Raw genomic sequence first — 57,671 nt, forward strand, 5'->3', positions numbered from 1 at the left:
ACAAACAGGAGCCAAATTGGAGTTTGTTGAAGATCCACAGGAAGCGGTAAAAGGAGCAGACTTTATTTATACAGACGTATGGACGAGTATGGGACAGGAAGAAGAAGCAGAAGCGCGTTTGAAAGCATTTGCTCCTTATCAAGTAAATGAACAGCTTCTGTCTTTGGCTAACCCTGATTGCAAATTTATGCATTGTCTGCCAGCGCATCGTGGAGAAGAAGTCTCAGCTGGAGTTATGGACGGAGAAGCATCTGTTGTCTTCCAGCAGGCTGAAAACCGCATGCACGCGCAGAAGGCCGTTCTTTATAGCGCAATGAAAAAATAAAGAAACGATCTTTTATTAGTTCGTTTAAGAGTGCGGTCGAAGTATATTTTAATATCCAGTTTGATTGGAATCGCTTGTCTTTCGAGGCACGAAGCCTGGTAAAGAGCGGAACGATCATAAGGGTCATGAGCACCGCAGCCGGACGCGTAACCAAGAAAGCGCACGTTTGCCAACATCCTGAAACGGACTTTTATTAGTCCGTTTTTTTCTGTTTGTAAAAAGATATCGTGGTAAAATAAGAAGTATACAAAATGGCTGAAAAGGTGGGGACAGAATGGAGCTTCGGCAAATTAAATATTTTATGGAAGTGGCAAAAGAGGAACATGTTACGGAAGCAGCTTATCGTCTGCACGTGGCTCAGTCAGCGGTCAGCCGGCAAATTGCCAAGTTAGAAGACGAGCTCGGCGTTGAATTATTTGTACGCGAAGGCCGGAATGTCAAACTCACTTTTGCTGGGAAAATATTTTTGCAGCATATGGAATCAGCCATGAATGAAATCGATCGGGCTGTTGGAGCAATCAATAGCTATTTGAACCCTGAAACAGGAAAAATCCGACTCGGTTTTCCGACCTCTTTAGCTACGAAAACATTGCCGCGTGTTATTTCCGCTTTTCGCAGTCAATATTCAGATATCGGTTTTGATTTTCATCAAGGATCGAATAAGGAATTGCGCGAACTAGTAGAGAGGGGAGAAATTGATTTTGCTTTTGTTTCCCCTGTACCAGAAAGTACACCGGATATTTCAACTCAAGTCTTTTTCTCGGAAAGCATGAGAGTACTTCTTCCTAGCCATCACAGATTAGCTAAAAAAGAAAGTATTAATTTGCGAGAATTGATGCATGATCAATTTGTTTTATTTCGAACTGGTTACGATATGAGAAAGCTGGTCATCGAAGCGTGCCGTCAGGCGAATTTTGAACCTCAAGTCGGTTTTGAAAGCGAAGATGTCTACACGATTAAGGGACTAATAGAAGCTGGGCTCGGAGTTAGCCTCCTTCCAGAAACGTTGTTAATTGAACAAACACCGCCTGGAACAGTCAGCTTACCCGTTGGTATACCACAAGTAACGAGAACTGTTGGCGTCATCGCAACCAAAGTACGCACTTTACCGCCTTCAGAAAAATTATTTTATGATTTTCTCATTGATTACTATAATCGTTTAAATCAATTTAGCCTTTAAATTTTAGGCGGGTTTCTAGTTTTAGCTTTGAATGCGGCAACGGTGGAGTGTGCACAAAGCCTACGAATTGTCCCCGGGTGACCTAATCGATTGAATAACGTTAAAAGCTGTTTCCGTCCTAACGCGGAAACAGCTTTTTCTATCGTTAAATGCCTTCTGCCCAATTTCCGTTACGGAAAATAGGTTCATTTTCTCCATTTTCTTTAATGCCGTCGATTTCCATTTCTGCAGATCCGATCATGAAGTCAACATGGGTAATGCTCGTGTTCAGCCCGTGCTGTTCAAGCTCTTCCTGAGACATCGACTTACCACCTTCAATACAGAATGCATAAGCGCTGCCGATAGCTAAATGGTTAGAAGCGTTTTCATCGAATAGTGTGTTGTAAAACAAGATGTTTGATTCTGAAATAGGTGAATGGTGAGGCACGAGAGCAATTTCACCGAGGTAATGAGAGCCTTCATCTGTCTCAACCAATTTCTTTAACACATCTTCGCCTTCTTTTGCCTCGACATTTGTAATTCGGCCATTTTCAAAGGTAACTTTGAAATCATTGATAATATTTCCTCCGTAGCTTAATGGCTTTGTACTGGATACATAGCCGTTCACGCCGGTTTTGTGTGGAACGGTGAAGACTTCTTCTGTTGGCATATTGGCCATAAATTCATGACCTTTCTCGTTAATACTGCCTGCCCCGACCCAAAGGTGGCCTTCAGGAAGCTCAATCGTTAAATCTGTTCCTGGAGCTTTGTAGTGTAACTTTTTGTACCGTTTATTGTTTAAGTAATCTACTTTCTTATGCAATTCTGCGTCATGATTTTTCCACTCTTGGACAGGGTTCTCTTTATCGGCCCGTACAGCTTTAAAAATCGCTTCCCATAAGGCAGGGATTTGTTCTTCTGCTGGGAGATCAGAAAACACTTTTGCGGCCCAAGCTTGTGATGGAGCAGCAATGACGGTCCAGCTAACCTTATCTGACTGGATATATTGGCGGTATTTTCTCATTGCTTGACCAGCTGCTTTTTGGAAGTCGGCAATACGTTCAGGATTGACCCCTTTTAGCAAGTCAGGGCTAGAAGAAACGATCGACATAAAAGCGGCACCTTCTTCTGCCAGCTGTTCAAGCATTTGAACACGCCATTTTGGAAACTCCTTGAATGCTTCATCAGGAGCCAAGTCATACTTTAGGCGTGACACCGTATCATCATCCCAATTTACTTGCACATGCTTTGCGCCGGCTTCGTATGCTTTTTTTACAATCAATCGAACAAGCTCAGCAGAGTCAATAGAGGTATTAATGACAAGGGTTTGGCCTTTTTGAATGTTGACACCCACTTTTACTGCTAACTCGGCGTACTTTTCCAATGTTTGCTGAAAGTTTGACATATGTACTCTCCTTTTTTAAACAGATTAGTGAATATATTCTATTGTAACAAGAATAGAGGAAGAGACAAAATTTTATACAGGGAAAAGGGTTGTTTTATGAGAAACTGTACAAATTTTCTGTTAAGAGGCATCCTTTCACATTTGTGCCATGTAAATGCGGGAAAGGTATAAAAAACCCGAAGATTACTATCTATCTTCGGGTTTTTTAAATAACAACTGTCTCATCGCATCAGGGTTTACGGCCAAATCCTTTAACGTGTATTGGTCCAATACAGCAAGATACGCTTGCAAGGCCTGAAAGAGAACGTGTTTTAAACCGCAAATCGATGTAATAGCACAACGGTTGGCGCTTGGATCAAAACATTCAACTAAATGAAAGTCTTCCTCTGTTTGCCGAACGACTTGGCCAATGTTAATATCTTCTGGCGAAAGGGCAAGGCGGATACCGCCGCCCCGTCCGCGAATCGTTTCAATGAGTCCAAATTTGCCGAGCTCATGAATCACTTTCATTAAGTGGTTCTTTGAAATTTGATAAGAATCAGCAATTTCTTTTATATTGGAAAGCTCATCCTGTGGTTTAGAAGCTAAATAGAGCAATACACGCAGCGAATAATCAGTGTAGAGAGTTAATTTCATATTTTTCACCACTATCATTTGATACATCTATTATATAGGTGTCAATTCAAGGAATCAAAGAATGTGAACGTTTTATTACACTCCTTAAAAAGTATTGCTTCGGGAAGAAAAAAGGATTATAAATAAGATGTATTCAAAATACATCTTTAAACAAACCACTAATTGGAGGGCTTATGATGCTATCCCAAAAAACCATTGATATTGTAAAATCAACTGCACCTGTACTTGAACAAAGAGGAAAAGACATTACCACACATTTTTATAAAAGTATGTTTGAAGCTCATCCAGAACTTTTGGATATCTTTAACCATGCTAATCAGGAAAAAGGCCGTCAGCAAACAGCTCTAGCGAACACAGTGTATGCGGCAGCGAAATATATTGATCAGTTAGAAGTATTAATTCCAGCGGTGACACAAATTGCTCATAAACACCGCAGCTTGGCGATTAAGCCGGAACATTATCCAATAGTTGGAGAATATTTATTAAAAGCAATCAAAGAAGTACTAGGTGATGCGGCAACAGATGATATTATTAATGCATGGGCAGAAGCATATGGAGCGATTGCCCAAGTGTTTATTGATACAGAAGCAAACATGTACAAAGAAGCAAGCGAACAGCCAGGTGGATGGCTAGACTTTAAAGAGTTTGAAGTTGCTGATAAAGTAGGAGAAAGTTCACTTATTACTTCCTTCTATTTGAAGCCGAAAGATGGCGTGCAGCTGCCTGATTTTCAACCGGGACAATACATTACTGTGAAATTTGATATTCCTGGTGAAAAAAACATCGTCAACCGCCAATACAGCCTATCTGCTGCTCCTAACAGCGAGTATTATCGTATCTCTGTTAAGCGGGAAGCAGATAACCAGCCGGAAGGGAAAGCCTCCAATTACTTGCATGACCATGTGAACAAAGGTGACGTTATTGAGGTGAGTGCACCTGCTGGAGATTTCTACCTTGATGTGGACAGTGCTGCACCGGTTACTTTGATCAGCGGTGGCGTAGGTATTACACCAACGATGAGCATGCTTGAAACACTTGCAGTCAAAAATAGTAAACGAGAAGTTGTCTTTATCCACGCTGCTCGCAATGAAGAAGCACATGCTTTTAAAGAACACACTAAACAATTAGTAAGCGAATTAGAAAATGCCCGTTCCTTCGTCGCTTACGGCGAGAAAAAGAATCAAGAGACTATTTGTGACGTTGAAGGGCACATCAGTGCAGAGTTTTTAAAAGAAATTGTTCCTGCAAACAGTGTCTGCTATATCTGTGGTCCAATTCCATTCATGGGCGCTGTGATCGGACATTTAAAAGAAAATGGCATTCCAGAAGGGCAAATTAAGTTCGAATTCTTCGGACCAGCTGTTCAACTTTCATAAAAATAAACTAAAAAACCGGACATCGTCCGGGTTTTTAGTTTATTAGCACAAAGCAGCTAAACCTATGATCTAATAGAAAAGACACAGCATCCGGGTTAGGCTCCACGTGCTGTGTCTTTTTTATTTTCCCTGTTTATCTTTATCCAACACGAAATGCTTGAAGAAATTCGCTTAACTCATGAGCTTGCAGCGGCTTGCTAATAAAATAACCCTGAATTTCATCACAATTCAACGAAACGAGAGTATGCAGCTGTTCCTCTGTTTCCACACCCTCTGCTACAATATGCAGTCTAAATAACTTTCCTAAATTTATAATCATCTGAACAAGTGCACGGCCTTCAGGCGACGTATTGATATCGTCAATGAACGATTTATCAATTTTCAGGGCGTGAATCGGCAGCTTTTTCAAATAAGTCAGCGAGGATACGCCCGTTCCGAAATCGTCAAGAGCAATCGAAATACGGTCTTCTTTAAGACGTTCAATGACACTTACGGCAGCATCCAGGTTTTCCATAATAGACGTTTCGGTGATCTCCAATTCCAAGTGCTTGCTGTCTAAATCGTATTTCTTCAGTGTGTCCGTTACAGTCTGATGGAGGACGTTAGATAGAAACATTGGAGCAGAAATATTAACAGCTATCTTTTCAAGTGGATGGTTACAATTTCTCCACTCTTTCATCTGCCGACAGGCCTCATTCAAAATCCATTCCGTTAATTCGGTGATAAAGCCGTTTTTCTCAGCAATTGGAATAAAAACGGCAGGAGACACAAAGCCAAATAATGGACTGTTCCATCGAACAAGTACTTCAGCACTGATGATCCTTTTTTCTTTCACATTGTATTTAGGCTGATAGCACAGGTAAAATTCATTGTTTTGTAGAGCTTCCCTAAAACTCATCGCGATCTGGCGCTCTTTTTCATTATCGTGGATGGCAGGGTTGTATCTAACAATTTGATTTTTACCATTTGATTTTGCAAAATATAAAGCCTTCTCCGCAGCAGCATTTAGTTGTTCAAATGTACCGCCGTGAGCCGGAGCGAAAGAGATGCCAGCGGAAACGGTTACTGTGACGGGATGCTTCTGAATAGTAAATGGATCAGATAGCCTTTTCAGCAAATTCATTGCTTTTTCGATCGCTTCCTGCTCCGTGTATTTTTCAACAAAGAGGATCGTAAATTTATTGCCTTCCACTCGGCTCAGCAGTCCATCTGTAGGAACGAGTAATTCAAGACGATGAGAGAAAGCTTTCATCAATAAATTGCCGTTCATAAACCCAAATGTTTCATTAATCCACATAAAGTTATCAATATCCAGCATGATGAGTACAATTGTTTTTTGTTCCTCAGCTAAATATGAATCAGCCGTCACTTGAAGCTTTCGGCGATTTGGCAAATCTGTCAGGTCATCATAATAAGCAAGCCGCATGGCGGTTTGTTGATCAAAAACAGAAACAGTAAGAAAAAAGATAAATAGCAGACCAACCATAAAGAAAATCAAAAGAATAAGCGATAGCGGCTGATCAAATTGTTCGTTATTAAAAGCAAAGCTGTTCGGAACACAAAAGTTGGCTGCTTTCATACCGGTGTAATGCATGCTGGCGATGCCAAGCCCCATAACGATGCTGGACATCAATTTGTAGGAGAGCTTCTTCTTTTTATTAAACTCATAAAAAATATAAAGAGCTACATATGAAACAACTGCTGCTATCATAATAGATGACAGTACTAGAGAGGGGCTGTAGGAAATGCTCGCTGTCACCTCCATTGCTTTCATCCCTAAATAATGCATGGCTACAATAGCTAGACCGATAAGAATTCCAGAAACACCAATCGTCAAGGGCTTCATTTGTCTTTTATGAAGAGTATAGAAGCCGATAGCTGAAGCTGCTATTGCCGGAATAATCGATAATAGAACGATTCCTACTTTATAATCGACCGCAATTGGCAGAGAAAAAGCAAGCATGCCAATGAAATGAACAGACCAGACCGTCAACCCCATAGAAAAGGAAGCGAGAAGTATCCAGGTTTTTCTTTTTGAGCTTTTTGAGGAGGTGATCCGGTCGTGCAAATTTAACGTAACGAACGATCCGAAAATGCCAATGATGAGAGAGAGAAGAACGATGTCTCCTTGATAAAACTCTGATAAAGTTTTCATTATATAGACCGTCTTTCTTTATTTTTGGCGTGTTATATAAAAAAGTACCTTTCTTGTCGAAAAAATGGGAGAAACCATTTATATATTCGACAAGAAAACACGATATATTTATAGTATCGACTCTCTTTTTCTTTTATGAAGTCTTTTTAACTGCAAAATACTTATAAAAATGAATACAAAAAAATTTTTTTTAACCGATATTAGATATACAAAAATAAAAATATAGGGTGAATGAGAATGGATAAAAGTACAATCATAGGAATTATTCTAGGTATTGTAGCTATTGGGGTAGGGATGGTATTTAAAGGGGTAAGTCCTGCGGTGATAATTAACCCGGCAGCACTTTTAATTATCTTGCTTGGAACTGTGGCTACTATTGTGATCGGCTTTCCATCAAGTGAGCTAAAAAGAATACCTAAGCTTTTCGGCATCATTTTTAAAGAAAAACAAATGATGTCTCCACAAGAGGTGATTGGTCAATTTACAAGCTGGGCTGAGCTTGCTAGAAAAGAAGGATTACTTGCGCTTGAAGCAAAAATAAACGATGTAAATGAGCCTTTCTTAAAAAACGGATTAAGCCTTGCCGTGGACGGACAGAACGCCGATTACATTCGTGATGTAATGAATGAGGAACTTTCGGCTATGGAAGAACGTCATAATGCCGGGGCAAGCATTTTTCTTCAAGCGGGAACCTATGCGCCGACGCTCGGAGTACTTGGAGCGGTTATCGGCTTGATTGCAGCTCTTGGCAACATGAATGACACTGAAACACTTGGCCACGCCATTTCAGCGGCGTTCGTGGCAACATTGTTAGGGATTTTCACTGGTTATGTGCTGTGGCATCCATTTGCAAATAAATTAAAGCGGAAATCCAAACAAGAAATAAAAGTGAAAGAAATGATGATTGAAGGGGTCCTTTCTATTTTAGAGGGGGAAGCTCCACGTGTGCTGGAGCAAAAATTGTCTTCTTATTTACCGGCAGAGGAAAAGAAGAAGTTAATGGAGGAAAGCGGGGAGAAAAATGAGTAAGCGGAAGAAACATGAAGAGCATGAGCACATGGATGAATCATGGCTTCTTCCTTACGCTGACTTGTTGACTCTGCTGCTTGCTTTATTTATTGTACTGTTTGCGATGAGTTCGGTTGATGCGAAGAAATTCCAGCTTGTGTCTCAAGCATTCAATAGCGCTTTTCAAGGCGGGACGGGTGTGATGGATTATCCTGAAATATCCCCGCCTGAAACAACTTCTGAAAATAATGCCCGCAACAAAGCGATATCAGGCTTAAAAGAACAGGACAAAAAAGAATTGTCGCAAATGAAAGTGAAAATTGATCAATATATTTCGCAGAACAATTTGCAGAACAAAGTAGAGACCGTATTAAGCGGAGAGGGATTGCTGCTGCGTATTCGAGACAATGTTTTATTTAATTCGGGAGTGGCTGAAATCCGAGAAGAAGATAAGAAAGCAGCACAAGAGATTTCACGTTTACTAGAAATGGATTTGCCTCGTATGGTCATTATTAGCGGTCATACAGACAACATTCCTATTAAAACGGCGGAATATGAATCAAACTGGGAGCTGAGCGCCATGAGAGCGGTCAACTTCATGAAAGTCATATTAGAAAATAACAAACTCGACCCCCGTCTGTTTAGTGCGAAAGGGTACGGGGAATATCAACCAATTGCTTCGAATGCAACAGAAGCAGGCCGGGCAAAGAATCGCCGGGTAGAAATATTAGTATTACCGCAGGGAGAAAGAGAAAACGGTCAGCAGGCTCCGGCTTCTGCAAACTGAACCAGTATGTATTGGTTCAGTTTTTTTATGTTTACAAAAAAAGGAGAAGGGTATAAGGGAATAACTCGCTTTACATACATAATGATAACGAAATGAAGGAGGAGAATGTTGGAGAATTTTATTTCAGGGGTTGAGAGGTTTTCAGGATGGCTATGGGGAGTGCCTTTAATAACATTGCTAGCCGTTTCAGGCGTGTTTATGACGATAAGGTTAGGTTTCTTCCAATTTAGATATCCGCTTTATATTTTCAAGCAAACGCTGGGCAGCATTTTTAAGAAACCAAAGGGAGAAGGAACGGTTACGCCTTTGCAAGCTTTAACTTCTGCTCTATCGTCCACAATTGGAGCGGCAAATATCGTTGGTGTACCTGCAGCAATTATGTTTGGCGGTCCTGGAGCAGTTTTTTGGATGTGGGTAATTGCAGTCATTGGCATGGCGCTTAAATTCTCGGAAAGCGTGCTGGCGGTTCACTATCGTGAGAAAAACGAAAAGGGTGAATTCGTTGGCGGTCCTATGTATTACATGACAAAAGGTCTCAACATGAAATGGTTGGGTGTCTGGTTTTCCTTTGCTCTAATGATTGAATTAATCCCAAGTATTATGGTGCAAGGAAATTCAGTTGCTGCTACGGTTTCGCAAACATTTAAAATAGATGGTCTTTACACAGGTATTGCCATGGCTGTTGTTACGGGTCTCGTAGTATTTGGCGGCATTAAAAGAATTGGGCGCGTAACGGAAATTCTTGTTCCATTTATGGCACTTATTTACGTAGGCGGGGCGCTTACAATCCTTGTGCTGAACCTTAATCAAGTACCGGATGTTATTTCACTCATTTTTTCTTATGCTTTTCAGCCAATGTCAGCTGTCGGTGGCTTTGCAGGAGCGGCAGTGGCAGAGACGATTCGCTGGGGATTTGCTAGAGGATTGTATTCCAATGAAGCAGGCCTCGGGACAGCGCCCATTGCTCATGCAGCTGCACAAACCGATCATCCTGTCCGCCAAGGATTTTGGGCAATTATTGGTATTGTAATTGATACGCTTATTATATGTTCTGCAACAGCATTTGTTGTTCTATCCACAGGAGTATGGAAACAAGAAGGAGCATTTGATGATCCATCTGCTTTGACAACCATTGCTTTTGAAGAAAGCTTTGGTGCTTTTGGTAGTTTTCTAGTAACCATTTCACTAATTTTCTTCGTTTTATCTACTATTATTGTTGTTGTCTTTTATGGGTCCAAGCAAGCCGAGTTTTTGTTTAATTTGAAAGCAGCCCAAGGAATTAAAGTTGTTTATTTAGCGGCTATTATTTTCGGCTCTGTCGGTGCTGCCAAAACGATCTGGTCATTTCTTGACTTGGCGTTAGCTGCCATTTTACTACCAAACATCGTGGCTGTACTGCTCCTTAGTGGGAAGGTAAAGGCATTAAAGGACGAATTCTTTGAATCCGAAAAGTATTATTTAAAAGATATAAAGAATAAGAAGATTAGTTAAGGGAGGCGGTTGTCCTTGAAACAGCCGCTTTTCTGTGTTTAAGCGATTGTGAAAAGGGAAGTATACAAATGGCGCAAAAAGAAGAAAGGAGAATTCTATAATGAGTAAAAAAATTGCTGTACTCGTAACAGATATGGTAGAGGATTCAGAATACACAGAGCCTGTACATGCTTTTAAAGAAGCGGGGCATGAAGTAGTTAATATTGAAAAAGAAGCTGGAAAAACCGTAAAGGGAAAACAAGGAGAAGCTGCCATTACGATTGATAAAGGAATTGATGGAGTAAGTGCAGATGAATTTGACGCACTGTTAATACCAGGCGGATTTTCTCCGGATCAACTTCGGGCAGATGATCGCTTTGTGAATTTTACTAAAGCATTTATGGATGAAAAGAAACCGGTGTTTGCCATTTGTCATGGACCACAGCTGTTAATCACTGCCAAAACATTAGAAGGAAGACATGCAACAGGATATAAATCTATTAAAGTAGATATGGAATATGCAGGGGCTACTTATAAGGATGAAGAAGTAGTCGTTTGCCAAGACCAGCTTGTAACGAGCCGTACACCTGATGATATTCCAGCCTTCAATCGAGAGTCGTTAAAACTGCTTGCTAAATAATAAAGTAACAGAAAGCCGGTGTTTACCGGCTTTTATTTTTTTAAATTACCGATCTCTTCTACAATAGCTTGCATTTCACTAGGGCTAAAATTGTCCTTGCGATTGACTAGTTCATAAATTTCTTTTAAGTCTTCATAAGAAGAGTCATTGAAATGCTCAGGCTTAATAGCGCCGACATTCACCATGCGTAGTTTTGTGGTGATTTTTTCTAACATATACTCAATATTTTCAGGGGACTTTACAGACAGATCCACACTTTCCACCCTCTCCAGCGATTTTATAACATCATTTCACTTTTTAATATGTTTGTCAATCAGCCTTTTCAATCAAAACAGGCCTTTGAAAAAGGGCCTGTTTTGATACGTATATAAAATGTTAGGCAGCAGTTTTCTTTGCTTTTTCTTCTTTGATTGCTTTCATTACATGTTTCGTTTCATGAATGACAACGCCTGACAATCCGACAATACCAATTAAGTTCGGGAAGGCCATAAGTCCATTCATAATATCGGCAAATGTCCAAACTAACTCTAGGCTTGTTACCGCTCCAATAAAGACAGCAGCTACAAAGACGAGACGATAGTATTTGACAACTTTCTTGCTGAATAAGTAAGAGAAACACTTTTCTCCATAGTAAGACCAGCCGATAATAGTAGAAGAAGCGAAGAATAAGAGGCCAAGAGCTACAATGTAAGAGCCAGCAGGTCCGAGGAACGCTTCAAACGATGCGGTCGTCAATGCACTGCCTTCTAAGCCTTTGTCATATTGGCCAGCCATAACAATTGTTAATCCAGTAATCGAACAAATCATAATAGTATCAATAAATACTTGAGTCATAGATACGAGGGCTTGGCGAGCTGGCATATCTGTTTTTGCTGCCGCTGCCGCAATTGGAGCGGAACCAAGACCTGCTTCGTTAGAGAACACTCCACGGGCTACCCCATAACGGATCACAGCGCCGATTGCTCCGCCTGCTACAGCGTTGCCAGTAAAGGCGTCTGAGAAAATTAAACCGAAAGCAGCAGGAATTCCGCTTAAGTTTGTTAGTAAAATAACAAGGCCGGCAATGAGATAGAATGCAGCCATAATTGGTACGAAAAATGCTGTTACTTTACCAATACTTTTAATACCGCCTAGTAGAACAAGAGCCGTAAAGATTAATAATACGATGCCTGTAACAAATGGTGGAACATTAAAAGTACTTTTCACTACACCGGCTACAGCATTTGCTTGTACTAAGTTTCCAATTCCAAAAGCAGCGATGGCTCCGAATAATGCAAACAGAATACCGAGCCATTTTTGTTTTAACCCTCGCTCAAGATAATACATGGGACCGCCAGACATTTCTCCATCTGGATCCTGTACGCGGTATTTTACAGCAAGTACGGCTTCAGCATATTTTGTCGCCATGCCGAAGAAGGCGCTCATCCACATCCAGAAAATCGCTCCAGGTCCTCCGATTAAAACAGCGGTTGCTACGCCGACAATATTACCGGTTCCTACTGTAGCAGCAAGTGCTGTCATTAACGCCTGAAAGTGAGAAATATCACCCTCGGATTGCTTATCTTGATTTTTACTAAAGGCAAGCTTAAGAGAATAAGGCAATAATCTTAATTGTAAAAACCCGATGCGTATGGTCAAGTAAATTCCTGTTCCTACTAAAAGAATTAGCAAGGGCGGCCCCCAAATAAAACCGCTAATCTGGTTTAGCACGTCGAGTAACTTTTCCTGAGTCATATTATCTCCCTCCTTTCCCACCATTATAAGAGAATATTCAGAAAAGACTAGGCGATATTTGATTAAATTGTCGAAAATAGAGAGTTTTGTGAAAATTAACAAATGCCAATGGTCTAATAGACAGGATATTATCAGTTGATTCTATCTAATGCATGGCTATATATTAAAAAAGAAGGAAAAGATTAATCTATTAAAGAATAAGGTTCATGGTACTTCTTAAGGAGACGAACAATTATTCATCTTGCTTTCAGGTACAGAAGAGGTTCTGCCGCTTTTATTAAACAATGTTTTGTTATTTTACAAAAGGGGAATTGATAAGGCATAAGAATATTGAGGGTTCTACAGCTGAGGATAGAACGGAAAGGACGATTCTTTATTCTTAAAGTGAGCCAGCAAAAATGTACGTTGAATAAGCAGATGACTAGTTCGGAGGATCCATCGGCAGAATTCTGCGGATACAATTAGTCAGAAAAGAAAGGATGATAGAAAATGGGAAAAGGTAAATTTTTCACAAAGGTTGCAATCGGTGCCGCTATTGGAGGAGCGATTGCTTTATTGGATCGACAAACAAGAGCAGAAATGAAGGAATGGGCTGTTTACTTATTTGAAATGGCAAAAGACCCTGAAAACTTATCTGCTTCATCCAGAGAGATCATGAACCGTGCAAAAGAAACCGCTCAACAAATTAGTGAAGATGTAAGCTATATTCGTGGAAAAGTGGATAGTCTAAGAGATTTGACACCTGAGGTAAAAGACCTTGTTGATGAAACAAAGAGTACGTTTCTTCCTGAGGGAGAAAGCACAGCAGGGGGAGCTTCAGTGACGCACTAGGAGGAGATTATTTGTCCGATAACAAGATAGGGATAAAAGTTTTTTCAAAACATCTGTTGAGAAGAATACAAAAATCCGATGTTCCGGACACTTCTGCTCAAATGGCGTATTACTTTTTGCTGTCTCTCTTTCCGTTATTAATTTTTGCTGTAACCCTGCTGGCTTACTTGCCGATCAGCCAGCAGGATATGTTTTCTTTGATCCGTGACTATGCTCCCGGTGATACAGTAGAAACAATTCAAAATACATTAAATGAAGTACTAGAAAACCGCAATGGAGGCTTACTCTCTTTCGGGGTTATCGCCACAATTTGGTCAGCTTCTAACGGCATGAATGCCATCGTTAAAGGATTAAACCATGCCTATAATGTCGATGAAACAAGGCCTTTTTATAAGGCAAGAGGGATGTCTGTGCTATTAACATTCGGTTTAATCTTTATAATGGCAGCTGCTCTTATCCTACAAGTGTTCGGTAAACAAATTGGCTTGTTTGCCTTTAACTATTTAGGGCTGTCTGATCAGTTTTTAACGCTTTGGAATTGGCTGCGCTGGCTTGTTTCCCCTTTGTTAATCTTTGGGGTGTTTGTGGGATTATATTACTTGGCTCCTAATCTTAGCGTAAAATGCGTAACTGTTCTGCCAGGCGCCATCTTTGCTGCGATTGGCTGGATTATTGTTTCTCTAGGTTTTTCTTTTTATGTTAACAATTTTGGGAATTATTCAGCCACATACGGCAGCATCGGAGGAATTATTGTGATGATGGTTTGGTTTTATCTGTCGGCTATGATTATTCTTGTCGGCGGAGAAATCAATGCTTTGAAAAATGACTTAAAAGGCAGCTGCTAAAGAAACCCGCCTGTTTGACAGGCGGGTTTCAGGCTGTTGACAAACGTTCGCTTTCTTCGTTGCTCGCCTGTCTGTGGTGCTCATAACCTTAATGGTCACTCCGCTCCTCACCAGGTTTCGCGCCTCGAAAGGCAAACGCTTGCAATCAGCCTGATCGTATATAAAGTAGAGGTTGTCTCAAAGTTCACACTCGACACACTCTCTCGCATAAACAGAAAAAAGCTATTCAGCAAGGCTGAATAGCTTTACAATCTTAACAGACGCAGTCCGTTCAGGATAACAAGAATCGTACTGCCTTCATGCCCGATTACGCCAAACGGCAGGTCGAGCACTTGGAAGAAGTTAGAGATGATTAATAGCGTAATGACGGCTATGGAAAAGACGACATTTTGCTTAATGATCCGCTTCATCTTCTTTGATAAACGAATCGCTTCTGCAATCTTTGGCAAGTCGTTTTTCATTAAAACGATGTCGGCTGTTTCGAGGGCGACATCTGAGCCTTCTCCCATAGCAATGCCGATATTGGCTGTCGCTAAGGCAGGCGCATCATTAATACCGTCTCCTACCATAGCGACGGTTTGATAGTCATCAATCAGCTTTTTCAGGTGGTCCACTTTATGCTCGGGAAGGCATTCTGCGATAAAAGTGTCTAAATGAGCTTCTTTAGCGATCGCTTGTGCTGTGATAGCATTGTCGCCGGTTAACATAATGGTATGAATCCCTTCTTGGTGAAGCAGTTCTAATGCATGCTTTGTCTCTTCGCGGATTAGATCCTTTAATGCGATAACGGCTGCAATCCCTTGATCATCTGCTGCAAAAACAGTTGTTTTTCCGGAAGCAGCGAGCTCATTAGCGATGCCTTCAGAGAAAGCGAGCGCTGCTTCTTTGCCAACAAAATCAGCTTTGCCCACTTTCCACTGTTTTCCATTCACGATTCCTTTTACTCCCCAACCCGCTGCATCTTCCAATTGGTCAGGTGCGGAATAAGCGATATTTTTCTCCTGAGAAAAACGAACAATGGACTGAGCAAGCGGATGGTTGGATTGACTTTCAATGGATGCAACGACACTTAGTAATTCAGTTTCTGACAATCCTTCGCGAACAATGACATCTGTTACTTCGGGCTTTCCTTTCGTGAGCGTACCCGTTTTATCAAAGGCAATCGCTTTTATGTTACTTAAGTTCTCTAGATGAACGCCGCCTTTAAATAAAATGCCATGACGGGCTCCGTTAGAAATAGCTGAAAGCGTCGCTGGCATGATGGAGGCAACGAGTGCACAAGGAGACGCGACAACGAGCAGCACCATAGCGCGGTAAAAAGTTTCTGTCCAACTCCAGCCAAGGGCGAAGTGAGGGAGGAACATCATGACGGCTACGGCCGCTAATACAACTTTTACATAACGGCCTTCAAACTTTTCAATGAATAATTGAGAAGGAGACTTTTCGCTCTGGGCAGACTGAACGAGCTGAATAATCTTTTGGAAAAGCGTCTCACTCGCTGGTTTCGTCACTTCAACATAAACAGATCCGGTAATGTTCACCGTACCTGCGAACACTTCTCCGTTTTTTTGCTTAGACACAGGGATGGATTCACCTGTTATGGCAGCTTCATCAATCGTTGTCTGTCCTCTTGAGATAACCCCATCAGCCGGGATGCGCTCGCCTGGTTTCACAAGAATTAAATCTCCGACTGCAAGGGAAGAAACGTGAACTTTTTCTTCCTCGCCATTTCGAATCAGCCAAGCTTCTTCAGGCTGAATGTCCATTAATGAAGAAATTTCTTTTTGGCTTTTATTCATCGTATAGGTTTCTAGGGCGCCACTGAGAGCGAAAATGAAAATTAAGATCGCTCCCTCGGTCCAATAACCTATTAAAGCTGATCCAATAGCAGCAAAGATCATCAGCATTTCTACATTTAGTTCCTTATCGGCAATCGTTTCTTCGATTCCTTCTTTCGCTTTGGCAAAGCCGCCGATCATAAAGGCCAACACATAACCTGTAACTGCCGCTGAATGAAGGCCGTTTTTATCTAAAAGCCATCCCGTCAAAATCAATACACCGCTTAAAAGAGCTGCTATGAGCTCTGCATGGGGTTTCAGGGAAGCGATCCAATGAGCTTCTTCTTGTCTAGCCTGTAAAACCTTTGCTTGTGCATTCATTTATCGTTCCTCCTTAAATGATAATTAGTGAAACTTAATTGAGAATGGTAATCATATTCTTTTTCCTTTTGATGAATGAAAACAATTATCATTTGGCTTTAAATCAGCTTTTTGTTGAGAGTGAAGTTCAATTATCAATTTAAAATTATTATAATTAAGGATATATTAACATAGATAGGGAGAAAAATAAAGGATAATCTAGCGGTATGTGCTAAATCAAACATTTGCCTAGATATAGATGTTTCACCCTAAATAATCTAAAATAAAATAGATCATATAGAAGAGGTGAAAGTGCTATGAAATTTAGTATGAAAGAGGGCGGATTTACAGCGCAGCTTCCTTATGGACAGCTTGATGTCTCTGGTGATGAACAGTATGGTTTTCGTCCGTATCAACTTTTAACCGCATCGATCGCTGTGTGCAGCGGCGGGGTGCTTCGGAAGATTCTTGAGAAGAAACGCATGAATGTAGAAGATATCGAAATTAACACAAACGTTTATCGTAACGCGCAAGAGGCTGACCGCATCGAAAAAGTGGAAGTCCACTTTATTATCAAAGGGAAAGAGTTATCTGAAGTACAAATAAAGAAAGCGATGGAATTGACGAGAAAAAACTGTTCAATGGTACAGTCTGTTATTCCTGTGATTGAAGTAGTCGAAACTTTTGAAATTGTCCCAGTTTAATAAGCGCCTCCATCACCGTTAAGAAATAAGAAAAAGGGGTATGTTGATAAAAACACTTATTTATTTCTTAACGGGAAAAGAGGTCAGTTTATGGACAAGATATTTGGGGTTATGGTGCTGATCGGTGTTCCGCTGTCTGTAGCTGGATCACTTATGCACTGGCCGACATTGATGATGTTTGGCATTTATTGCTTAACGATTATTGCCTTATCAAGCTATATGGGCAGAGCCACTGAAAGTCTTGCGGTTATAGCTGGGCCGAGAATTGGCGGTTTGTTAAATGCTACATTTGGAAATGCCGTAGAATTAATCATTTCCATATTTGCTTTGCAGGCGGGCCTCATTGGCGTTGTTCTTGCTTCTCTAACTGGTTCTGTACTAGGAAACTTATTGCTTGTCTCGGGGATTTCGTTCTTTTTAGGCGGTTTGAAGTACAAGCGGCAAAAATTTAATGAGTATGATGCTCGCCATAACTCAGGTCTTTTAATGTTTGCGGTCATTGTGGCTTTCGTTATTCCTGAGATTTTTTCGTGGGGAATGAACAAGTCCGAAACCTTATCTTTAAGCGTTGGGATTTCCATTATTATGATCATTCTTTATTTAGCGGCTCTGTTTTTTAAACTAGTTACGCATCGTGGGGTGTACGCTAACAAGCCTGTAGAAGAAGAACAGCACGAGGAGCCGGAATGGTCAAAGGGAAAAGCTGTTATTGTCTTGCTTTTAGCGACACTCGCTGTTGCATACGTATCGGAAAATTTGGTCCATACGTTTGAAGCAGTAGGAAAAAGCTTTGGCTGGACAGAATTGTTTATCGGGATCATAATCGTGGCGATTGTCGGAAATGCGGCAGAGCATGCTTCTGCTGTATTAATGGCGATGAAAAATAAAATGGATGTAGCGGTAGAAATTGCTGTCGGTTCAACGCTTCAAATTGCTATGTTTGTTGCTCCGGTACTCGTTCTGCTTTCATTAGCGTTTGATCAATCCATGCCGCTCGTTTTTACGATACCAGAGCTTGTAGCTATGGTGACGGCCGTCTTTTTGGCTGTTATTATCTCAAACGATGGTGAAACAAACTGGTTTGAAGGCTTAACGCTTATGGCTGCTTATTTTATTATGGGAATTGGCTTTTATCTATTATAGTTAAAAAAGCTGTGCAAGTGATTCGCTTGCACAGCTTTTTTGCTGTCATGCGGATAAGTTGAAAAGGGGGGAGCAAACTAAGCAAAAGAGATAGGGAGGATAGAACCGAATGAACTGGATCCGTTTATTGTTGTGCATATTTATCGCCTTTATATATACAGGAAGCCCACAGTCTGTTTTTGCTGAAAAGAAAGGAAAAGCGACAGAGGAAAAAATGCCTGCTTCCGTTAAAAATATTGCACGGGAAAACACTTATCTTAATGAAGAAGATGAGCTATCTGAATTGCAGCCGAGTGAGTTAACGAAAGAGCTGTTAAGCACTTCCCAAACGAAAATTACGAACCCTTCATTAGTCCGTATGCTTAATGAATCGGCTATTAAAAAATCGCCATTTGCTTTCGGAACAAGAATGTCCGTGTTTCTTGGTGACTGGCCGCTTGCTTACCACTCCAAAGAAACGAACGCCAACTGGGAATATCAAAAAATCAATACAAATTTTTACGATAATAGAGCAGGAAAGATTAATTACCAAATCCACTATGTTCAAGAAACTCATAAAGTAATAAAGGGCGGTTTATCCGCCAAACTGCCGAAAACTGAAGAAGTCCAGCAAATGATTTTAAAAGAAGCCATCGCCAAGACTGGCTGGCCATTAGCTTATACAACGGCTGTTGGGGCTGGAACAAAGCAGAATGAAGTATACAATGTACCGCCCAAAACAGCTGGTTATTTATATGGCTTTGCGCCGGCAGTACATGAAAGAGGGGTTATTACGTACGGAGAAGTCTACCTCGTCGTGTCCGGATGGAAACGGGCTATTGTTGTTAAAAATGTAAGCTCCAAACCGATCAGCGCTTGGATTCCTGTTAAAAACCATGTTTCATTCAGTTATAAATCCGTTCGGCAGCCGTAAATAAGCCAATTCGTCTTTCGGAGTACACTATCTTTTTTAGCAGAAATCATTGAATTAAGCTGCTAAATCCTTTACGATGAAAGGCAGATGAAAAAGTAAATCATACAGGAGTGCTAAACGGATATGAAGCCCATTACCGATAAAGAATCACAAATTAATTATTTAAAGCAGCGTTTAAATATGTTTATGGAAGTGTTGGATGCCATTGAGCCGGCAGAAACAGAAATTGAGGACATTGACCGCCTTCTGGAAATGATTGATGATATTGAAGAAAAATGCGAACAGTTTAAAGGTCGATAAGGACAAGAGGGAATAGACATTAAGAACCAGCTATGCAGCTGGTTCTTTTTATTGTCATGAAGTTCTCCTTTAAAACAGTAAAGTTCAGCAGTATAATAAGAAGCGTATTGTCATGCCAAGAGATACATAAAGAGTGAGTGGAGAGGGGAAAGATCATGAATTTGGAAAAGTTCCAACAAAGTATGTATGAGTTGATTGTCGAAACATCAACTAATTTACCGAAGGATGTCCGCCGGGCAGTCAAAGCAGCTGCTGTTCGTGAAAATGCAGGAACAAGTGCAGCGATGAGCCTTGCTACTATTACAAATAATATCCAAATGGCGGATGAAAATATTTCTCCTATTTGTCAAGATACAGGAATGCCGACGTTTAAGGTAAAGACACCCGTTGGCGTTAATCAATTGCAGATTAAAGAAGCAATTTATGAAGCAATGATAGAAGCAACCAAAAATGGGAAGCTGCGCCCTAACTCTGTTGATTCATTAACAGGTGAAAATAGCGGCAATAACTTGGGAGCTGGCACACCAGTCATCAAATTTGAGCAATGGGAAAAAGATTATATTGACGCTCGTCTCATTTTAAAAGGCGGCGGCTGTGAGAACAAAAATATCCAATACAGTCTTCCTTGCGAGCTTGAAGGCCTTGGAAAAGCTGGACGTGACCTTGATGGTATCCGTAAATGTATTATGCATTCTGTTTATCAGGCTCAAGGACAAGGATGCAGTGCCGGATTTATCGGCGTCGGCATCGGCGGTGACCGCACAACAGGCTATGAGCTAGCAAAAGAACAGCTTTTCCGCCGCGTTGACGATGTGAATCCTAATGAAAGTCTTCGCCAATTGGAAGAGTATGTAATGAAGCATGCGAATGAGCTTGGAATCGGAACAATGGGATTCGGCGGCGAAACAACTTTGCTAGGCTGTAAAATTGGGGTCATCAATCGTTTGCCAGCAAGCTTTTTCGTATCTGTTGCCTACAACTGTTGGGCTTTCCGCCGCTTAGGTGTCCAAATTGATCCGACCACAGGAGAAATCCAAGAGTGGTTCTATCAAGACGGTGAGGAAATTGTATTTGATGCTCCTCAACAAGAAGAAACAAAATCAGAAAGCCCTACATTTACATTAACAGCGCCAATTACAGAAGAACAAATCCGTGAGCTTAAAGTAGGGGACGTTGTCAAAATCAGCGGCAGAATGTACACAGGCCGTGATGCCATTCATAAATATTTAATGGATCATGACGCACCAGTGGACTTAAATGGCCAAGTTATTTACCACTGTGGACCTGTCATGCTTAAAGATGAGCAGGGTGAATGGCATGTGAAAGCAGCAGGACCAACAACTTCTATCCGTGAGGAGCCTTATCAAGGAGATATCATGAAGAAGTTTGGCATCCGCGCGGTTATCGGAAAGGGCGGCATGGGACCGAAAACTCTTGCTGCATTGAAAGAACACGGCGGCGTTTACTTAAATGCCATCGGTGGAGCCGCTCAATATTATGCAGATTGCATTAAGTCTGTTGATGGTGTGGATTTAATGAATTTTGGTATTCCAGAAGCAATGTGGCACCTGCAAGTAGAAGATTTTACAGCTGTTGTAACAATGGATTCACATGGCAACAGCCTGCATGAGCATGTCGATAAGTCTTCTCTAGAAAAGCTTTCTCAATTTAAGGAACCAGTATTTAGCTAATCATTTAATTAATCAAGCCTCCTTGTTTCTAATAAACAGGGAGGCTTTTTATGCCGGCTCCCTGATTTTGGTCTTAGCAGGATAACTTTCCGGCTGAATCGTGAAAAAGCTCGCCATTTAGCTCGTTTTTTCGGTTATAATGTAAGTTGTTTATTTAATTTATTATCCGAAGTTGAGAGGAAGAGAGGAATGAATCAAGAACATACAACCAAACAACCTAGTGCTTCTGGAAGCCAAAGTACGGGTAAAATATTATGGCAATTAACCCGCCCGCATACGTTAACCGCTTCATTTGTGCCTGTTTTAATCGGAACGGTGTTAGCCATGTTTTATACAAAGGTGGACGTGTGGCTGTTTTTAGCGATGCTCTTTGCCTGTCTCTTTATTCAAATCGCGACGAATTTATTTAATGAGTATTACGATTTTAAGCGCGGTTTAGACACAGAGGAGTCTGTCGGCATCGGCGGAGCTATCGTTCGCCATGGGATGCAGCCGAAAACGGTCCTGCAATTAGCGATTGGATTTTATATATTAGCACTTTTATTAGGCATCTATATATGTGAAAGCAGCAGCTGGTGGCTGGCACTCGTTGGTCTCGGCGGAATGGCAGTTGGCTATTTATATACAGGCGGCCCGCTTCCTATTGCTTATACACCATTTGGAGAGCTTTTCTCAGGCTTATGCATGGGTTCTTTCTTCATATTGATTTCTTTTTTCATCCAGACAGGTGTCGTGAATATGCAAAGTATGATGATTTCGATTCCTATTGCGATTCTCGTAGGAGCCATTAACCTTTCCAATAATATTCGCGACATTGAAGAGGATAAAAAGGGCGGAAGAAAAACATTAGCCATTTTAATGGGGCATGAAAAGGCTGTTTATTTCTTAGGATTCTTGTTTGCTTTTGCTTATGCATGGGTAGTGGGATTAGTAATTCTAGATGACGTTAGCCCTTGGCTGTTCCTTATCTTTTTAAGTGTTCCGAAGCCTATTCAGGCAATTAAGGGATTTATTGGACAAGCCGTTCCTAAGCGAACAGGCTTAGCGATGAAAGCTACTGCCCAAACGAATACATTCTTTGGATTCCTTTTGTCAATCGGGCTATTTATTAGCTATTTTTGGTGAAAATTAAATCGGTAAAAGACGGATATTTTCTTTTTTAAAACTGAAACTAAAGAAAAAGAGCAAAGGAAGATGATGATGAAACGGATCATATACGGCTTGCTTGCCGCTCTATTTTTCTTTAGTTTCACTACTCCAGCTATGTCAGCATCCAATCAGCCGATCCACTGGGGATTTAAAAAAGCGGCGAATGAACAGCCCGCAGAAGCCGGAGCGCAGCTTGATCAGCTGCTGGCTGAAAATGGGGCCTTTTACAAGGACAGCGCCAAAGAAAAAGTATTGTACTTAACGTTTGATAATGGCTATGAAAACGGCTATACGGCAAGTGTTCTCGATACATTAAAGAAGGAAAAAGTGCCGGCAGCCTTTTTTATTACAGGACATTACTTAAAGAGTGCCCCTGATCTTGTCAAGAGAATGAACAAGGAAGGCCATATCATTGGCAACCATTCTTGGCACCATCCTGATCTAACGCAAGTCAGTGATGCAAAACTCAGAGAAGAGCTGGAGCTTGTAAAAAAAGAAACAGCACGAATCACAAAGCAAAAAGACATGAAGTATCTTCGGCCGCCGCGCGGCATTTTCAGTGAACGAACATTGAAGGTGGCCCGGGAAGAAGGATACACACATGTCATGTGGTCGCTTGCTTTTGTTGATTGGCAGACAAACAATCAAAAGGGCTGGCAGTATTCTTACGATAACATTATGAAACAGATCCATCCGGGAGCCGTCCTCTTGCTTCATACTGTCTCAAAGGATAATGCAGAAGCACTGCCAAAGGTGCTTAAAGATTTGAAAAAGAAGGGGTACCGTTTTGCAAGCCTGGATGAGTATCGCAAAAAACAAAAAAGAGTTTCTTTATAGGGCTGCTGCGGCAGTCCTGTTTTTTCGTTATAATGGGGAGATACGAGTGGGCAAAAACAGTGAGGACGTGACAACGTGAAACAAGAAAATAAAGCAAAGATCAAAGTGAAGCAAACGTTTCCGCTGACGATTAAACGAATGGGCATTAATGGTGAAGGTGTCGGCTATTTTAAACGGCAGGTTGTCTTTGTTCCCGGTGCTCTTCCGGGGGAAGAAGTGGTCGTAGAGGCAGTGAAAGTACACCCGAAGTTTACAGAAGGACGAATTAAAAAAATCCGCAAAAAATCTGAGCATCGCATTGCGCCGCCATGCCCGGTATATGATCAATGCGGCGGCTGCCAGCTTCAGCATGTGGCCTACAGCCAGCAATTAGCCGCTAAACGTGACATTTTAGTTCAATCGTTGGAACGGTATACGAAGATTCCCGTGGAGACGCTTGATATCCGAGAGACCATCGGCATGGACGATCCATGGCATTACCGTAATAAAAGTCAGTTTCAGGTCGGGCAGCAAGATGGAATGGTGATCGCTGGGTTGTACAGCTTAAATTCGCACAGGCTAATCGATATTCCGGATTGTATCGTTCAACAGCCGGCATTAAATGAAGTGCTCAATAAAGTAAAGCTAATCTTACAGGACTTTCATATTCCGATCTATGATGAAAAGAAAAAGAAAGGTGTCGTAAAAACGATTGTCACCCGCGTTGGCATTGAAACGGGCGACATTCAAGTTGTGATTGTCACCGCGACGCACGAGCTGCCGAAAAAAGAACTGATCGCAGAAGAAATTCAAAAGCGGCTTCCGAATGTAAAATCGATTATTCACAATATTAATCCGAAAAAGACATCGTTAATTTTCGGTGATAAAAGCTTGCCGCTTGCCGGTTCTGAAACGATCGAGGAGCGGCTTGGCGAGCATAAATATTCTCTTTCTGCGCGAGCATTTTTTCAACTCAACCCCGAGCAGACCGTGAAGCTTTATAATGAAGTGAAAAAAGCGGCTCAGCTGACCGGCAAAGAAAAGGTAGTCGACGCCTATTGCGGTTCCGGTACGATTGGCCTTTGGGTCGGTGAAGGGGCTGCAGAAATCCGGGGAATGGATGTCATTGAAGAGTCGATTAAAGATGCGAGAGAAAATGCTAAAGCGTTAAAAATTAAAGCGGTGTATGAAGTCGGAACGGCAGAGCAGTGGCTTCCCAAATGGTTAAAAGAAGGGTGGAAACCGGACGTCGTTATCGTCGATCCTCCACGGACAGGCTGCGATCAAAAACTGCTCGATACGATCAAAAAGGTGAAGCCTAAACGTTTCGTCTATGTATCCTGTAACCCCTCCACGCTTGCTAAAGATATTAATCAATTGAGCCATTTTTATAATATCGACTATATTCAGCCTGTTGACATGTTCCCGCAAACGGCGCATGTTGAGAGCTGTGCACTCCTTGTAAGGAAAGATCAATAAGAGGTGTCACAATGAGTACAGAGCCTTTCCTTTTGAGAGAGGCTCTTGTTTTTATCTGATCTCAGAAAAGGTTTGTTTTTATTCATTAAGGATTAAAAGGCTTTTGCGATTTCATATTCTTTTTCCTGTTGATCTCTTGTTAATCCGGTGTTCTTCCAATCTTTTTAGTAAAACTTCATTTTAAATCGAACAGTGGAATGGAGGTTGATGGAGTGGGTTTTAGTCGGAAATCATTTTGGTGTATAGAAAGTGCAAAGTTAAAATAAACATTTCTGATCAGTTTGATAAAAAGTACTTAAGCATGGTATAAGTGTAAAAGAAGCAGGGACATGCTGCTTTTGAATTTTGGGATAATGGTTTGGCCTGGTATCCCATCATGAGAGGATTTGAGTTTGAATATGACAGAAAATTTTTGGCGTGATTTACCACGACCTTTTTTTATACTAGCACCAATGGAAGATGTGACAGATGTTGTTTTTCGCCATGTAGTGAGTGAAGCAGCCAGACCTGATGTGTTTTTTACAGAGTTTACAAACAGTGAGAGCTATTGTCACCCAGAGGGAAAACGCAGTGTGCGCGGGCGTTTGACTTTTACAGAGGATGAACAACCAATGGTAGCCCATATATGGGGGGATAAGCCTGAATACTTTCGGCAAATGAGTATTGGTATGGCGGAACTTGGGTTTCGAGGTGTGGATATCAATATGGGCTGTCCTGTGCCTAATGTGGCGCAGCATGGAAAGGGGAGCGGCCTTATCCGTCGTCCAGAAGTTGCAGCAGAGTTAATACAAGCAGCAAAAGCAGGAGGATTGCCCGTAAGTGTGAAGACAAGGCTTGGTTACACGGAGATAGACGAATGGCATGCCTGGTTGACACACATATTGAAACAAGACATTGTCAATCTTTCCATTCATCTGCGTACAAGAAAGGAAATGAGCCAGGTAGATGCTCATTGGGAGCTGATTCCGGAGATCAAGAAACTTCGTGATCGTGTGGCACCAGATACGCTTTTGACGATCAATGGGGATATCCCAGACCGTCAAACGGGCTTAAAGCTTGCTCATCAATACGGTGTTGATGGGGTTATGATTGGGCGTGGTATTTTTAAAAATCCATTTGCCTTTGAAAAGGAGCCGAAAGAGCATAGCAGTCAGGAATTGCTTGATCTCTTAAGGCTGCATCTCGATCTTCATGATAAATATTCAGAGTTAGAGCTGCGTCCGTTCAAAGCCCTTCATCGCTTTTTTAAGATATACGTCAAAGGATTTCGAGGGGCAAGTGAATTAAGAAATCAATTAATGAGCACAGAGTCAACAGATGAAGTACGTGCATTGCTCGATAACTTTGAGTCAAAGAATCTTGATGGAATAGGGGAACGGTAGAAGTGTCCCGATTCAAAGTAAAAGGGAAGCAGGACGTTAAACTGGTGTGAAGGCGGTATCGAATTGTACTCATTCCCGCCAATTTTTACTTTACAGTCCATCCGCGCAGAGCCTATGACTTTGCTGAAGTTGAAAGAGTAACTTTAAAATAAATCGTTGATAGTTAAACTAAAGTTTTACTTATTAGACCTCGATTCGTTTAAAAACTTTTGCGAATTCGGGGTCTTTCTCTTCTCCATGGGCACATTTGGTTTTCTTGATTTTATTTCTATTTGTTTTTTTGGAATAATTTTAAAACGTAATTTTATTTAAAATCTGAAAGTTTAAGTGGATAGTTTGATCTGTTTTATTAGAAACCTCGTCGTTCAACGTATGTTTAAAAAAATTAACATTACAGGTACGGCTAACAGATGTACATTTAATAGGTTCTGATACTAAAGGTATACTCCTTAAGTAATGATTGTTATAATAAAAATGGAATAAATTGTTTCTAGTTTGATTTCTGCGGACTCTACTAATAGTTTACTTGGCTTTGTTCAACCAATAGTAGAGTGCTTCTGTAGAAGAAGTTCTATATAGTAGTGAGTGAAAGGATGGTGCTTACATGAATAGTGAAAGCATGGCTGCTTTTATTCGAGAGCTGAGAAAGTCAAAAAATATGACACAGAAAGAATTAGCAGAAAGATTGAATATTACCGATAAGGCAGTTTCCAAATGGGAACGGGGATTAAGCTATCCTGATATATCTATATTATCTTCACTTGCTGATATTTTAGGAGTTAGTGTATCCGAATTGCTGAATGGCGAAAGAAGTGCTGAGTCATCTCCGGAGCTGGAAATAGTTGAAACGACTTTGCGGTATGCCAATAAAGTAACATCCAATAAAAGAAAATCGGTGGACTTAATCGCCAAAATGACCATTACGGTAATTTGTTTACTAAGTATATTGGTTTGCATGATTTGTGATGTTGCCGTTTCCGGTCATCTTACGTGGTCTCGATACCCTGTTGCAAGTATGATCTTTGTATGGCTTATTATTGTCCCGTTGTTTCACTTTAAGAGAAATAAAGTGCGCAAGGCCCTTTTTTCTTTAAGTATTTTTATCACCCCATTTTTATTTGCATTAAATCAAATTATGGGCGGTACGAAGCTTCTGTTGCCTCTGGGCATTCCGCTATCACTGATCGTTGTTTGCTATATATGGGGGATATATCTTTTGTTTACAACTGAGAAGATGACGAGATGGACGTTGGCTTCTATTTCAATCGTAACTGGAATTCCTCTAGGAATCACAATTGATTCCGTTATTTCAAAGTTTGTCAATCAGCCTATTATGGATGTTTGGGATCTGTTGTCATACGGAATGTTAGTCATCGCCGCGATGATCACCTTCTTCATAGGAAGAAAAGGAAAGCAGTTAGAGCCCCGTACATAATGGTTAGGGAACCACTCGTGAAAAGGTTAAAGTGAGCCTATCAAAAACCGCCACAAGGTGGTTTTTCTTTTTTTAGAAAAATTTCTAATGGAAAAGGGAATTTCTTCACTTTAAGGATTCTTAAGAATTTCCATCACTATTTCTTCAGATTTGAATTTTATTCTAAACGTATAACTTTCAAACTAAGGGAGTGATGGAGAGATGAAAATAGGTACGTTCTTATTACAATCTATTTTAAATCCAAGAAAAGTTGGAGCGATTTTCCCGAGTTCTGTTTATCTTGCTGAAAAGATGATGAGTGCCGTTCGGTTTCAACAGGCCAAGTATGTAGTGGAATACGGACCGGGAACGGGTGTATTTACTGATAAAATCCTTACCTATAGAAAGCCGGATACGCTTGTTTTATTGATAGAGCATAATAAAGAGTTTTATAAACAGTTAAAAGAAAAGTACAAGGCAGAGAAAAATCTCATTATTGTCAATGACACGGCAGAACAAATTGATTGGTATATGAAAAGATATGGGATTCCAGCAATCGACTATGTGATTTCTGGCTTGCCTTTTGCGAGTTTACCTAAACATGTTTCCCATAATATTTTAGATAAAACAAAAAAGCTATTAAGTTCTGATGGCGAGTTTATCACTTTTCAATACAGCTTATGCAGGAAAGAATTCATCAGTCAATTTTTCAGCCATATCGATGTTAAACTGGAATATAGAAATGTACCGCCTGCTTTTATATTCAACTGCAATAACCAACAATTATTGATAAGAAACCAGGAACGGATGTGACATAGTCATGATGGGGAACATTTTAATTGTAGATGATGATCAAGAAATTAGAAATCTCATTTCTATTTATTTGGAAAACGAGGGATTGAAAACTCAAAAAGCGGAAGATGCTTTGGAAGCATTGAAGCTATTAGAGAAAAGTGAATGTGATCTTATCATTTTAGATATTATGATGCCAAATATGGATGGCATTCAAGCTTGTATGAAGATTAGAGAAGAGCGTCATTTGCCGATTATTATGCTTTCTGCCCGATCAGAAGATATGGATAAAATCCAAGGGCTTGCTTCGGGTGCTGACGATTACATCACGAAGCCATTTAACCCGCTGGAATTAATAGCAAGGGTAAAATCGCAGCTTAGAAGGTATAAGAAATACAATACAGGGAGTGACCAAGATAAAAACCTGATTGAAATTGGAGATTTGAGTATAAATACGGATACACGGCAAGTACGTGTAGGAAACAAAGAAGTACGGCTTACACCAAAGGAATTCGATATTCTGGAGCTTCTTGCCCGCAATAAAGGCATTGTGCTGAGTGTCAGTAAGATTTATGAAGCGGTTTGGAAGGAAGACTTCTTTAAATCGGATAACACGGTTATGGTTCATATTACGAAAATTAGAGAAAAGATTGAAGAAGAGCCTAAACGACCTATTTATATTAAGACAGTATGGGGAGTAGGGTACAAAATATGAAGGTTATAAAGATGAGAAATAACCTGATCGTCAAACTTCTTGTTGCAGTGGCCATTAGCTTTTTTGTTTCTGTCAGCGTTTTGGCCTTTTTGTCGCAGCAGTTCATTTTGCATTTTTATATGAAATTTCTTACTGAATTTAGTGTGGCAAAATATAATTTCATTATGTTTTTTATCTATTCTATAGCGATTACTTCATTTGTAATCTGTTTTTTATTGCTCGTACACAAAAAAATAAAATACTTAAAGCTAATTACGGAAAGTGTCCAGCAGATCGCAAATGGACAACTCGGTTTAACGATTGAAGCCCGCGGAAAAGATGAGCTGGCTCAACTTGCGATTAATATTAATGATATGTCAAAGGAGCTGGCAGGCAAATTTGAGCATGAAAGACGTTTGGAGAGCGCCAAAAATGAACTGATTACAAATGTTTCCCATGACTTGCGTACACCATTGACTTCCATTATCGGTTATTTAGACTTGCTCAGAAAGGGACAGTATACAAGTGAGCAGCAATTGAAAGACTACCTCGGCACCACTTATTCCAAATCGAAAAGACTGGAATACCTCATCAATGAACTTTTTGAATATACCAAGCTATCAAGCCCAGATGTTACGTTAAACCTTATTGAAGTGGACCTTACAGGTTTACTAGAGCAACTGATTGGAGAATATATTCCTATAGCAGAAAAAGAACAGCTTCGGATTCATAAAACGATAACTGAAGCGAAAATACCGATCCTATTGGATATTGAAAAAATGGTTCGTGTGTATGAAAACCTGTTAATGAATGCTATTAACTATAGCACGAAACCATCGGAATTACGGATAAGCTGTGAAGCAGATGGGGCAAAGGCGGTTATAAAAGTTTCCAACGAAGTAGAGCACCCTCCAGCAGATGACGTGAACAAGCTATTTGAACGGTTCTTTACAGGGGAAAAGGCAAGAACGGACAAGCAGGGGACGGGGCTTGGCCTTGCTATTTCAAAAAGAATTGTTGAACTGCATCACGGGATGGTTGATGCAGAATATGAAGAAGGCTGGATAACGTTTATTGTCGAACATCCGCTGCAAACATAAAGAAGGAATGTTTCCCCAGTCTGTAGAATTTTTTATTAATTTTTAAGAATTCTTAAGAATGTTGCGGGCTTTTTCTTAATTCTCATTGCTTATGATGTAGGCATCGGAAGCGAAGGGAGAGTAAAGAAATTGAAAAAGAAGGTTCTTGTTGTTGCGATATGGATCCTATTAATCTATGTGTTGAAGCAACATCATTTGCTGTCACCCGATCTAGACAGGTTAAAGGAATTGATCTCCGAAAACTCAAATTATGCTATGCTATTATTTGTTGCTTTGTGGGGAGTGCGGCTTCTTATTTTTATCCCTGGCATCACTTTAATGATTTTGGGCGGAATATGCTTTGAACCACTCTTAGGTTTTTTGCTTTCGATGGCGGGCATCATTTTAAGTGAAACGCTCGTTTATATCTTTTCCAAAACATTCATCGGGATGAAGCTAAACAAATTTCTGAAGAACAAGAGTCCGAAATTAAGAGCGCTGTTGAAAACTTATAATTATAAGTTTCTAGCATTAGGAATTGTTTGTCCGATCGCTTCAACGGACGCCATTTGTTTTTTATCGGCTTCCCTAGGGTTAACATATACGACGTATATGTTAACGATTATTGTTGCCAATATCCCGATGGCGCTTTTATACGGTTTTATCGGACCGAGTCTTAACGGGTCCTTGCTTGGCATCGCGGCAGTTGTTATTGTATTCATCGTCGTAACGATCATGTCGGTCAATGCCTGGAATAAATTAAACAAATGTGAGGATTTTGTAGTAAAAGAATGAAGCATCCTAAGACAAGCTCAAATAATGAAAGCAGAGAACAAAAAAGCAGCCAGCTTCATCAACCTTTTTAGGTTTTTGAAGCTGACTGCTAGAAGCAGGTAAGGGTGTTTGATTGTTTATTAAGATGCTTCTTTTACAGATTTAAGATATTGCTCCCCTTTGGCAGAGTCAAAACGGCCTTCCCATTTAGACATAACGACTACTGCTAAAGAGTTACCGATTACGTTGACAACTGTACGTGCCATATCAAGAATTCGGTCAATACCTGCAATGAACGCAAGACCTTCAAGTGGAATACCGACAGATCCTAAAGTAGCAAGCAGGACAACGAAGGAAACGCCTGGTACACCAGCAATTCCTTTAGATGTAACCATTAAGACTAACATTAAAGTGATTTGCTGCATAATGCTTAAATCAATTCCGTACATTTGAGCAATAAAGATAGCGGCTAATGCTTGATATAGAGTAGAGCCATCGAGGTTAAAGGAATAACCAGTTGGAATAACGAAGGACACTACGTCTTTTGGACAGCCAAACTTCTCCATTTTCTCCATTATTTTTGGCAGAACCGTCTCCGAGCTAGCAGTAGAGTAGGCTAAGAGAAGTTCATCTTTTAAGATTTTAATAACATGGAAGACGCTTGTGCCGGCCATCTTAGCAATAGCTCCTAGAACGACGACGATAAAGAAAAGCATCGTAGCGTATACACAAATGAGTAATTTTCCAAGTGGAATAAGTGATTCTACCCCAAATTTTGATACGGTTACCCCAATTAACGCGAATACGCCGAATGGAGCAAACTTCATAATTTGATTCGTTACGTAGAACATCGCATCGGCTGTTCCTTGGAAGAAGGCAAGTACTGGCTTTCCTTTTTCGCCGATCGCTGCAACCCCTAAACCGAATAAAACGGCGAAGAAGATAATAGCGAGCATATCGCCTTTAGCTAAAGCATCGATAATGTTACTTGGAACGATATTGACAAACGTATCAGCGAAGCTATGGCTTGATACTTCCTCTGTTGTCTGTACATACTGGTCAATATTCCCTTTAGCCAGGTTTGCCATGTCTATGCCTTCGCCTGGTTTCACGATATTTGCCGCAAGTAATCCTACTATAATAGCGATAGTTGTTACGATTTCAAAATACAGAATTGTTTTCCCGCCAAGTTTTCCGAGCTTTTTCATATCTCCTGTTCCGGCAACACCGAGAATGATGGTGGAAATAACAATTGGCACGACGATCATTTTAATTAAGCGAATAAAGATATCACCAATTGGCTTTAAAAAAGTTTCGACGGCAGGATTTCCATAAAAAATCGCACCGACGGTAATCCCTAAAACTAATCCGACAAGAATCTGATAAGCTAAACCAAATTTACGCTTTTTCATCTAGTCACCTCTTCTTAATTTTTATATAGTGCAAACGCTTTCTTGTTTGGTTAGGAACATATAAGTCAATTATAGGGAGTAATTATTGAATCCTACAAAATCCGACATTTTCTTTTTTGAAAAAAATAAGACTCTGCCATTTTTTCACTGCAGAGTCTTAAGAAACAATTAAGGATTTCACGTTTTTAATCAGGCTAATCGTATAAGTATAGATATGATCAAGCCTTTTAAAAGCCTTTTTAACCATGAAAAAATTTTTCTGCCGTTTCAAGATATAAGGCTTGCAAAAACTTTTTAATATTAATTTTTACTTTCATGGGCTCGTCAACATCGGCTTCTAATTCCCTCATCCGTAGCCTTACTTCCTGAAACTCAAAGAAGCGGGGAGCGTAATATTCGAATTTAGGATTTGTATAATCGATCGTCCCTAATGAAGCTAAATTGTTAAGTGCCGCCATAATCGATCTGCGGATACGCTGTTCAATAGACTTGCTTTCTTTTTTAATATTAACAGGGCTGGATGTATTGACAGCGGCAGCCACCTCATACAGCTCCTTCAAAGGAGGCAGCACAGTGGAGATGCTATTTTGGTGAATTAAAAATTCCATCATCGCCACGATATCTTTACTGCCTGCCTCTCCAGCAATCCCCATATCATTTAAAAGAGATAATACAATTTCTTTTACGCTGCGCTGTTTTTTTAGCGATGTAGAAGATTCAATATGAGCTAAAGATTCTCGAATGGTGATTAACGAATGCTTTAATTGGAACTGCTCGGCTGTTTTCTTTAAAATGCTACGCACTTCAAAGCGGTTAATCGGTTTATGAATAAAGAACTCGACTCCTTTTTCATAAGCCTCACCAACCATTTCTTTGTTAACGATTTGAGAAATCATAATAAATTGTCCGTTAAATCCTTGTTTTTTTAATTGTTCCATTGTTTCAATGCCGTCTAGCTCGGGCATTAGTAAATCAATTAACACAATGTCGGGATGAATAGCCAGAATAAGCGGAAGCGATTCTTTGCCGTTCTTCGCCTCGCCTATTACTAAACCAAGATGGTCCTCCTCTATGATTTTTGCTAACATTCTTCGGCTAGCTGTATCATCGTCTACGATAAAATAACGCAATGTCATTCAACTCTCTTTCTAATCTCTCGAGTAGGAATTTGAATGGTGAAAACAGTTCCTTCGGCTGACGACTCTACTTGGATTTGGCCGTGGAAATTGTAGACAATCTGTTGGACGTGAGAAAGCCCAATCCCTGTTGCAGCGACTCCTTGATCGCTGTATTTTGTTGTATAGCCCAGTTCAAATATGAAAGGTACATCTTCGGTTAGAATGCCTTTGCCGGAATCTTGAACCACAAAGCAGGTGTATTCCGAATCCTCGAATGCGCGCAAATGAATCTGTCCCTCTTTCTCGATCGCTTCAACGGCATTCGCTACGAGGTTATTTAAAAGGGCTAGAAGAGGAATTTGTTCACCTGTTTCAAAATCGACAGTTACCGATAAATCGAAAATAACTTTTTTCTTTAATAGTTCACTGTAGTTTTGGTTGGCAGTCATCACGAAGCCGAGTACATCAGAAAGGAAAATCCTGTCACTCCGTTGGTCGACATAGATTTTAGACAGACCGGAAAGAATTCGTTGGGCATCTTTTTTTACTTCATGAATCTCTTGAGAAATGTGCAAGGCTTGTACACTAAGTTCCTGAAGGTTTTCTTTTTTTAGTTTTCGGTATAGTTCATGGCTTGATGCCGTAATTTGCTCAATGTTATTCATCGATTTTTGCAAATAAAGAGTTTCAACATACAATTCTGATCCGACTCCGAGCATTTCCTGCATCTGTCTTCTCTGTTCGGACACGGTAATGGAGCTGTACAATCCTACAACAAAATAGCTGCGAAATAGAGCAATCCCGACTAGCAGTGCCCAGTCTTTGAACCCTAAATCAGCATGATCCGGCAGGTAATAGCGCCAAAAATGTTCCAAAGAATTCGCTGTAAATTCTAAGCCGGCAGCTAAAACGCCGAGCAAAAGGGGCGAGGATTTATATCTTTCAATTTTGACCAAGCCAAATCCTAGAGAAAATAATAAATAAAATAAAAAGGCCGGCAGATGCTTTAGTAAGCTTGTCCAAGGGGAAAGATCGGTCATGACCAGATCTCCAAACAAACGGAAGCAAACGACCGTTATTCCGGTAGTGATTCCCGTTCTCCAAAAAGAAGCGGGAGGAAAAATAAGAATAAATAGAAAAAAAACAATACTGCCTAATCCGAAACGAAAATCCTCTCCATAAAAGGGCACTACTTTAACTTCACTAGCAATCGCTGTTAGTGTGGCAGTTAGGATCAAGGGCAAACCATTTGTACTCGTAAGCTTTCTCTGAATAAATTCGTGTAGTATAGCGAGCATCTCCTTCTCCTGTTCTAGACATAGAGGCATGAAGTGACTTCATGTAAAAAACACTTTTATTATAATGGAACGGCACGATAAAAGAAATTTGTTTTAGCGGCTGTGAGAAAGCCTTGCGGTAAATCATAATAAATGATAACCTTTTCATAAATATAGTTAGTCAATCGACTAACTTGAGCGAGGTGGAAAAATGGCAAAGCCAAATGTCATTGAAAAGTCAGATTTACTCAACTTTGCGAAAGAGTGTTTGGTGGATCAGGGGATTGAAAAGTTTACCTTGAGGGCAGTTGCAGAGAGAGCAGGTGTTACACAAGGAACGGTATACTATCATTTTAGAACGAAGGAGCAGTTATTAGTAGATACTGTAAAGGATGTTTGTGATCGTTCTTGGGATGAGTTGTCAGAAAGCGATGGAAATATGATAAAACAGGCGTTAACATCTGCTAAAAGCCGTTGTAGTCACGACTCATTTTATCATAAACTATTTTTTACATTGATGGCTGCAGGCATGACAAATGAAAAAATGAGAGAGCAGCTTGGGGATCTATTAAAAAAGGAAAACAAAGCTTTATTTCAAAGTCTAGCAAAAGTATGGACTCAATCACCTATAAAGGGAGTTTCTTTGGAAACCTGGGCTATATTATTGAATGCCATAGTAGATGGGTTAGCGGTACAGGCACTTATGAATAAGGACTTTCCTGTTGAGCAAGTGTATGAAGCACTTGAACAAGTGCTGACTTCGTTAAGTAACCTGACAATGGAGAAGGATAGCGTATGAAAAGATATGTAGTGATCGCATGCCTAGGTGCGTTGGTTTGGCTCTTTGCTACGTTGTTTTTTGTCTTTTTCGGAGAACGGGTTCTTTTCAGCCCAGGTTCTGCCTCCTTCTTCATAAGCCTATCGCTATTAATAAGCGGAACAGCGCTATTACTATGGATGATTACCTTTTTGTATTCACTGTTCGATCAATCAAAAAATGCAGCTCTAACCTTTGGGGTAATTGGAACCATTGTGGGCCTGACATTGGATACGTTCTCTTTAGCCAATCATCATGATGTTTTCCCCCATCTTAGTGACTCACAAATCATTGCTTTTACTGTTTGGATGTCATTTGCTTATGCTTTGTATCTCATTATTCCGGCTGTTCTAAATGAGTGGAAGAAGAAAGCTGCTCTTATATAAGATCGCAATGTTATTAAACTACACCGTTTACCTTTACACCGCCAGCATAGCGGTGTTTTTTTTATTTGAATGGAATTGATTGTTTTTGAATGTTTATGATTGAATTTGGCGGTTTTTTATTTTATTATAAAGATACAAACAGAATTGTTGTTTAGAGGGGTGAGTGGATTGTTAACGGAAGAAAGGCATCATCTTATTTTACAGCTGCTGAAAGAGAAAGAAGTGCGCAAGCTACAGGAGTTTGTAGAAGCAACCGGTTCGTCTGAGTCTACCATTCGTAGGGACTTAAGTCAGTTGGAAGATGAAAAAAAGTTGATTAGGGTCCATGGTGGAGCAGCACTTATTAAGCAAAAACGTTCAGAGCCGAGCATGATGGAGAAATCGAATCAGCATGCGGAAGAAAAAAAGCGAATCGCTATGTATGCAGCAGAATTTCTCAGAAAAGGCGACTGTATTTATTTAGATGCTGGCACAACGACGCTTGCTATGATCCCCCACATCGAAGAAAAAGATATCACAGTTGTCACGAATAGCATCACTCATGCAGCAGCACTTACTGAAAAGGGAATCCAAACATTTGTGACAGGCGGCTTTTTGAAAGCGAATACAAGAGCGCTTATTGGACAAGGAGCTCTTCATGGATTAAACCAATACAGTTTTGATAAGTGCTTTATTGGGGTAAACGGCATACAACTAAATGTTGGTTTCACGACTCCTGATCCGGAAGAAGCACTCATTAAGCGGACAGCCATGAAGCAGTCGCTAGAGACCTATGTGCTGGCTGATCGATCAAAATTTAATGAAACCGCATTTGCTCATATTGCTCATTTAAATCAGGCGGTGATCATTACCGACAAACTAGAAGAAGAACTCCTTCATTCATATAAGGAAAAAACGAGCATAAAGGAAGTGGAAGCATGATTTATACATGTACGTTAAATCCGGCAATTGACTATGTTGTTCATCTTGATCGTTTTGAGCCGGGCGAGTTAAATCGGGCTCTCTCCACATCGAAGTTTGCGGGTGGAAAAGGAATCAATGTTTCTCGAGTCCTTACCCGCTTTGGAGCAGAAAATACAGCACTCGGTTTTTTAGGCGGTTTTACAGGAGATTTTATTATCAGCGAACTAGACAAAGAGGGGATTCGCCATCAGTTTATCCGGGTGGCAGAAGATACCCGTATTAATGTAAAGATAAAAGCAGGAAAAGAAACAGAAATAAACGGCCAAGGGCCAACTGTTACTCTTAAGGAGAGTGAACAGTTCAAGGCACTGGTCGAACGACTCAATGAAGGAGATATTTTGCTTTTAGCAGGAAGCGTTCTCTCTTGTTTGGCGAAAAATTATTATACACAACTGATGGAAATAGCGAAGGAACGTGGGATCAAGGTAGCTGTAGATACGAGCGGACCTGTACTAAAGGAGCTGCTTCAGCACAAGCCTTTTTTTATCAAACCTAATCATCATGAGCTGGGAGAGTTATTTCAAACGAGTATTCAGTCGAAAGAACAAGCGATTCATTTTGCGAAAAAGCTGGTGGAAAAGGGGATTGAAAATGTCATTATCTCCATGGCTGGAGAAGGAGCTTTATTTGTCAATAAAGATATTGTTTTTTCTGCAAAGCCGCCACAAGGTCAAGTGAAGAACTCGGTAGGAGCGGGAGATTCAATGGTTGCTGGGTTCTTAGCTGGATACGTTAAGGGAGAACCGATACAAGAAGCTTTTCGTTTTAGTGTTGCCGCTGGAAGTGCGACTGCTTTCTCAGAAGACTTATGTACAAAAGAAAAGGCAGAGCAATTATGTTCCAAAGTACAGATTTCGGAAATAGAGTAGGAGGGTATGAACATGAACATTACTGACTTATTGACAAAAGAGACGATGATCCTTCATCTTCAATCTACCGATAAAGCCTCCGTTATTGATGAACTCGTTGAAAAACTTGCTCAAGCGGGCCGATTAAATGATCGGCAGCAATATAAAGAAGCCATTTTGGCGCGTGAAGCTCAAAGTACAACAGGAATTGGGGAAGGGATTGCGATTCCTCATGCAAAAACGAACGCCGTAAAAACACCAGCCATTGCCTTTGGCCGCTCAACAGCGGGAATTGATTACGAAGCACTGGATGGGCAGCCAAGTCATCTCTTCTTTATGATTGCAGCACCAGAGGGAGCGAATGACACTCATTTGGAAACGCTATCGCGTTTATCCTCTTTTCTAATGGACCCTGGCTTCCGGCAAAAGCTTGATGCGGCTCAGACAGAAGAGGACGTGTTAGCAGCTATTAATGAAATGGAGCAGGGAGGAGAAGAGGAAGAAGCAGAACCGGAAACAGCTTCTCCCAAAGGGAAAATACTAGCGGTAACAGCTTGTCCAACGGGGATTGCCCATACGTACATGGCAGCCGATGCTTTAAAAGCAAAGGCAAAAGAAATGGGTGTCGATATTAAAGTAGAAACAAACGGGTCAAGCGGCATTAAAAATACGCTGACCGCTCAGGATATTGAAGAAGCAGCCGCTATTATTGTGGCGGCAGACAAACAGGTGGAAATGAATCGTTTTAAAGGGAAGCATGTCATTCAAGTGCCTGTTGCTCAAGGAATACGTAACCCAGAACAGTTGATTACAAAAGCTGTTCAGCAGGATGCTCCTATATTTAAAGGGGATCATTCTGTTGGAAGCGAACCGGCCAGCACAGAAAAGAAAGAGCGGACAGGCGGTTTTTATAAACACTTGATGAACGGCGTTTCGAATATGCTGCCATTCGTTGTTGGCGGAGGAATTCTGATCGCTATTTCCTTTATTTTTGGCATTCACGCTTCTGATCCTAATGATCCGGCGTATAACCCCATTGCTAAAGCTTTAATGGATATTGGCGGCGGCAATGCTTTTAAACTAATGATTCCGGTATTGGCTGGCTTTATTGCGATGAGCATTGCGGATCGTCCGGGATTTGCTCCAGGGATGGTTGGCGGCTTAATGGCAGCTAACGGAGAGGCTGGTTTTCTCGGCGGCTTGATTGCTGGATTTCTGGCCGGATATGTTGTGCTTGGAGTGAAAAAAGCTCTTAGCGGGCTTCCGACGTCACTAGAAGGATTAAAGCCAGTTCTCCTTTATCCGTTACTAGGTATTCTTGTTACAGGATTGATTATGATGTTTGTGATTATCGGGCCGGTGAAAGCGTTAAACACAGGGATTACTAGTTTTCTATCCGGCCTTGGAACCGGAAATCTCGTTCTTCTTGGCTTGCTGCTTGGTGGTATGATGGCGATTGATATGGGTGGACCGATTAACAAAGCAGCGTTTACTTTCGGTATTGCGATGATAGATGCTGGTAACTTTGCGCCACACGCAGCGATTATGGCTGGTGGGATGGTTCCACCGCTTGGCTTAGCTCTTGCGACAACCATCTTCAGAAAGAAATTCACGAAGCAAGAACAGGAAGCAGGAAAGACATGCTATGTAATGGGACTTTCCTTCATCACTGAAGGAGCGATCCCATTCGCGGCAGCCGATCCGGCGCGGGTGATTCCAGCTGCCGTTGCCGGTTCAGCGGTTGCCGGGGCGCTCACGATGATGTTTGGCATCGGCTTGCCGGCCCCGCACGGAGGAATTTTCGTGTTCCCGATCGTTCAAGGCAATCCGTTTCTATATTTGCTGGCCGTTGCCATTGGCTCGCTCGTCACAGCCTTTGCAGTCGGTTTGTTAAAGAAAGAAATTCGATAGTGAAAAGAATAAAAGTATATTGAGAAAGAATCCTTCCACAAAAATCCAGGTGGGAGGATTCTTTTTATGTATGCTTTTTGCTATAATGAAGGATAGTTTCAGGCCTTTCAAAATAACAACGGGGGTTTATGCGAATTATGGAAAAAGAAATAGATCGACTGCGACAAGAAGTAAAAGACTTAAAGCAACAATTAAAAGAGCGTGAAGAGTTAATTAATGAAATCTCTGTGCCTGTTATTCCATCCATCGTTCCAGAAACTATTTTAGTGCCTGTGACAGGGAAGTTATCCCCAGATCGATTAGAATTAATTTTTACAAAAATTAATGAAGTAGCTTACCGTTTATCTTATACAGAAGGATTACATACCGTCATTATTGACTTTACCGCTATCTCTAAAAAGGAGATAGGAGAGATAAGTGCATTCGGAATGTACATTGAAAACTTTCGGAAAGCTTTGAATTTAATGGGGGTTGAAACGGTTTTTGTCGGGTTTACGCCTTCGGTTACTCAAGATCTCATTCAATCGGGTTTATCGATCGTAGATGATTTAAATACATTTTTATCTTTCCGAGCAGCTCTTAGTTATTTAATGAAGAAAAGGGGTTTTGCCCTTCAAAAAATTAAATGAAACGGCAGTCCGTTCGCGGGGAAAGACCGCAAATTTATTACATAAAACCATCCCATAAGCACCGGGCTTTCCCGATCGTATAGTAACAGTGAATATACTACATCGGGGAGTGGGCTGTGGGGTGGTTTCTTTTTTATCGTAATGAAGCTAAGCTAACTGACAACAGATAAGGAAGGGAAGGATAGAATGAAAGCATTAAGAGCATTTCCAACTGGCATGGCAGCGATTCAATGGGTATTTTTCATTTTTGCGAATACCATTGTTGTTCCTGTTTCCATAGGAGCCGCATTTGATTTATCAGCGGAAGAAGTAGCCATGACGCTCCGTAGTTCGCTTATCTTTACAGGAGCCGCTTGTGTGTTACAAGGGTTATGGGGCCATCGTTATCCGCTGATGGAAGGACATTCGGGACTTATGTGGGGACTGTTACTGAATCTGAGTGCTTCTGCTGCTGCACTTGGCATGGATCTGCAAACGATTGGAGGAGGCATTGCCACTGGGATGATTGCGTCAGCTGTTTTTACGGTGGCTGCTGGGTTATTGGGCCTGTCATCTCTCATCCAAAAGGTTTTTACCCCCATGGTGATGAGCGTATATTTATTTTTGCTTTCTGCTCAACTTATTTTTATCTTTTTCACAGGTATGCTGAAACTGACGCCCGACGGAACATTAGATGTACCGGTCAGCTTATTGTCTGTCGGCATTGTTCTCCTTGTGACGATATTAAAAGTGAAAGGAAAGGGATCTGTCAGTAACTTTTCCATTTTAATCGGCATTATAGTTGGCTGGATCGTATATGATTTACTATTTCCTGCCGATACCGCCTTATCGGCGAGCGGTCAGTCCTTTTCTATGTTTCCGCTAGGTACCCCTAATTTAGAGTGGGGCATTATTTTGACGACATTCATAGCTGGAGTGCTCAATCTCAGTAATACCATTGCCTCCATTCAGGCAGCCGCTCGGTTATATAATGACAAGCCGGAGGAAACTCGTTACAATCGTTCATTTACGTTGACCGGCCTATATACAGCAGCTGGCTCTTTTTTAGGGCTAGTACCTTACGCCCCCTTTACCTCAACGATCGGTTTTTTGGAGAGTACCCGTATTCTTGATAGGGTTCCTTTCTTGATTGGAGGCGGTTTGTTTAGTTTACTCGGTCTTATACCGGTTGTCGGCTCTTTCTTTGCTACAATGCCCATTACTATTGGAAATGCTGTATTATTCGTTGCCTATTTGCAGCTGTTTGGTACAGCGCTGCAGTCGCTTCAAGGAACGATTTTTAATTCGAACACTATTTTCCGAATTGCAATGCCTGTTTTGACTGGGATTAGCTTGATGGCGGTGGACCCCGTTATTTTTAGCCAATTACCGGTTTATGTACAGCCGCTTTTTTCTAACGGATTAATTATGGGAGTTCTTTTATCGGTTGCTTTAGAGCTATCAGTTAACTGGGAGCGATACGCGGCTTCCAATGCATATGAAAAGTAATCTTTCCACATGTTACCCACATATTGTGGATAACTTTTTCCACATGCTTATAAAAAAATAGATTGATAAAATAAAAGATCAAAAAAAATATCCACACTATTCACAAGGTGTGGATATTTTTGTGCACAACTATTTATAAATGTCTTCCAGCGCTTCTTTTAGGTGAGGGAATTGAAAAGTAAAGGAATGCGCTGTTAATTTTTCAGGAAGTACACGCTGGCCATCTAAGACTAGGGTGCTCATTTCTCCTAGAGTAAGTTTAATCGCAAAGGCTGGAACAGGCAGCCAATGAGGGCGATGAAGAACGTCAGCTAAAGTTTTTCCCAGTGTGTCTAGCCGTTCTGGAGAAGGAGCCGTCAAATTAACAGGCCCGTTCATCTGGGGGTGCTCCATAATAAAAAGGAGAGCTCGTGCTACATCGTGAACATGTATCCAAGACATCCACTGCTTTCCCGAACCGATTCTTCCACCTACAAATAGCTTGTATGGTAAAGCCATCCGCGGAAGTGCCCCTTCTTCTTTTCCGAGAATTACGCCAAAACGTGTCATGACTGTACGGATACCTAGACGTTCAGCCTGATGTGCTTCAGCTTCCCAAACATCTACTGTTTTGGAAAGGAAGCTTTCGCTTGTCGTATTTGATGATTCTGTAAAAGTTTCCTCGTATGAAACAGGATAGCAGCCAATCGCGCTCGCATTCATAAAGACAGAGGGCTTTCTTAAAAGTTCACCCATAATCCTAATGGTTTCTCTAGTAGAGGAAACCCGGCTCTCAATGATTTGTCGTTTGCGTTCGTCTGTCCAGCGGCCGCTATTAAGCGATTCACCTGCCAGGTTAACGAAAGCATCCACATCTTGAAGTTCCTTTTCTGGCTCAGAGTGAGAGCTAAGCCATTTGACGTATCGGATATTCTTCGTTTCTTTTTTATTCTCCAAGCTTCTCGTCAAAATAATGACCTGATGATCATTTTTTAATAATTCGTTTATAAATGCTCTTCCAATAAAACCTGTGCCGCCAGCAATGGCTACTTTCATCTTTACCCCTCCCGGTCGCCCTTTGAAACATCCTTTTTATTTATTATAGTAACCATATTCAATCGGTATGGAAACATTTTCGTGGTACATTAGAAAAGAGAGGTGTTGAATATGAAGGTTATTACAAAAGTTTCTCTTCAACAAAAGCTTACAGATCGTTACAACATATTTATAAATGAACAATATGCCTTCAGTGTGGATGAGTCTGTACTTATTCAATTTGGTTTGAAAAAGGGAATGGAGCTAACCGATGAGCAGATAGCTGCCATCACTCGTCAGGATGCCATGCGTAAAGGATTGAATATGGCGATTCACTTTTTATCGGTGAGAATGAGGTCGGAGAAAGAAGTACGGGAGTTTCTTGCCAAAAAAGAGATAGAACAGGAAGCCATCGAAGAAATTGTCCATCAGCTATACAGGATGAGCTACTTGGATGATAGGGAGTTTGCTAAGGCTTATACTAATACGCAAGTGAACACATCAGATAAAGGACCTAAGTTGATTGAGCGGGAGTTAAAAGAAAAAGGAATTAATGATTTTTTAATAGAGGAAGCTTTAACTACATTTGAAGCAGATCTTCAGATTGAAAAGGCCGGTAAGCTCGCTGAGAAATACAGACAAAAATATCGCAAAGAATCGCCTGTTGTCCAGAAGCAAAAAATGGAACAGTCTTTGATGAGGAAGGGCTACGATTGGGGGATCATTCAAGAAGCGATAGCAGGATCAGAGACGGAAGAACAGGAAGAAGAACAATGGCAAGCGCTTATGTATCAGGCGGAAAAAGCTCACCGCCGTTATAGCAAATTCTCCGGCGGTGAATATAGACAAAAGATGAAGCAAACACTTTATCGGAAAGGCTTCCCTATTAGCGAAATTGATAAGGCGATCGAAAAGCTGCAGGAAGAATAGGGGTTACCTTTCAATAATGATTTCCCACTGTTCCTCAGCTTCTTGAGCGATTCGTTCAGCGATTTGTTTTGGGTGTGGGAGGGCAGCCGGATTTTTCACATGATCGGAATGGTCCCAAAACGGCGTATTCATGCCACCCATATAGGCTGCTACGAAGCGTAGGCCGTCGTTTTCATATTCTTTTTGCAGGCTTTCCGTAAATCCCCGCAGGGCAAACTTGCTTGCGCAATAAAGCGATTCGTGTTTTTTGCCGCGCAGTCCCGCTGTAGAGATAATATTGATAACTGTGCTATTGCTGCTTAAGAGCGGTAGAAAAGCTTTTGTTAGCAAAATAGGGGCATACACATTAACGGCAAACGTTGTTTCGATATCTTCCATAGTGATAGAAGAAAAAGGACCGAAAATCCCGACACCGGCATTATTAATGAAAAGGTCTATTTGTTGATTGTCTTTTTGAAAGGCGGCTGCTAGTTCTTCAATTGCTTGAGGCTCCTGTACATCAAGCGAATAAATCGTTGCTTGGCCTCCAGCTGCTTCAATTTCTTTTTTTGCGGAGGCCAGCTTGTCCGTGTTGCGGCTCGCTAAGTGAATATGAAAGCCCTTTTGACTATATAAGAGGGCTAGTTCTTTTCCAAGGCCGGAACCGCCGCCAGTAATAAAACAATTTTTCAAGGAAACCATCCTTTCTGCTTTCTTATTTGCTGTTATTTCACTATACTGAAGGAAAAAAGGGTGTGCAACTATTGGAACCGCAGAAACGTTATAGCGAAATGGAAGAATTTGAATTGAAGCAAGAAATTGCCCGGCTGAAGGAGAAAGCTCGTAAAGCTGAGCAGCTCGGGATCGTCAATGAATTTGCCGTTCTAGAGAGAAAAGCTTTAATGGCAGAAGCCTATTTAATGAACCCGGATGATTTTACTCCCGGAAAGATGTATGAGATCAAAGGAGCTCCTGGTACTTATTTTAAAATTGACTATATGAACGGCGTGTTTGCTTGGGGATACCGCGTTGGCGGTGACGGCAAGGAAGAAGGGTTGCCGATTTCTACGCTAAAGCTTTAAGCATATAATATATAAAAGAAAGGGCGGATAAGATGGAAGATATTTTCGAACGTCTAACGAATCTTTTACTGAGTAAAAACGAGAGTTTATCCCATGCTCGCGCCCGTACATGGATCGAACTTTTGTGGGAGGATTTTGAAACGACTTATGCAAAAGCCGGCCATGATTATCAAGGGAAAGAAATGACCGAAAAAGTCGTACGGCAATGGTTGGAGAACTACGGAAGCCGCCTTCACGAGTTCGCTGGCCGCAATCCTAAATATAGTCATTTGCTTGACGATGAAAGTGATCTGGCTCATTAATAAACCCGCCTGATGGCGGGTTTATTAATGTCTTAACTTTTGATAAAAACAGTGTGAATCGTGATAAAGCTAATTTGGTTTGGGATAAACCTAGCCCGATTCATAATAAAATCAACCTAATTCATGATATGCTATAATATCTCCTGAAAAACAAGGAAAACGGACGCCTAACAAGCATCCGCTTTTCTTATTTTAATGAGACTCAGGTATAAACGTCAGCTTTTTCCGCAGCTTTTCCTCGCTGAAAATCCAGCCGGTGTAAGAGCCGATCACATTGTAATCAAGGTCGAGCTGAACGACGGCCACAAATGGATAATAGCCATTGTTGCGGTAACGAAGGTCGATAAATTTTACTTCAAAGCAATCGTTATATTCGGCTACTTCCCACCGGTAGACAGGTGAAAAGTGAAGAAAGGCTGAAAGATTTTCATTTTTCTTGGCCGCCCGGAACAACTCTGAGTCAGGAATTTTCACGCGTTTATATTTATCAAGAATGGTGACGGAACGCCGGTATCCGCGGGCAACGTAGAAATGGGCCGGGGCTTTTACGGCAATGCGCCATTGATTAAAGCGAATGGTTGGCGCGATAATAATTTCTTCGGCATCTGGAATTAACTTTTTAACAGAGTTGCGGATCGCCCCTTGCATTTGAAAGCGCAGAATGTAATATCCAATTAAAATTAAGTAAATGACCAAAAACGTGTAACCAGGATGAGCACCCATGGCCCATAAAATAAGCCCGGCTACGTGGATAGCGAAAATAAACGGGTCAAAGGTGTTGATGACGCCAAGGGCCAGCCATTTGCAAGAAAAGGGACGAAGCGCCTGTGTTCCGTAAGCGTTAAATATATCTACAAAAACGTGCAGAAACACTGCGAATTGTGTCCATAGCCATAAATGAAGCAGGCTGCTTCCCGGGAACAAAAAGTAAATGACTGCGGTAATTAACAATGGCCACAAAATAACCGCAGGTATGGAATGAGTTGCTCCCCGATGATTGCGTATATAGACAGCGTTGTTTCGAAGCTTTAAAATTGTATCTATATCAGGTGCTTGCGAACCGATTACTACAGCCGTCATGACAGCATATTTTGTTATCGGTTCAGCAGCAACGGCAGGATCCAGTGTTGCCAGACCGCCTAGTGCAAATCCCATTACAAGGTGAGTTCCAGTATCCAAATGCGTCCCTCCTTTACGAAATACGGATGGTGCCCGTTTGGTTCTAAATTCTACTATTCCCTTTATTGATCTAATTTTAACATCTATGGAGGTCAGTTGTGAATTTTCCATCTCTTAATAGTGTAGAAAAAGTAAACGTCCAGCAATTTCAGCAAGATTTGCTTCAGTGGTATAAAGCAGAGAAACGAGACCTGCCATGGAGAAAAGAACGTGATCCCTATAAAATTTGGGTATCAGAAATTATGCTGCAGCAAACAAGAGTAGATACGGTGATTCCGTATTTTGAGCGCTTTATTGATCAGTTCCCAACGATTGAAGCACTCGCAGCCGCGGAAGAAGATAAAGTATTAAAAGCGTGGGAGGGACTCGGCTACTATTCGCGCGTCCGTAATTTGCAGGCCGCGGCTCGAGAAGTGCATGAACGGTACGGGGGAAAAGTGCCTAATACGTTAAAAGAAATCTCCTCTTTAAAAGGAGTAGGCCCTTATACGAGCGGTGCCATTTTAAGTATTGCTTATGGTGTGCCGGAGCCCGCTGTTGATGGCAATGTGATGCGAGTGCTATCCAGAATTTTATCTATCTGGGAGGACATTGCAAAACCGTCTTCGCGAAAAGTATTTGAGGAAGCGGTTCGACAATTGATTTCCACAGAAGACCCCTCCTCCTTTAATCAGGCATTAATGGAATTAGGGGCTTTAATTTGTACGCCTTCTTCACCGTCATGCTTATTGTGCCCGGTGCGAGAGCATTGTAGTGCCTTTCACGAGGGGACCATCAATGAACTGCCTGTTAAAACAAAAAAGAAAACGATGCGCCATGTTCACTTAGCGGCTGCGGTTGTCAAAACAGAGAAGGAAGAAGTCATCATCCAAAAGCGCCCGCCAGAAGGATTGCTTGCTAACTTGTGGGAGTTTCCAAATACAGAGCTTAGCGGAATGGGAAACCCAAGAGTAGAGCTGGAACTCTTTTTAAAACGAGAGTATGGTCTCGATGTTCAGCTAGAAGCAGAACCTTTTGCTAAAATCCAACACGTATTTTCTCATTTAACATGGGATATTGATGTGTATGAAGGGACGGTTTCCTCTGCTATTCCTAAAAAAGAAAACAGCCGGGTCGTAAAAGCAGAAGAAGTAGAGGAATATGCTTTTTCTGTTTCTCATCAAAAGATTTGGAAAAAGACAAAGGGCCGGTGAGAAGCCGGCATTGTCTATTTTCCGTTAAGAACGTACAATTTAATGGAGCAGACAGAAGGGAGAAAGAATAATGGAACAAAAAGTAGCACTAGTAACCGGCAGCAGCCGTGGGGTAGGGAAGCAGATTGCCCTGGAGCTTGCTAGAAACGGTTATGATATTGTCGTCAATTATGCACGCAGCAAAACAGCAGCTCTTGAAACAGCACAAGAAATTGAGCAATTAGGGCAAAGAGCACTCGTGATTAAAGCCAATGTAGGTGATGTGGACAAAGTAAAAGCGATGTTTGCCGAAATTAAGAAAGAGTTCGGCCGGCTTGATGTATTAATTAATAACGCCGCTTCAGGTGTCCAGCGGCCCATTATGGAGCTGGAAGAAAAGCACTGGGATTGGACAATGGATATTAATAGCAAGGCCCTGCTATTCTGTTCGCAGGAAGCTGCCCGCTTAATGGAAGAAACAGGAGGCGGCAGCATTGTCAGCATTAGCTCACTCGGGGCCATTCGTTACTTGAAAAACTATACGGCTGTTGGCGTATCAAAAGCAGCAGTGGAAGCACTGACGAGATATTTATCTGTCGAGCTTGCTGAAAAGAACATTGTAGTCAATGCTGTATCGGGCGGAGCAATCGATACAGAGGCGCTGAAGCACTTCCCGAATCGTGAGGAGATACTAGAAGATGCAAGAGTGAACACACCGGCGGGCCGGATTGTCCACATCGAAGATATTGTACATACCGTCATGTTCTTGATTTCAGAGGGCGCTTATATGATCCGAGGACAAACAATTATTGTGGATGGAGGACGCTCACTTTTGGTTTAAAATTTTTAATAAATAAAGGATAAATTATTACCTCTCAGGGCAAATTAGTTCTTGTGGAGGTGATAATGATGGCAAACCAACCAAACAACAGACAACGTACACAAGCTGGTACAGATGTAAATGAAGTAAGACAACGCAACGCGGCTTCTGCTGCAGGTCAACCTGCAAACTTTGGTACTGAGTTTGGAGCTGAAACAGATGCTCAGCAAGTGAGACAACAAAACGCTCAATCTCAAGCTCGTAAAAACCAACAAGCTCCTAGAAACCAATAAGAGTCACCAACACAAAGAAAAGGACTGTCTACCGCTATAGCGGCTAACAGTCCTTTTCTCTTTTCGAAATAGGATGGCAGCGAAATTAATTTCTAAATATAACAGAGTATTAAAATAGAGGAAATTTCTTTATCCTTTTCTTATTCTTCCACCTCTTTTGTTTCAATTTCCTTTTTAAATCGTTATAATAGTGGAATATAAACGTTTATTTATTCACATAAAGGAAAAAGTAAAGGCAAATAGCTTGGAATGAAGGTAGGGGAAAATCATGGCGATTCCCACAGCGGGTGAATCCATCCAAATCCATAGTTATAAACATGACGGGCACATTCATCGTATTTGGGAAGAGACCATAGTCTTAAAAGCAACGAATAATCTTGTGATTGGCGGCAACGACCATACGGTTGTTACGGAGTCAGACGGACGAACGTGGATTACGAGGGAACCGGCTATCTGTTATTTCCATGCCAGGCAATGGTTTAATGTTATCGGCATGTTAAGAACGGATGGTATCTATTATTATTGCAATATTAGCTCTCCATTTGTATATGATCAGGAAGCGCTTAAATATATTGACTATGATCTCGATGTGAAAGTATTTCCGGATATGTCATACATTTTGTTAGATGAAGATGAGTATGAACAGCACAGTAAAAAGATGAACTATCCGGAAGTTATTGATAAAATTTTAAGGCGCAATGTGGATCACTTAATTCAGTTAATCCGCCAGCGTCAAGGTCCGTTTTCACCGAATTTTATCGATAAATGGTACGGAAAATATTTGACGCACCGAGGCTGATATCTCGATAGAAGAAACGGCGCCTGTTGAGTTTTCAACAGGTTTTTTCTTATTTTGTATAGAGGGGGGAAAATAGTGGATGCAATCAAACGCTATATGCAGTTTGTAAAGCCATACGGATGGCAAATTATTGGTACGCTGCTGATTGGTATTATCAAGTTTGGAATTCCATTATTAATACCAGTATTAATTAAATATGTGATTGATGACATTGTCGGCAATGGCAGTATGACCACCGCAGAAAAACAGCATCAATTGCTGATGATCCTCGGCGGCATGTTTGTTTTATTTATCGTATTGCGTCCGCCTATTGAGTATTACCGGCAGTATTTTGCCCAGTGGACAGGCAGTAAAATTCTTTACGATATTCGTGACGGCTTATTTTCACATATTCAAAAGCTGAGCTTTAAATACTATGCTAATACGCGCGCTGGAGAAATTATTTCTCGGGTGATTAACGACGTAGAGCAAACAAAGAATTTTGTTATTACTGGTCTGATGAATGTCTGGCTGGATGGAGCCACCATTTTAATAGCTATTATTATTATGCTCACAATGGATGTGAAATTAACGATCGTCTCCTTGATTGTCTTCCCATTTTACGGTCTGTCGGTCCGGTATTTCTTTGGTAACTTACGAAAATTAACTAGGGTTCGCTCTCAAGCCCTTGCAGAGGTTCAGAGCTATCTTCATGAGCGGGTTCAAGGGATGTCGGTCATTAAAAGTTTTGCGATTGAAGACTACGAACAGACCCAATTTGAAGCACAGAATAAGAACTTCTTAAGAAGGGCGCTTGATCATACAAGGTGGAATGCAAAGGCCTTTGCCGTCGTCAACACGATAACGGATATTGCGCCGCTGCTTGTCGTTGGTTATGCGGGATATCAGGTGATTCATGGAGAATTAACAGTTGGAACGATGGCTGCATTTATCGCTTATGTGGATCGCTTATACAATCCGCTGCGTAGGCTTGTTAACTCATCAACTACGATGACACAGTCGATTGCTTCAATGGATCGTGTATTTGAACTACTTGATGAAAAGTATGATATAACCGATAGAGAAGCGGCTAAAGAGGTAAGCAATGTAAAAGGGCATATTGTGTTCGATCGCGTTGATTTTGCTTATGATGAAAACGAGGAAGAGGTTCTGCACGACATTCAGTTAGACGTTAAAGCAGGGGAAACCGTTGCCTTAGTTGGGATGAGCGGCGGTGGGAAATCTTCGCTTGTTAGTTTAATTCCACGTTTTTATGATGTAACGTCAGGCCGAATTTTATTGGATGGCACCGATGTACGTGACGTTAAAGTTCGTAGTTTAAGAGATCATATCGGCATGGTTTTGCAAGATAATATCCTCTTTAGTGAATCGGTGAAAAGCAATATTTTATTGGGTAAGCCTCATGCCACAGAAGAAGAAGTCATAGCAGCTGCTAAAGCGGCAAATGCTCATGATTTCATTATGAGTCTTCCGCAAGGATACGATACAAAAGTAGGAGAAAGAGGCGTGAAGCTATCGGGTGGCCAAAAGCAGCGGGTCGCCATTGCCAGGGTGTTTTTGAAAAACCCGCCGATCCTCATATTGGACGAAGCGACTTCCGCTTTAGATTTAGAAAGCGAGCACTTAATTCAAGGAGCGATGGAGAAGTTGGCCAAAGATCGGACTACTTTTATCGTCGCTCATCGTCTTTCCACCATTACCCATGCCGACCGAATTGTATTAATTGAGCATGGCCGGATTGTCGAAAGCGGTACTCATGATGAGTTAATGAAGAAAAAAGGTGGATATTATCGCCTTTTCCAAGTACAGCAGCTAGATGCTTAAATGGAAAGCCTGGAGAGCTATTCTCCAGGCTTTTTAAATGGCTGTTTTAAAAATTGAATAGACATTCAAAAAGAAAATTGTTACAATACTTTTAAATTTAGTAAAAGAGTCATAATTTTGTAAACTAACTTCATAGATAAAAAGGGGGGAGAAGTTATGGCTACTCCTGTACTAGATGTAAAAAGATTGAAAACTTCTTTTTTAACAGATGATGGTCCAGTAACTGTAGTAAACGAAGTGGATTTCCATGTCCATGCAGGGGAAGTGCTTGGCATAGTAGGGGAATCAGGGTGTGGAAAAAGCGTCACTTCTTTATCTATTATGGGTCTCGTTCCGGCTTTGACAAGCAAAGTAGAAGGAGAGATTTTATACAAAGGGGAAAATCTAACACAAGCTTCTGACAAGCGAATGCGCCAAATACGCGGCAATGATATCGCTATGATCTTTCAAGAACCGATGACGAGTTTGAATCCATTATTTACAATCGGCAGCCAATTGACTGAAGCGCTAAGGCTGCATAATAAGAAACTATCTAAGAAAGAGGCTGCACAGCAAGCGATTGCTGCCCTGAAAAAAGTGGGACTGGCTCGAGCAGATGAGCTGATCAATGAATATCCTCATCAATTGTCTGGAGGAATGAGACAGCGTGTCATGATCGCGATGGCCATGATCTGCAACCCGCAAATACTAATCGCAGATGAGCCTACGACAGCGCTTGATGTGACGATTCAAGCCCAAATCTTAGAACTAATGAAAAAACTGAACGAAGAAACGAATACAGCGATTATGATGATTACGCACGACTTAGGAGTTGTCGCTGAACTTTGTCAGCGGGTGATCGTTATGTACGCCGGAAAAATTGTAGAGGAAGGCACAGTTGAGTCTATTTTTAATCATCCGTCCCATCCATACACCATAGGCCTGCTTCGATCAGTTCCTGACATGCGCAGAAAAAAAGATCGATTGTTCTCTATACCAGGAAACGTGCCTAAGCCGGGCAGTTTAAAGATCGGCTGTCAATTTGCTCCGCGTTGCAGCCAAGCTCATGAAAAATGCTTGAAAGAAAAACCAGAATTGAAAGCGTTGCCAAATGGACAAAAAGTCCGCTGTTGGCTGTATGAAGAGGAAAAGGAGTATATTGTATGACGGAAACGCTATTAAAAGTGGAGAACTTGAAAAAGTTTTTTCCCATCCACGGAGGCTTGTTTGGACGTCAAGTCGGAGAAGTGAAAGCTGTGGATGACATTTCTTTTTATATTAAAAAGGGCGAGACGCTTGGACTTGTCGGTGAAAGCGGTTGCGGCAAGTCCACGACTGGCCGGATGCTTCTTCGTCTGCTTGAACCGACGGAAGGAACCATTGAATTTGACGGACAGGATTTGACGAAGCTGTCAAAAGAAGAAATGAGAAAGATGCGCAAAGAAATCCAAATGGTGTTTCAGGACCCGTTTGCGTCGCTGAATCCGCGTCATACAGTAGAAAAAATTCTGGAAGAGCCGCTGATCGTTCATGGCGTAAAGAGCAAAGAGGAACGAAAGAAGCGAGTTCGGGAGCTGCTGGAAACAGTTGGGCTAAGCAGCTGGCATGCCAAGCGCTATCCTCACCAATTTTCTGGCGGGCAGCGCCAGCGTATCGGCATTGCGAGAGCTCTTGCTGTTCATCCCAAACTCATTGTGGCAGATGAACCAGTGTCTGCTCTTGATGTTTCTATTCAAGCACAAGTATTAAATCTATTGCAGGATTTACAGAAGGAGTTTGGGCTTACATATTTATTTATCGCGCATGATTTAGGTGTTGTCCGTCATATAAGTGACCGTGTCGGTGTCATGTATTTAGGGCAAATGATGGAGCTTGCAGACAGTGAAGCATTATATGATTCACCGAAGCATCCCTATACAGAAGCGCTGTTATCAGCGGTACCCATCCCGGATGTTAATGTTAAAAAAGAAAGAATTGTTCTTAAAGGGGATGTACCGAGTCCGGCGAATCCGCCAACTGGCTGTCCTTTTCACTTGCGCTGTCCAAAAGTGATGGAAAGGTGTGCCTCGGTCCGACCTGCTTTTAAAGAAGTAGAACCAGGTCATTACGCTGCTTGTCATTTGTATGACGAACAGATGTAATTATAAATCTAGAGATATAAGGGGGAAGAAAAATGAAAAAGAGGCTTTTGGGGATATTATCATTCCTGTTAGTGCTCTCTATGGCACTGATCGGCTGTTCATCAAACTCATCTGATGGCGGTGGAAGCAAAGGAGGAGGAGAAAGTGCAGACGGAGGCGGAACATTAATTTATGGCCGCGGGGGAGATTCTGTTTCTCTTGATCCTGCCATTGTAACAGATGGAGAGTCATTAATTATTGCCGAGCAAGTATATGAAACACTCGTAAACTTTGATAAAGAAACGACGGATATAGTTCCGGGACTTGCAAAGAAATGGGATATATCTGAGGACGGCTTAACGTATACGTTTGAGCTTGAAGAAGGCGTCAAGTTTCATGATGGCACAGACTTTAATGCAGAAGCTGTTGTGAAAAACGTAGAAAGATGGCTAACGAGCAATGATGAAGCAAAGTTTGCTTATTTTGCTTCTCAATTTGGTGGTTTCAAAGGCAGTGAAACAGCGATTATTAAAGAAGTAAAAGCTGATGGTAACAATAAAGTCATTTTTACACTGAATAAGCCGCAAGCACCATTCTTGAAAAACTTAGCAATGTCACCATTTGCTATTTCCAGCCCAGCTGCTATTGAGAAATATGGAGATAAATACGGAGAAAACCCAGTTGGTACGGGTCCGTTTAAATTTGAAAGCTGGAAGCGCAACGATACCATTACTCTCGTGAAAAACGAAGATTATCGCAAAGACGGCGAGCCGAAAGTCGATAAGATGATTTTCAAAGTCATTGAGGATAACTCTGCCCGCTTAAATGCCCTTATTAAAGGGGAAGTAGATTTAATTGACGGTTTGAATCCAAGCGATGCTGAAAAAGTAAAGAGTGATAAAAACCTGCAGTTATTCGAAAGACCATCTCTAAACGTAGGTTATCTTGGCTTTAATGTAGAGAAAGAGCCGTTCAACAATCCAAAAGTACGTCAGGCTATCAGCCATGCTGTCAATAAAGAGGCTTTAATCAAAAACTTCTATGAAGGCACAGCTGAACCAGCTAAAAATCCAATGCCGCCAACTCTTAACGGCTATAACGATGAAGTGAAAGATTATGAATTTGATCTTGAAAAAGCAAAGAAATTGTTAGCAGAAGCTGGCTACAAAGATGGCTTTAAAGTAGATTTATGGGCAATGCCAGTGCCGCGTCCATACATGCCGAATGGACAAAAAGTGGCGGAAGCTCTGCAAGCTGACTTTGAGAAAATTGGTGTAAAAGCAAACATTGTCACAATGGAATGGGCAACTTATCTTGAAAAGGTACAGGCTGGTGAATCTTCACTGTTCATGCTTGGCTGGACAGGTGATAACGGGGATGCTGACAACTTCCTCTACACACTCCTTGATAAAGATGCGATCGGTTCTAATAACTATTCCCGCTATGCAAATGAAGAAGTTCATAAGCTTCTACTAGATGCGCAAGCGGAAACAGATGAAGCAAAGCGTGCAGAATTGTATAAAAAAGCGCAAGAAATCATCCATGAAGACGCTCCTTGGGTGCCATTAGCTCACTCCACTCCATTGTTGGCAGGAAAAAGTACAATTGAAGGCTTTTTCCCACATCCAACAGGTTCACAACCAATGGGGGATGTATCGATTAAATGAGAAAAGGAGGGGGAGCGATCAAGCTCCTCCTCTATTTTTCGACGAAAGGAAACAAGAATTAATTACTGAAAGCAGGTGAGGGCATCATGTTTGCTTATACAATTCGGCGTTTATCCATGCTGATTCCGGTTCTATTAGGAATGACGTTGATTGTTTTTTCCCTTATACACGCTATTCCTGGCAGCCCGGCGCAAATTCTGCTAGGGCAGCAAGCATCACCGGAAGCGGTAGCCGCTCTGACGAAAGAAATGGGGCTGGATCGGCCATTATACATTCAGTTTATCGATTATTTAAAAAATCTTATCACGGGTGATCTCGGAGAATCATTTAGAACGAGAAGTCCGATCAGTGAAGAAATTTGGCCTTATCTAGCTGCTACGATCGAGCTCGCTTTGTTCGCTATGATTATTGCCGTTATTGTCGGTGTTAATGCTGGTATTATCTCTGCATGGTTTCAAAACTCATGGTTTGACTATTTATTAATGGTATTAGCTTTAGTTGGTGTATCCATGCCGATCTTTTGGCTTGGGTTAATGGAGCAGTATGTCTTTTCTATAAAGCTTGATTTATTGCCAACGACAGGACGAGATAATATTCGTGATCCCGTCACAGCCATTACTCACTTATATTTGATGGACACACTTTTGCAGGGGCGTGTTGATCAGTTCTTCGAGGTGATTAGGCATTTAATTTTACCTGGTGTCGCCTTAGCCACCATTCCAATGGCTATTATTGCGAGGATTACCCGTTCTAGTATGCTGGAGGTTATGCGTTCCGACTACATTCGGACAGCAAGAGCAAAAGGAATGAGTATGTTGAAGGTCGTATACAAACATTCTTTGCGAAATGCATTTATTCCTATTTTAACGATTATCGGTTTACAGACGGGACTGCTGTTGGGCGGTGCCATCTTAACGGAAACGATTTTTGGATGGCCGGGAATTGGCAACTACATTTATTCCGCGATTCAGTTTCGTGATTACCCCGTTATTCAGTCAGGGATCTTAGTCGTTGCTGCTATCTTTGTTTGCATTAACCTCATAGTTGATTTGTTATATGCCACAATTGATCCGAGGATTAAATACCGTTAAAGGAGGACGTGTATATGTCAGAAATTGTAGAACAGACTCAGTTGCCTCCGTCTGGACCTGAAGTGAACGTAAACCAGGAAGAAAAAACGGTTTCACCGTGGGTTGATGTCTGGCGGAGGTTTCGAAAAAACAAGGCAGCTTTATTCGGTGCGGTTCTTGTTTCCTTTTTCATTTTGTTGGCGATCTTAGCTGATTTAATTGCTCCTTATGGGTTTAAAGAAACAGCATTGGAGAACAAGCATTTGCCGCCTTCTTCAGACCACTGGTTTGGAACGGATGAATTTGGCCGTGACATTTTTAGCCGTGTCGTGTACGGGGCTCGTATCTCTTTATGGGTAGGGTTTATTTCCGTGGCTGGTTCTGTCATTGTTGGATCAAGCCTTGGGATTATTGCTGGTTATTATGGCAGATGGATAGACACTATTATTTCTCGGCTGTTTGATATCTTGCTTGCTTTTCCAAGTATTTTGCTTGCTATCGCGGTTGTGGCAATGCTTGGCCCATCTTTACAAAACGCCTTAATTGCGATTGCTATCATTAACGTGCCGACATTCGGCCGGCTTGTCCGCTCTAAAGTGCTGACCGTTAAAGAAGAAGAATATATTACAGCAGCGAAAGCGATTGGAATGAAAGACAGCCGGATTTTGCTTCATCATGTTTTGCCGAACAGCCTTGCTCCTATTATTGTTCAAGGAACGCTGGCGATTGCAACAGCGATTATTGAAGCAGCGGCTCTCGGGTTCCTCGGTATGGGAGCCCAGCCGCCGACACCGGAGTGGGGAAAAATGTTAGCGGATTCAAAAGACTTTATTATGCAGGCGCCATGGACCGTGTTTTTCCCAGGTATTGCGATTATGCTAACGGTCTTAGGATTTAACTTAATGGGTGACGGGCTTCGTGATGCCCTCGATCCACGTATGAAAAATTAAATGAAAAACCCAGCTGCCACAAACAGCTGGGTTTTATTCGTCTTCTTCAAATTCAGGAAGCTTATCATCTGGGTGAAACTTTGAAAAGCTTGTAATGAGCTGGTCCAAGTGCTCCAGATTTTCTCCATATTCTAAAACAGAGGAAAGGAGATGGAGCAGATGGACAGAAAAATTATCTTCCTCAGAGGTGCTTGATTTTATTTCAGCGGTAAACAAAGACATGAATTGTTCCCGGTCTACCCCCAATTCAAAGACGTCCTCTATCTCGACCGTTGTCTTTACTTTGCCAACGAATCGCAAAAGCAAATGTTCGTGGTAGCTCATTAGCGAATCAAGATAATCGACGAGCGTCTTTTGTAAATCCGGAGTTAAAAGAGAGATGTCATTTTCAAATTGATTCATCCTTCTCAGGATATCGTAGCTTCTGCGAGTAGCTAAAATCATTTTGCGATATAGAACCATTTTTCGTTTTTTAGAAGTGAGATTGCGTTTCAGTGTTCCGCGATCCTCTTTATACATTAAATAGAAATTATCAATGGTGATGAGCCGTTCACGGATTTTACTAATATCCTTTTTCAGAACGTGGTAATCTGTTCCGGTCCGCAAGCTTAGACGAATCCATTTTAATGTATCCTCGGTTACGTGGTTAATCTGGCTAAAGAGCTTTGTTTCGTATTTGGGAGGGAGAAAAATTAAGTTAACAGCAGAAGCGGCTAATACCCCAATCATAATGGTTACAAAGCGAATCAAAGAGAATTGAACAAAGTGCTCATTCTGCAGCTCCATAATCACCATTAACGTAA

At 41.3% G+C, this 57,671-nt stretch carries 56 protein-coding genes (2 of these 56 only partly in view); 43 read left to right on the top strand and 13 right to left on the bottom strand.

Going from position 1 to position 57,671, the window contains the following annotated elements; all coding sequences use genetic code 11:
• On the top strand, window positions 1-325 hold the 3' portion of the coding sequence (argF, locus tag AC623_RS02870) for an ornithine carbamoyltransferase (protein ID WP_231603344.1). 629 nt of this gene lie to the left of the window's left edge; the window shows 325 of its 954 coding nt (coding positions 630-954); its start codon lies off the left edge, out of view; it ends in the stop codon at window positions 323-325.
• Between the two features lie 274 nt (window positions 326-599).
• Window positions 600-1,505 (top strand): LysR family transcriptional regulator, encoded by a 906-nt coding sequence (locus AC623_RS02875; RefSeq protein ID WP_049660388.1) that lies wholly within the window; start codon window positions 600-602, stop codon window positions 1,503-1,505.
• 145 nt (window positions 1,506-1,650) lie between these two features.
• Here AC623_RS02875 and AC623_RS02880 read toward each other — a convergent pair whose 3' ends face one another.
• Window positions 1,651-2,889 (bottom strand): aminopeptidase, encoded by a 1,239-nt coding sequence (locus AC623_RS02880; protein WP_049660389.1) that lies wholly within the window; start codon window positions 2,887-2,889, stop codon window positions 1,651-1,653.
• 186 nt (window positions 2,890-3,075) lie between these two features.
• The gene (locus AC623_RS02885; protein ID WP_049660391.1) at window positions 3,076-3,525 is read right to left on the bottom strand and encodes an RrF2 family transcriptional regulator; all 450 of its coding nucleotides are present in this window, start codon (window positions 3,523-3,525) and stop codon (window positions 3,076-3,078) included.
• Window positions 3,526-3,701: 176 nt separating this feature from the next.
• Here AC623_RS02885 and hmpA point away from each other — a divergent pair, with 176 nt between their 5' ends.
• Window positions 3,702-4,901 (top strand): NO-inducible flavohemoprotein, encoded by a 1,200-nt coding sequence (gene hmpA, locus AC623_RS02890; RefSeq protein WP_049660393.1) that lies wholly within the window; start codon window positions 3,702-3,704, stop codon window positions 4,899-4,901.
• Window positions 4,902-5,040: 139 nt separating this feature from the next.
• Here the strand turns inward: hmpA and AC623_RS02895 are convergent, their stop codons facing one another.
• A complete protein-coding gene (locus AC623_RS02895; protein WP_049660396.1) occupies window positions 5,041-7,056 on the bottom strand; it encodes a bifunctional diguanylate cyclase/phosphodiesterase in 2,016 nt (671 codons plus the stop codon).
• A gap of 237 nt (window positions 7,057-7,293) precedes the next feature.
• Between AC623_RS02895 and motA the strand changes: the two genes are divergently transcribed.
• The 4 genes from motA to AC623_RS02915 all read left to right on the top strand — a co-directional run bounded on the left by motA (window position 7,294) and on the right by AC623_RS02915 (window position 10,961).
• A complete protein-coding gene (gene motA / locus AC623_RS02900) occupies window positions 7,294-8,085 on the top strand; it encodes a flagellar motor stator protein MotA (protein ID WP_049660398.1) in 792 nt (263 codons plus the stop codon).
• On the top strand, window positions 8,078-8,851 hold the full coding sequence (gene motB, locus AC623_RS02905; RefSeq protein ID WP_049660400.1) for a flagellar motor protein MotB: 774 nt from the start codon (window positions 8,078-8,080) through the stop codon (window positions 8,849-8,851). The genes motA and motB overlap by 8 nt, the downstream gene beginning before the upstream one ends.
• A 108-nt stretch (window positions 8,852-8,959) precedes the next feature.
• Window positions 8,960-10,342 carry an alanine/glycine:cation symporter family protein gene (locus tag AC623_RS02910; protein WP_049660401.1) on the top strand — a complete coding sequence of 461 codons (1,383 nt, stop codon included), beginning with the start codon at window positions 8,960-8,962 and terminating at the stop codon, window positions 10,340-10,342.
• A gap of 100 nt (window positions 10,343-10,442) precedes the next feature.
• The gene (locus tag AC623_RS02915; protein ID WP_049660403.1) at window positions 10,443-10,961 is read left to right on the top strand and encodes a type 1 glutamine amidotransferase domain-containing protein; all 519 of its coding nucleotides are present in this window, start codon (window positions 10,443-10,445) and stop codon (window positions 10,959-10,961) included.
• Window positions 10,962-10,993: 32 nt separating this feature from the next.
• On the opposite strand, the gene AC623_RS02920 is transcribed toward AC623_RS02915, so the two are convergent.
• Entirely contained in the window at window positions 10,994-11,215 is a 222-nt protein-coding gene (locus AC623_RS02920) for a DUF1128 domain-containing protein (protein WP_049660405.1), read from the bottom strand.
• Between the two features lie 121 nt (window positions 11,216-11,336).
• The gene (locus AC623_RS02925; RefSeq protein ID WP_049660408.1) at window positions 11,337-12,695 is read right to left on the bottom strand and encodes an alanine/glycine:cation symporter family protein; all 1,359 of its coding nucleotides are present in this window, start codon (window positions 12,693-12,695) and stop codon (window positions 11,337-11,339) included.
• Window positions 12,696-13,184: 489 nt separating this feature from the next.
• Between AC623_RS02925 and AC623_RS02930 the strand changes: the two genes are divergently transcribed.
• Window positions 13,185-13,526: a hypothetical protein gene (locus tag AC623_RS02930; protein ID WP_049660412.1), complete on the top strand. Its 342-nt coding sequence runs from the start codon at window positions 13,185-13,187 to the stop codon at window positions 13,524-13,526.
• Window positions 13,527-13,537: 11 nt separating this feature from the next.
• Window positions 13,538-14,371, top strand: a complete 834-nt coding sequence (locus tag AC623_RS02935; protein WP_231603346.1) for a YihY/virulence factor BrkB family protein — start codon at window positions 13,538-13,540, stop codon at window positions 14,369-14,371.
• 245 nt (window positions 14,372-14,616) lie between these two features.
• On the opposite strand, the gene AC623_RS02940 is transcribed toward AC623_RS02935, so the two are convergent.
• Window positions 14,617-16,530, bottom strand: a complete 1,914-nt coding sequence (locus AC623_RS02940) for a heavy metal translocating P-type ATPase (RefSeq protein WP_049660414.1) — start codon at window positions 16,528-16,530, stop codon at window positions 14,617-14,619.
• A gap of 296 nt (window positions 16,531-16,826) precedes the next feature.
• Between AC623_RS02940 and AC623_RS02945 the strand changes: the two genes are divergently transcribed.
• The 14 genes from AC623_RS02945 to AC623_RS03005 all read left to right on the top strand — a co-directional run bounded on the left by AC623_RS02945 (window position 16,827) and on the right by AC623_RS03005 (window position 30,860).
• Window positions 16,827-17,213, top strand: coding sequence for an OsmC family protein (locus tag AC623_RS02945; protein WP_049660415.1), 387 nt, complete (start codon window positions 16,827-16,829; stop codon window positions 17,211-17,213).
• 90 nt (window positions 17,214-17,303) lie between these two features.
• Window positions 17,304-18,356 carry a calcium/proton exchanger gene (cax, locus tag AC623_RS02950; protein WP_049660416.1) on the top strand — a complete coding sequence of 351 codons (1,053 nt, stop codon included), beginning with the start codon at window positions 17,304-17,306 and terminating at the stop codon, window positions 18,354-18,356.
• Window positions 18,357-18,465: 109 nt separating this feature from the next.
• Window positions 18,466-19,269: a YfkD family protein gene (locus AC623_RS02955; protein WP_049660418.1), complete on the top strand. Its 804-nt coding sequence runs from the start codon at window positions 18,466-18,468 to the stop codon at window positions 19,267-19,269.
• A 123-nt stretch (window positions 19,270-19,392) separates the two neighbouring features.
• Window positions 19,393-19,569, top strand: a complete 177-nt coding sequence (locus tag AC623_RS21690) for an SE1561 family protein (RefSeq protein WP_095407486.1) — start codon at window positions 19,393-19,395, stop codon at window positions 19,567-19,569.
• Between the two features lie 155 nt (window positions 19,570-19,724).
• Window positions 19,725-21,260: a fumarate hydratase gene (locus AC623_RS02960; protein ID WP_049660421.1), complete on the top strand. Its 1,536-nt coding sequence runs from the start codon at window positions 19,725-19,727 to the stop codon at window positions 21,258-21,260.
• A gap of 189 nt (window positions 21,261-21,449) precedes the next feature.
• Entirely contained in the window at window positions 21,450-22,385 is a 936-nt protein-coding gene (locus AC623_RS02965; protein WP_049660422.1) for a 1,4-dihydroxy-2-naphthoate polyprenyltransferase, read from the top strand.
• Between the two features lie 75 nt (window positions 22,386-22,460).
• Window positions 22,461-23,246 (top strand): delta-lactam-biosynthetic de-N-acetylase, encoded by a 786-nt coding sequence (gene pdaA, locus AC623_RS02970; protein WP_231603348.1) that lies wholly within the window; start codon window positions 22,461-22,463, stop codon window positions 23,244-23,246.
• A 75-nt stretch (window positions 23,247-23,321) separates the two neighbouring features.
• Window positions 23,322-24,704: a 23S rRNA (uracil(1939)-C(5))-methyltransferase RlmD gene (rlmD, locus tag AC623_RS02975; protein WP_049660426.1), complete on the top strand. Its 1,383-nt coding sequence runs from the start codon at window positions 23,322-23,324 to the stop codon at window positions 24,702-24,704.
• A gap of 398 nt (window positions 24,705-25,102) precedes the next feature.
• Window positions 25,103-26,086: a tRNA dihydrouridine synthase gene (locus tag AC623_RS02980; protein WP_049666196.1), complete on the top strand. Its 984-nt coding sequence runs from the start codon at window positions 25,103-25,105 to the stop codon at window positions 26,084-26,086.
• 604 nt (window positions 26,087-26,690) lie between these two features.
• Window positions 26,691-27,521 (top strand): helix-turn-helix domain-containing protein, encoded by an 831-nt coding sequence (locus AC623_RS02985; protein ID WP_049660428.1) that lies wholly within the window; start codon window positions 26,691-26,693, stop codon window positions 27,519-27,521.
• A gap of 201 nt (window positions 27,522-27,722) precedes the next feature.
• Window positions 27,723-28,313: a class I SAM-dependent methyltransferase gene (locus tag AC623_RS02990; RefSeq protein ID WP_049660430.1), complete on the top strand. Its 591-nt coding sequence runs from the start codon at window positions 27,723-27,725 to the stop codon at window positions 28,311-28,313.
• A gap of 7 nt (window positions 28,314-28,320) precedes the next feature.
• On the top strand, window positions 28,321-29,007 hold the full coding sequence (locus AC623_RS02995) for a response regulator transcription factor (protein ID WP_049660432.1): 687 nt from the start codon (window positions 28,321-28,323) through the stop codon (window positions 29,005-29,007).
• Window positions 29,004-30,086, top strand: a complete 1,083-nt coding sequence (locus AC623_RS03000) for a sensor histidine kinase (RefSeq protein WP_049660435.1) — start codon at window positions 29,004-29,006, stop codon at window positions 30,084-30,086. Before AC623_RS02995 ends, AC623_RS03000 begins: the two co-directional genes overlap by 4 nt.
• 129 nt (window positions 30,087-30,215) lie before the next feature.
• Window positions 30,216-30,860: a TVP38/TMEM64 family protein gene (locus AC623_RS03005; protein WP_049660436.1), complete on the top strand. Its 645-nt coding sequence runs from the start codon at window positions 30,216-30,218 to the stop codon at window positions 30,858-30,860.
• Window positions 30,861-30,979: 119 nt separating this feature from the next.
• Here AC623_RS03005 and AC623_RS03010 read toward each other — a convergent pair whose 3' ends face one another.
• From AC623_RS03010 to AC623_RS03020, 3 genes are all read right to left on the bottom strand, one after another.
• The gene (locus AC623_RS03010; RefSeq protein WP_049660438.1) at window positions 30,980-32,251 is read right to left on the bottom strand and encodes a cation:dicarboxylate symporter family transporter; all 1,272 of its coding nucleotides are present in this window, start codon (window positions 32,249-32,251) and stop codon (window positions 30,980-30,982) included.
• 239 nt (window positions 32,252-32,490) lie between these two features.
• Window positions 32,491-33,381 (bottom strand): response regulator, encoded by an 891-nt coding sequence (locus tag AC623_RS03015; RefSeq protein WP_049666198.1) that lies wholly within the window; start codon window positions 33,379-33,381, stop codon window positions 32,491-32,493.
• A 2-nt stretch (window positions 33,382-33,383) separates the two neighbouring features.
• Window positions 33,384-34,667 carry an ATP-binding protein gene (locus tag AC623_RS03020; protein ID WP_049660440.1) on the bottom strand — a complete coding sequence of 428 codons (1,284 nt, stop codon included), beginning with the start codon at window positions 34,665-34,667 and terminating at the stop codon, window positions 33,384-33,386.
• Window positions 34,668-34,857: 190 nt separating this feature from the next.
• Between AC623_RS03020 and AC623_RS03025 the strand changes: the two genes are divergently transcribed.
• From AC623_RS03025 to AC623_RS03055, 7 genes are all read left to right on the top strand, one after another.
• Window positions 34,858-35,445 (top strand): TetR/AcrR family transcriptional regulator, encoded by a 588-nt coding sequence (locus tag AC623_RS03025; RefSeq protein ID WP_049660443.1) that lies wholly within the window; start codon window positions 34,858-34,860, stop codon window positions 35,443-35,445.
• Window positions 35,442-35,849 (top strand): DUF5367 family protein, encoded by a 408-nt coding sequence (locus AC623_RS03030; protein ID WP_049660444.1) that lies wholly within the window; start codon window positions 35,442-35,444, stop codon window positions 35,847-35,849. The genes AC623_RS03025 and AC623_RS03030 overlap by 4 nt, the downstream gene beginning before the upstream one ends.
• 168 nt (window positions 35,850-36,017) lie before the next feature.
• Window positions 36,018-36,770, top strand: coding sequence for a DeoR/GlpR family DNA-binding transcription regulator (locus AC623_RS03035; RefSeq protein WP_049660449.1), 753 nt, complete (start codon window positions 36,018-36,020; stop codon window positions 36,768-36,770).
• Window positions 36,767-37,681 carry a 1-phosphofructokinase gene (gene pfkB, locus AC623_RS03040; RefSeq protein ID WP_049660451.1) on the top strand — a complete coding sequence of 305 codons (915 nt, stop codon included), beginning with the start codon at window positions 36,767-36,769 and terminating at the stop codon, window positions 37,679-37,681. Before AC623_RS03035 ends, pfkB begins: the two co-directional genes overlap by 4 nt.
• A gap of 12 nt (window positions 37,682-37,693) precedes the next feature.
• Window positions 37,694-39,571, top strand: coding sequence for a PTS fructose transporter subunit IIABC (locus tag AC623_RS03045; RefSeq protein ID WP_049660453.1), 1,878 nt, complete (start codon window positions 37,694-37,696; stop codon window positions 39,569-39,571).
• A gap of 137 nt (window positions 39,572-39,708) precedes the next feature.
• Window positions 39,709-40,200, top strand: a complete 492-nt coding sequence (locus tag AC623_RS03050) for an STAS domain-containing protein (RefSeq protein ID WP_049660454.1) — start codon at window positions 39,709-39,711, stop codon at window positions 40,198-40,200.
• Between the two features lie 186 nt (window positions 40,201-40,386).
• Window positions 40,387-41,688, top strand: a complete 1,302-nt coding sequence (locus AC623_RS03055) for a uracil/xanthine transporter (protein WP_049660455.1) — start codon at window positions 40,387-40,389, stop codon at window positions 41,686-41,688.
• Between the two features lie 129 nt (window positions 41,689-41,817).
• On the opposite strand, the gene AC623_RS03060 is transcribed toward AC623_RS03055, so the two are convergent.
• Window positions 41,818-42,723, bottom strand: coding sequence for a TIGR01777 family oxidoreductase (locus tag AC623_RS03060; RefSeq protein ID WP_049660458.1), 906 nt, complete (start codon window positions 42,721-42,723; stop codon window positions 41,818-41,820).
• A gap of 111 nt (window positions 42,724-42,834) precedes the next feature.
• Between AC623_RS03060 and recX the strand changes: the two genes are divergently transcribed.
• The gene (gene recX, locus AC623_RS03065; RefSeq protein WP_049660460.1) at window positions 42,835-43,632 is read left to right on the top strand and encodes a recombination regulator RecX; all 798 of its coding nucleotides are present in this window, start codon (window positions 42,835-42,837) and stop codon (window positions 43,630-43,632) included.
• A gap of 3 nt (window positions 43,633-43,635) precedes the next feature.
• On the opposite strand, the gene AC623_RS03070 is transcribed toward recX, so the two are convergent.
• The gene (locus tag AC623_RS03070; RefSeq protein WP_049660462.1) at window positions 43,636-44,304 is read right to left on the bottom strand and encodes an SDR family NAD(P)-dependent oxidoreductase; all 669 of its coding nucleotides are present in this window, start codon (window positions 44,302-44,304) and stop codon (window positions 43,636-43,638) included.
• 71 nt (window positions 44,305-44,375) lie between these two features.
• Here AC623_RS03070 and AC623_RS03075 point away from each other — a divergent pair, with 71 nt between their 5' ends.
• Entirely contained in the window at window positions 44,376-44,693 is a 318-nt protein-coding gene (locus AC623_RS03075) for a YfhH family protein (RefSeq protein ID WP_231603351.1), read from the top strand.
• Window positions 44,694-44,725: 32 nt separating this feature from the next.
• On the top strand, window positions 44,726-44,995 hold the full coding sequence (locus tag AC623_RS03080; RefSeq protein WP_049660463.1) for a YfhJ family protein: 270 nt from the start codon (window positions 44,726-44,728) through the stop codon (window positions 44,993-44,995).
• A 192-nt stretch (window positions 44,996-45,187) separates the two neighbouring features.
• Here the strand turns inward: AC623_RS03080 and AC623_RS03085 are convergent, their stop codons facing one another.
• The gene (locus tag AC623_RS03085; RefSeq protein ID WP_049660465.1) at window positions 45,188-46,174 is read right to left on the bottom strand and encodes a metal-dependent hydrolase; all 987 of its coding nucleotides are present in this window, start codon (window positions 46,172-46,174) and stop codon (window positions 45,188-45,190) included.
• Window positions 46,175-46,272: 98 nt separating this feature from the next.
• Between AC623_RS03085 and mutY the strand changes: the two genes are divergently transcribed.
• The 10 genes from mutY (at window position 46,273) to AC623_RS03135 (ending at window position 56,868) form a co-directional block, all read left to right on the top strand.
• Window positions 46,273-47,367, top strand: a complete 1,095-nt coding sequence (mutY, locus tag AC623_RS03090) for an A/G-specific adenine glycosylase (protein ID WP_049660468.1) — start codon at window positions 46,273-46,275, stop codon at window positions 47,365-47,367.
• 70 nt (window positions 47,368-47,437) lie between these two features.
• Complete coding sequence (gene fabL, locus AC623_RS03095) at window positions 47,438-48,187, top strand: enoyl-[acyl-carrier-protein] reductase FabL (RefSeq protein ID WP_049660469.1); 750 nt, start codon at window positions 47,438-47,440, stop codon at window positions 48,185-48,187.
• 68 nt (window positions 48,188-48,255) lie between these two features.
• Window positions 48,256-48,459, top strand: coding sequence for a gamma-type small acid-soluble spore protein (locus tag AC623_RS03100; RefSeq protein WP_049660472.1), 204 nt, complete (start codon window positions 48,256-48,258; stop codon window positions 48,457-48,459).
• Between the two features lie 268 nt (window positions 48,460-48,727).
• Complete coding sequence (gene ntdP, locus AC623_RS03105) at window positions 48,728-49,258, top strand: nucleoside tri-diphosphate phosphatase (RefSeq protein WP_049660473.1); 531 nt, start codon at window positions 48,728-48,730, stop codon at window positions 49,256-49,258.
• Between the two features lie 75 nt (window positions 49,259-49,333).
• On the top strand, window positions 49,334-51,082 hold the full coding sequence (locus tag AC623_RS03110) for an ABC transporter ATP-binding protein (protein ID WP_049660476.1): 1,749 nt from the start codon (window positions 49,334-49,336) through the stop codon (window positions 51,080-51,082).
• 156 nt (window positions 51,083-51,238) lie between these two features.
• Window positions 51,239-52,228: an ABC transporter ATP-binding protein gene (locus tag AC623_RS03115; RefSeq protein WP_049660478.1), complete on the top strand. Its 990-nt coding sequence runs from the start codon at window positions 51,239-51,241 to the stop codon at window positions 52,226-52,228.
• Window positions 52,225-53,202, top strand: coding sequence for an ABC transporter ATP-binding protein (locus tag AC623_RS03120; RefSeq protein WP_049660482.1), 978 nt, complete (start codon window positions 52,225-52,227; stop codon window positions 53,200-53,202). The genes AC623_RS03115 and AC623_RS03120 overlap by 4 nt, the downstream gene beginning before the upstream one ends.
• Window positions 53,203-53,234: 32 nt before the next feature.
• Window positions 53,235-54,848 carry an ABC transporter substrate-binding protein gene (locus AC623_RS03125; protein WP_049660484.1) on the top strand — a complete coding sequence of 538 codons (1,614 nt, stop codon included), beginning with the start codon at window positions 53,235-53,237 and terminating at the stop codon, window positions 54,846-54,848.
• Window positions 54,849-54,934: 86 nt separating this feature from the next.
• The gene (locus AC623_RS03130) at window positions 54,935-55,939 is read left to right on the top strand and encodes an ABC transporter permease (RefSeq protein WP_049660486.1); all 1,005 of its coding nucleotides are present in this window, start codon (window positions 54,935-54,937) and stop codon (window positions 55,937-55,939) included.
• A 14-nt stretch (window positions 55,940-55,953) separates the two neighbouring features.
• Complete coding sequence (locus AC623_RS03135; protein WP_049660489.1) at window positions 55,954-56,868, top strand: ABC transporter permease; 915 nt, start codon at window positions 55,954-55,956, stop codon at window positions 56,866-56,868.
• A gap of 33 nt (window positions 56,869-56,901) precedes the next feature.
• Here the strand turns inward: AC623_RS03135 and AC623_RS03140 are convergent, their stop codons facing one another.
• Window positions 56,902-57,671 carry the 3' portion of an FUSC family protein gene (locus AC623_RS03140; protein ID WP_049660491.1) on the bottom strand. The gene runs 310 nt beyond the window's last position, so the window shows 770 of its 1,080 coding nt (coding positions 311-1,080); its start codon lies beyond the right edge, outside the window; it ends in the stop codon at window positions 56,902-56,904.

It is taken from the genome of Bacillus sp. FJAT-27231 (genome assembly GCF_001183975.1).
In the GTDB taxonomy this organism is placed as follows: Bacteria; Bacillota; Bacilli; order Bacillales; family Domibacillaceae; genus Pseudobacillus; species Pseudobacillus wudalianchiensis.

What these genes read in the sequence shown, in the direction of transcription:
- AC623_RS03000 (WP_049660435.1), top strand. Translation starts at nt 29,004, where the DNA reads ATGAAGGTTATAAAGATGAGAAATAACCTGATCGTCAAACTTCTTGTT.
- AC623_RS02885 (WP_049660391.1), bottom strand. Translation starts at nt 3,525, where the DNA reads ATGAAATTAACTCTCTACACTGATTATTCGCTGCGTGTATTGCTCTAT.
- AC623_RS02985 (WP_049660428.1), top strand. Translation starts at nt 26,691, where the DNA reads ATGAATAGTGAAAGCATGGCTGCTTTTATTCGAGAGCTGAGAAAGTCA.
- hmpA (WP_049660393.1), top strand. Translation starts at nt 3,702, where the DNA reads ATGCTATCCCAAAAAACCATTGATATTGTAAAATCAACTGCACCTGTA.
- AC623_RS03100 (WP_049660472.1), top strand. Translation starts at nt 48,256, where the DNA reads ATGGCAAACCAACCAAACAACAGACAACGTACACAAGCTGGTACAGAT.
- AC623_RS02915 (WP_049660403.1), top strand. Translation starts at nt 10,443, where the DNA reads ATGAGTAAAAAAATTGCTGTACTCGTAACAGATATGGTAGAGGATTCA.
- AC623_RS02940 (WP_049660414.1), bottom strand. Translation starts at nt 16,530, where the DNA reads ATGAATGCACAAGCAAAGGTTTTACAGGCTAGACAAGAAGAAGCTCAT.
- cax (WP_049660416.1), top strand. Translation starts at nt 17,304, where the DNA reads ATGGACAAGATATTTGGGGTTATGGTGCTGATCGGTGTTCCGCTGTCT.
- motB (WP_049660400.1), top strand. Translation starts at nt 8,078, where the DNA reads ATGAGTAAGCGGAAGAAACATGAAGAGCATGAGCACATGGATGAATCA.
- AC623_RS03135 (WP_049660489.1), top strand. Translation starts at nt 55,954, where the DNA reads ATGTCAGAAATTGTAGAACAGACTCAGTTGCCTCCGTCTGGACCTGAA.
- AC623_RS02965 (WP_049660422.1), top strand. Translation starts at nt 21,450, where the DNA reads ATGAATCAAGAACATACAACCAAACAACCTAGTGCTTCTGGAAGCCAA.
- AC623_RS03055 (WP_049660455.1), top strand. Translation starts at nt 40,387, where the DNA reads ATGAAAGCATTAAGAGCATTTCCAACTGGCATGGCAGCGATTCAATGG.
- pfkB (WP_049660451.1), top strand. Translation starts at nt 36,767, where the DNA reads ATGATTTATACATGTACGTTAAATCCGGCAATTGACTATGTTGTTCAT.
- AC623_RS02960 (WP_049660421.1), top strand. Translation starts at nt 19,725, where the DNA reads ATGAATTTGGAAAAGTTCCAACAAAGTATGTATGAGTTGATTGTCGAA.
- ntdP (WP_049660473.1), top strand. Translation starts at nt 48,728, where the DNA reads ATGGCGATTCCCACAGCGGGTGAATCCATCCAAATCCATAGTTATAAA.
- AC623_RS03120 (WP_049660482.1), top strand. Translation starts at nt 52,225, where the DNA reads ATGACGGAAACGCTATTAAAAGTGGAGAACTTGAAAAAGTTTTTTCCC.
- recX (WP_049660460.1), top strand. Translation starts at nt 42,835, where the DNA reads ATGAAGGTTATTACAAAAGTTTCTCTTCAACAAAAGCTTACAGATCGT.
- AC623_RS03130 (WP_049660486.1), top strand. Translation starts at nt 54,935, where the DNA reads ATGTTTGCTTATACAATTCGGCGTTTATCCATGCTGATTCCGGTTCTA.
- AC623_RS02995 (WP_049660432.1), top strand. Translation starts at nt 28,321, where the DNA reads ATGATGGGGAACATTTTAATTGTAGATGATGATCAAGAAATTAGAAAT.
- AC623_RS02880 (WP_049660389.1), bottom strand. Translation starts at nt 2,889, where the DNA reads ATGTCAAACTTTCAGCAAACATTGGAAAAGTACGCCGAGTTAGCAGTA.
- AC623_RS02925 (WP_049660408.1), bottom strand. Translation starts at nt 12,695, where the DNA reads ATGACTCAGGAAAAGTTACTCGACGTGCTAAACCAGATTAGCGGTTTT.
- AC623_RS02930 (WP_049660412.1), top strand. Translation starts at nt 13,185, where the DNA reads ATGGGAAAAGGTAAATTTTTCACAAAGGTTGCAATCGGTGCCGCTATT.
- AC623_RS02980 (WP_049666196.1), top strand. Translation starts at nt 25,103, where the DNA reads ATGACAGAAAATTTTTGGCGTGATTTACCACGACCTTTTTTTATACTA.
- AC623_RS02955 (WP_049660418.1), top strand. Translation starts at nt 18,466, where the DNA reads ATGAACTGGATCCGTTTATTGTTGTGCATATTTATCGCCTTTATATAT.
- AC623_RS03045 (WP_049660453.1), top strand. Translation starts at nt 37,694, where the DNA reads ATGAACATTACTGACTTATTGACAAAAGAGACGATGATCCTTCATCTT.
- AC623_RS02990 (WP_049660430.1), top strand. Translation starts at nt 27,723, where the DNA reads ATGAAAATAGGTACGTTCTTATTACAATCTATTTTAAATCCAAGAAAA.
- AC623_RS03010 (WP_049660438.1), bottom strand. Translation starts at nt 32,251, where the DNA reads ATGAAAAAGCGTAAATTTGGTTTAGCTTATCAGATTCTTGTCGGATTA.
- AC623_RS03080 (WP_049660463.1), top strand. Translation starts at nt 44,726, where the DNA reads ATGGAAGATATTTTCGAACGTCTAACGAATCTTTTACTGAGTAAAAAC.
- AC623_RS02895 (WP_049660396.1), bottom strand. Translation starts at nt 7,056, where the DNA reads ATGAAAACTTTATCAGAGTTTTATCAAGGAGACATCGTTCTTCTCTCT.
- AC623_RS02875 (WP_049660388.1), top strand. Translation starts at nt 600, where the DNA reads ATGGAGCTTCGGCAAATTAAATATTTTATGGAAGTGGCAAAAGAGGAA.
- AC623_RS03050 (WP_049660454.1), top strand. Translation starts at nt 39,709, where the DNA reads ATGGAAAAAGAAATAGATCGACTGCGACAAGAAGTAAAAGACTTAAAG.
- AC623_RS03060 (WP_049660458.1), bottom strand. Translation starts at nt 42,723, where the DNA reads ATGAAAGTAGCCATTGCTGGCGGCACAGGTTTTATTGGAAGAGCATTT.
- AC623_RS03020 (WP_049660440.1), bottom strand. Translation starts at nt 34,667, where the DNA reads ATGCTCGCTATACTACACGAATTTATTCAGAGAAAGCTTACGAGTACA.
- AC623_RS03025 (WP_049660443.1), top strand. Translation starts at nt 34,858, where the DNA reads ATGGCAAAGCCAAATGTCATTGAAAAGTCAGATTTACTCAACTTTGCG.
- AC623_RS02945 (WP_049660415.1), top strand. Translation starts at nt 16,827, where the DNA reads ATGAAATTTAGTATGAAAGAGGGCGGATTTACAGCGCAGCTTCCTTAT.
- motA (WP_049660398.1), top strand. Translation starts at nt 7,294, where the DNA reads ATGGATAAAAGTACAATCATAGGAATTATTCTAGGTATTGTAGCTATT.
- pdaA (WP_231603348.1), top strand. Translation starts at nt 22,461, where the DNA reads ATGAAACGGATCATATACGGCTTGCTTGCCGCTCTATTTTTCTTTAGT.
- fabL (WP_049660469.1), top strand. Translation starts at nt 47,438, where the DNA reads ATGGAACAAAAAGTAGCACTAGTAACCGGCAGCAGCCGTGGGGTAGGG.
- AC623_RS03125 (WP_049660484.1), top strand. Translation starts at nt 53,235, where the DNA reads ATGAAAAAGAGGCTTTTGGGGATATTATCATTCCTGTTAGTGCTCTCT.
- AC623_RS03115 (WP_049660478.1), top strand. Translation starts at nt 51,239, where the DNA reads ATGGCTACTCCTGTACTAGATGTAAAAAGATTGAAAACTTCTTTTTTA.
- AC623_RS21690 (WP_095407486.1), top strand. Translation starts at nt 19,393, where the DNA reads ATGAAGCCCATTACCGATAAAGAATCACAAATTAATTATTTAAAGCAG.
- AC623_RS03030 (WP_049660444.1), top strand. Translation starts at nt 35,442, where the DNA reads ATGAAAAGATATGTAGTGATCGCATGCCTAGGTGCGTTGGTTTGGCTC.